Annotated in this window: 52 protein-coding genes (2 of these 52 cut by a window edge); 27 read left to right on the top strand and 25 right to left on the bottom strand. The window is 63.4% G+C overall.

Annotation, left to right across the window (positions count from 1 at the left end; translation table 11 throughout):
- The 5 genes from BSG19_RS01300 to mgrA all read left to right on the top strand — a co-directional run.
- A protein-coding gene (locus tag BSG19_RS01300; protein WP_092984127.1) for an ABC transporter ATP-binding protein crosses the window boundary here: on the top strand, window positions 1-60 show its 3' portion. Its footprint begins 1029 nt before the window's first position; 60 of the gene's 1089 nt are visible here — the last part of the coding sequence; the start codon falls outside the window, past its left edge; the stop codon is at window positions 58-60.
- Window positions 61-254: 194 nt separating this feature from the next.
- Window positions 255-2708, top strand: coding sequence for a beta-mannosidase (locus BSG19_RS01290; protein WP_092984123.1), 2454 nt, complete (start codon window positions 255-257; stop codon window positions 2706-2708).
- A gap of 53 nt (window positions 2709-2761) precedes the next feature.
- Entirely contained in the window at window positions 2762-3523 is a 762-nt protein-coding gene (locus BSG19_RS01285; RefSeq protein WP_092984121.1) for a sugar phosphate isomerase/epimerase family protein, read from the top strand.
- Between the two features lie 31 nt (window positions 3524-3554).
- The gene (locus BSG19_RS01280; protein ID WP_092934161.1) at window positions 3555-4688 is read left to right on the top strand and encodes a Gfo/Idh/MocA family protein; all 1134 of its coding nucleotides are present in this window, start codon (window positions 3555-3557) and stop codon (window positions 4686-4688) included.
- A 255-nt stretch (window positions 4689-4943) separates the two neighbouring features.
- Window positions 4944-5975, top strand: a complete 1032-nt coding sequence (gene mgrA / locus BSG19_RS01270) for an L-glyceraldehyde 3-phosphate reductase (RefSeq protein WP_092984117.1) — start codon at window positions 4944-4946, stop codon at window positions 5973-5975.
- Window positions 5976-6241: 266 nt separating this feature from the next.
- Here mgrA and BSG19_RS01265 read toward each other — a convergent pair whose 3' ends face one another.
- The 4 genes from BSG19_RS01265 to BSG19_RS01250 all read right to left on the bottom strand — a co-directional run bounded on the left by BSG19_RS01265 (window position 6242) and on the right by BSG19_RS01250 (window position 10161).
- On the bottom strand, window positions 6242-7270 hold the full coding sequence (locus tag BSG19_RS01265) for a sulfate/molybdate ABC transporter ATP-binding protein (protein ID WP_092984115.1): 1029 nt from the start codon (window positions 7268-7270) through the stop codon (window positions 6242-6244).
- Window positions 7267-8184: a sulfate ABC transporter permease subunit CysW gene (cysW, locus tag BSG19_RS01260; RefSeq protein WP_092984113.1), complete on the bottom strand. Its 918-nt coding sequence runs from the start codon at window positions 8182-8184 to the stop codon at window positions 7267-7269. Before cysW ends, BSG19_RS01265 begins: the two co-directional genes overlap by 4 nt.
- 2 nt (window positions 8185-8186) lie before the next feature.
- Window positions 8187-9008, bottom strand: a complete 822-nt coding sequence (gene cysT / locus BSG19_RS01255) for a sulfate ABC transporter permease subunit CysT (RefSeq protein WP_092984111.1) — start codon at window positions 9006-9008, stop codon at window positions 8187-8189.
- A gap of 175 nt (window positions 9009-9183) precedes the next feature.
- Complete coding sequence (locus BSG19_RS01250) at window positions 9184-10161, bottom strand: sulfate ABC transporter substrate-binding protein (protein ID WP_092984109.1); 978 nt, start codon at window positions 10159-10161, stop codon at window positions 9184-9186.
- Window positions 10162-10501: 340 nt separating this feature from the next.
- On the opposite strand from BSG19_RS01250, the gene BSG19_RS01245 reads away from it, so the two are divergent.
- On the top strand, window positions 10502-11608 hold the full coding sequence (locus BSG19_RS01245) for a TRAP transporter substrate-binding protein (RefSeq protein ID WP_092984107.1): 1107 nt from the start codon (window positions 10502-10504) through the stop codon (window positions 11606-11608).
- A gap of 310 nt (window positions 11609-11918) precedes the next feature.
- Here the strand turns inward: BSG19_RS01245 and BSG19_RS01235 are convergent, their stop codons facing one another.
- Both BSG19_RS01235 and BSG19_RS01230 read right to left on the bottom strand, forming a co-directional pair.
- The gene (locus tag BSG19_RS01235) at window positions 11919-13664 is read right to left on the bottom strand and encodes a TRAP transporter large permease (RefSeq protein WP_092984103.1); all 1746 of its coding nucleotides are present in this window, start codon (window positions 13662-13664) and stop codon (window positions 11919-11921) included.
- Window positions 13661-14245, bottom strand: a complete 585-nt coding sequence (locus BSG19_RS01230) for a TRAP transporter small permease subunit (RefSeq protein ID WP_092984101.1) — start codon at window positions 14243-14245, stop codon at window positions 13661-13663. The genes BSG19_RS01235 and BSG19_RS01230 overlap by 4 nt, the downstream gene beginning before the upstream one ends.
- Before the next feature lie 324 nt (window positions 14246-14569).
- Here BSG19_RS01230 and BSG19_RS01225 point away from each other — a divergent pair, with 324 nt between their 5' ends.
- Window positions 14570-14905, top strand: a complete 336-nt coding sequence (locus tag BSG19_RS01225) for an RcnB family protein (protein ID WP_092984099.1) — start codon at window positions 14570-14572, stop codon at window positions 14903-14905.
- A gap of 43 nt (window positions 14906-14948) precedes the next feature.
- Here BSG19_RS01225 and BSG19_RS01220 read toward each other — a convergent pair whose 3' ends face one another.
- Together BSG19_RS01220 and znuA are read right to left on the bottom strand one after the other, a co-directional pair.
- Complete coding sequence (locus BSG19_RS01220) at window positions 14949-16865, bottom strand: O-linked N-acetylglucosamine transferase, SPINDLY family protein (protein ID WP_170865820.1); 1917 nt, start codon at window positions 16863-16865, stop codon at window positions 14949-14951.
- 62 nt (window positions 16866-16927) lie between these two features.
- Window positions 16928-17929: a zinc ABC transporter substrate-binding protein ZnuA gene (gene znuA, locus BSG19_RS01215; RefSeq protein ID WP_092984095.1), complete on the bottom strand. Its 1002-nt coding sequence runs from the start codon at window positions 17927-17929 to the stop codon at window positions 16928-16930.
- A gap of 214 nt (window positions 17930-18143) precedes the next feature.
- On the opposite strand from znuA, the gene BSG19_RS01210 reads away from it, so the two are divergent.
- The 3 genes from BSG19_RS01210 to BSG19_RS01200 are packed head-to-tail and all read left to right on the top strand — an operon-like array spanning window position 18144 to window position 20360.
- Window positions 18144-19139, top strand: coding sequence for an ATP-binding cassette domain-containing protein (locus tag BSG19_RS01210; protein ID WP_092984093.1), 996 nt, complete (start codon window positions 18144-18146; stop codon window positions 19137-19139).
- A complete protein-coding gene (locus BSG19_RS01205) occupies window positions 19132-19962 on the top strand; it encodes an iron chelate uptake ABC transporter family permease subunit (RefSeq protein WP_092984091.1) in 831 nt (276 codons plus the stop codon). Before BSG19_RS01210 ends, BSG19_RS01205 begins: the two co-directional genes overlap by 8 nt.
- A complete protein-coding gene (locus BSG19_RS01200; RefSeq protein ID WP_092984089.1) occupies window positions 19962-20360 on the top strand; it encodes a Fur family transcriptional regulator in 399 nt (132 codons plus the stop codon). Before BSG19_RS01205 ends, BSG19_RS01200 begins: the two co-directional genes overlap by 1 nt.
- 251 nt (window positions 20361-20611) lie before the next feature.
- Here the strand turns inward: BSG19_RS01200 and BSG19_RS01195 are convergent, their stop codons facing one another.
- The 3 genes from BSG19_RS01195 to BSG19_RS01185 all read right to left on the bottom strand — a co-directional run bounded on the left by BSG19_RS01195 (window position 20612) and on the right by BSG19_RS01185 (window position 22268).
- Entirely contained in the window at window positions 20612-21148 is a 537-nt protein-coding gene (locus BSG19_RS01195; RefSeq protein ID WP_092984087.1) for a gamma carbonic anhydrase family protein, read from the bottom strand.
- A 58-nt stretch (window positions 21149-21206) separates the two neighbouring features.
- Window positions 21207-21893: a fumarylacetoacetate hydrolase family protein gene (locus BSG19_RS01190; RefSeq protein ID WP_092985465.1), complete on the bottom strand. Its 687-nt coding sequence runs from the start codon at window positions 21891-21893 to the stop codon at window positions 21207-21209.
- A 171-nt stretch (window positions 21894-22064) separates the two neighbouring features.
- Window positions 22065-22268 (bottom strand): hypothetical protein, encoded by a 204-nt coding sequence (locus BSG19_RS01185; RefSeq protein WP_062473881.1) that lies wholly within the window; start codon window positions 22266-22268, stop codon window positions 22065-22067.
- Between the two features lie 294 nt (window positions 22269-22562).
- Between BSG19_RS01185 and BSG19_RS01180 the strand changes: the two genes are divergently transcribed.
- Window positions 22563-22805 (top strand): hypothetical protein, encoded by a 243-nt coding sequence (locus tag BSG19_RS01180; protein WP_092984085.1) that lies wholly within the window; start codon window positions 22563-22565, stop codon window positions 22803-22805.
- A gap of 381 nt (window positions 22806-23186) precedes the next feature.
- On the top strand, window positions 23187-24302 hold the full coding sequence (dusA, locus tag BSG19_RS01175) for a tRNA dihydrouridine(20/20a) synthase DusA (RefSeq protein ID WP_092984083.1): 1116 nt from the start codon (window positions 23187-23189) through the stop codon (window positions 24300-24302).
- Between the two features lie 208 nt (window positions 24303-24510).
- Here the strand turns inward: dusA and BSG19_RS01170 are convergent, their stop codons facing one another.
- Window positions 24511-24723: a cold-shock protein gene (locus tag BSG19_RS01170; protein WP_092984081.1), complete on the bottom strand. Its 213-nt coding sequence runs from the start codon at window positions 24721-24723 to the stop codon at window positions 24511-24513.
- Window positions 24724-25270: 547 nt separating this feature from the next.
- Here BSG19_RS01170 and BSG19_RS01165 point away from each other — a divergent pair.
- On the top strand, window positions 25271-25834 hold the full coding sequence (locus tag BSG19_RS01165; RefSeq protein WP_244529091.1) for a DnaJ domain-containing protein: 564 nt from the start codon (window positions 25271-25273) through the stop codon (window positions 25832-25834).
- Between the two features lie 38 nt (window positions 25835-25872).
- Here BSG19_RS01165 and BSG19_RS01160 read toward each other — a convergent pair whose 3' ends face one another.
- Entirely contained in the window at window positions 25873-26436 is a 564-nt protein-coding gene (locus tag BSG19_RS01160; protein WP_092984077.1) for a hypothetical protein, read from the bottom strand.
- Window positions 26437-26994: 558 nt separating this feature from the next.
- Window positions 26995-27531 (bottom strand): nuclear transport factor 2 family protein, encoded by a 537-nt coding sequence (locus tag BSG19_RS01155; protein WP_092984075.1) that lies wholly within the window; start codon window positions 27529-27531, stop codon window positions 26995-26997.
- Between the two features lie 485 nt (window positions 27532-28016).
- Here BSG19_RS01155 and BSG19_RS01150 point away from each other — a divergent pair, with 485 nt between their 5' ends.
- A complete protein-coding gene (locus tag BSG19_RS01150) occupies window positions 28017-29486 on the top strand; it encodes a reverse transcriptase domain-containing protein (protein ID WP_092984073.1) in 1470 nt (489 codons plus the stop codon).
- Window positions 29487-29501: 15 nt separating this feature from the next.
- Here the strand turns inward: BSG19_RS01150 and uvrB are convergent, their stop codons facing one another.
- Window positions 29502-32624 carry an excinuclease ABC subunit UvrB gene (gene uvrB, locus BSG19_RS01145; RefSeq protein WP_092984071.1) on the bottom strand — a complete coding sequence of 1041 codons (3123 nt, stop codon included), beginning with the start codon at window positions 32622-32624 and terminating at the stop codon, window positions 29502-29504.
- Between the two features lie 215 nt (window positions 32625-32839).
- Here uvrB and BSG19_RS01140 point away from each other — a divergent pair, with 215 nt between their 5' ends.
- Window positions 32840-34651, top strand: coding sequence for a methyl-accepting chemotaxis protein (locus BSG19_RS01140; protein ID WP_092984069.1), 1812 nt, complete (start codon window positions 32840-32842; stop codon window positions 34649-34651).
- 68 nt (window positions 34652-34719) lie between these two features.
- Here BSG19_RS01140 and BSG19_RS01135 read toward each other — a convergent pair whose 3' ends face one another.
- Window positions 34720-35100 (bottom strand): acyl-CoA thioesterase, encoded by a 381-nt coding sequence (locus tag BSG19_RS01135; RefSeq protein ID WP_092985463.1) that lies wholly within the window; start codon window positions 35098-35100, stop codon window positions 34720-34722.
- A 413-nt stretch (window positions 35101-35513) separates the two neighbouring features.
- Between BSG19_RS01135 and BSG19_RS01130 the strand changes: the two genes are divergently transcribed.
- Window positions 35514-37388 (top strand): methyl-accepting chemotaxis protein, encoded by a 1875-nt coding sequence (locus tag BSG19_RS01130; RefSeq protein WP_092985461.1) that lies wholly within the window; start codon window positions 35514-35516, stop codon window positions 37386-37388.
- A 164-nt stretch (window positions 37389-37552) separates the two neighbouring features.
- Here the strand turns inward: BSG19_RS01130 and BSG19_RS01125 are convergent, their stop codons facing one another.
- Window positions 37553-37789, bottom strand: a complete 237-nt coding sequence (locus tag BSG19_RS01125; RefSeq protein ID WP_092984067.1) for a hypothetical protein — start codon at window positions 37787-37789, stop codon at window positions 37553-37555.
- Window positions 37790-38251: 462 nt separating this feature from the next.
- Here BSG19_RS01125 and BSG19_RS01120 point away from each other — a divergent pair, with 462 nt between their 5' ends.
- The 4 genes from BSG19_RS01120 (at window position 38252) to BSG19_RS01105 (ending at window position 42284) form a co-directional block, all read left to right on the top strand.
- On the top strand, window positions 38252-39457 hold the full coding sequence (locus BSG19_RS01120) for an extensin-like domain-containing protein (protein ID WP_092984065.1): 1206 nt from the start codon (window positions 38252-38254) through the stop codon (window positions 39455-39457).
- A gap of 239 nt (window positions 39458-39696) precedes the next feature.
- Window positions 39697-40518 (top strand): sulfite exporter TauE/SafE family protein, encoded by an 822-nt coding sequence (locus tag BSG19_RS01115; RefSeq protein ID WP_092984063.1) that lies wholly within the window; start codon window positions 39697-39699, stop codon window positions 40516-40518.
- An 81-nt stretch (window positions 40519-40599) separates the two neighbouring features.
- Window positions 40600-41526, top strand: coding sequence for an ABC transporter ATP-binding protein (locus BSG19_RS01110; RefSeq protein WP_092985459.1), 927 nt, complete (start codon window positions 40600-40602; stop codon window positions 41524-41526).
- On the top strand, window positions 41523-42284 hold the full coding sequence (locus BSG19_RS01105) for an ABC transporter permease (RefSeq protein ID WP_092984061.1): 762 nt from the start codon (window positions 41523-41525) through the stop codon (window positions 42282-42284). Before BSG19_RS01110 ends, BSG19_RS01105 begins: the two co-directional genes overlap by 4 nt.
- Before the next feature lie 69 nt (window positions 42285-42353).
- On the opposite strand, the gene BSG19_RS01100 is transcribed toward BSG19_RS01105, so the two are convergent.
- A complete protein-coding gene (locus BSG19_RS01100; RefSeq protein ID WP_210185375.1) occupies window positions 42354-42911 on the bottom strand; it encodes a TetR/AcrR family transcriptional regulator in 558 nt (185 codons plus the stop codon).
- A gap of 33 nt (window positions 42912-42944) precedes the next feature.
- Here BSG19_RS01100 and BSG19_RS01095 point away from each other — a divergent pair, with 33 nt between their 5' ends.
- Window positions 42945-43562: a VC0807 family protein gene (locus BSG19_RS01095; RefSeq protein ID WP_092984059.1), complete on the top strand. Its 618-nt coding sequence runs from the start codon at window positions 42945-42947 to the stop codon at window positions 43560-43562.
- Between the two features lie 49 nt (window positions 43563-43611).
- On the opposite strand, the gene BSG19_RS01090 is transcribed toward BSG19_RS01095, so the two are convergent.
- The 3 genes from BSG19_RS01090 to BSG19_RS01080 are packed head-to-tail and all read right to left on the bottom strand — an operon-like array spanning window position 43612 to window position 45365.
- Window positions 43612-44310 carry a retropepsin-like aspartic protease family protein gene (locus BSG19_RS01090; RefSeq protein WP_092934093.1) on the bottom strand — a complete coding sequence of 233 codons (699 nt, stop codon included), beginning with the start codon at window positions 44308-44310 and terminating at the stop codon, window positions 43612-43614.
- Window positions 44307-44537 (bottom strand): DUF1289 domain-containing protein, encoded by a 231-nt coding sequence (locus BSG19_RS01085; RefSeq protein ID WP_092984057.1) that lies wholly within the window; start codon window positions 44535-44537, stop codon window positions 44307-44309. Before BSG19_RS01085 ends, BSG19_RS01090 begins: the two co-directional genes overlap by 4 nt.
- 39 nt (window positions 44538-44576) lie before the next feature.
- Entirely contained in the window at window positions 44577-45365 is a 789-nt protein-coding gene (locus BSG19_RS01080) for an adenosylcobinamide-GDP ribazoletransferase (RefSeq protein WP_092984055.1), read from the bottom strand.
- Window positions 45366-45543: 178 nt separating this feature from the next.
- On the opposite strand from BSG19_RS01080, the gene cobT reads away from it, so the two are divergent.
- A complete protein-coding gene (gene cobT / locus BSG19_RS01075) occupies window positions 45544-46563 on the top strand; it encodes a nicotinate-nucleotide--dimethylbenzimidazole phosphoribosyltransferase (RefSeq protein WP_092984053.1) in 1020 nt (339 codons plus the stop codon).
- A gap of 280 nt (window positions 46564-46843) precedes the next feature.
- On the opposite strand, the gene mazG is transcribed toward cobT, so the two are convergent.
- Together mazG and BSG19_RS01065 are read right to left on the bottom strand one after the other, a co-directional pair.
- A complete protein-coding gene (gene mazG, locus BSG19_RS01070; RefSeq protein ID WP_092985457.1) occupies window positions 46844-47683 on the bottom strand; it encodes a nucleoside triphosphate pyrophosphohydrolase in 840 nt (279 codons plus the stop codon).
- Window positions 47684-47726: 43 nt separating this feature from the next.
- The gene (locus BSG19_RS01065) at window positions 47727-48314 is read right to left on the bottom strand and encodes a deaminase (protein ID WP_092984051.1); all 588 of its coding nucleotides are present in this window, start codon (window positions 48312-48314) and stop codon (window positions 47727-47729) included.
- A 230-nt stretch (window positions 48315-48544) separates the two neighbouring features.
- Between BSG19_RS01065 and cysG the strand changes: the two genes are divergently transcribed.
- From cysG to BSG19_RS01040, 5 genes are all read left to right on the top strand, one after another.
- A complete protein-coding gene (gene cysG / locus BSG19_RS01060) occupies window positions 48545-50008 on the top strand; it encodes a siroheme synthase CysG (protein WP_092984049.1) in 1464 nt (487 codons plus the stop codon).
- Between the two features lie 2 nt (window positions 50009-50010).
- The gene (locus BSG19_RS01055) at window positions 50011-50334 is read left to right on the top strand and encodes a DUF2849 domain-containing protein (protein ID WP_092934081.1); all 324 of its coding nucleotides are present in this window, start codon (window positions 50011-50013) and stop codon (window positions 50332-50334) included.
- Between the two features lie 150 nt (window positions 50335-50484).
- The gene (locus BSG19_RS01050) at window positions 50485-52158 is read left to right on the top strand and encodes a nitrite/sulfite reductase (protein ID WP_092984047.1); all 1674 of its coding nucleotides are present in this window, start codon (window positions 50485-50487) and stop codon (window positions 52156-52158) included.
- 1 nt (window position 52159) lies between these two features.
- Window positions 52160-52672 carry a DUF934 domain-containing protein gene (locus BSG19_RS01045; protein WP_092984045.1) on the top strand — a complete coding sequence of 171 codons (513 nt, stop codon included), beginning with the start codon at window positions 52160-52162 and terminating at the stop codon, window positions 52670-52672.
- 202 nt (window positions 52673-52874) lie between these two features.
- A complete protein-coding gene (locus BSG19_RS01040; protein WP_092984043.1) occupies window positions 52875-53687 on the top strand; it encodes a ferredoxin--NADP reductase in 813 nt (270 codons plus the stop codon).
- A gap of 383 nt (window positions 53688-54070) precedes the next feature.
- Here BSG19_RS01040 and BSG19_RS01035 read toward each other — a convergent pair whose 3' ends face one another.
- Together BSG19_RS01035 and BSG19_RS01030 are read right to left on the bottom strand one after the other, a co-directional pair.
- On the bottom strand, window positions 54071-55804 hold the full coding sequence (locus tag BSG19_RS01035; protein WP_170865819.1) for a M10 family metallopeptidase C-terminal domain-containing protein: 1734 nt from the start codon (window positions 55802-55804) through the stop codon (window positions 54071-54073).
- A 272-nt stretch (window positions 55805-56076) separates the two neighbouring features.
- Window positions 56077-56550 carry the 3' portion of an amino acid ABC transporter ATP-binding protein gene (locus tag BSG19_RS01030; RefSeq protein WP_092984039.1) on the bottom strand. 297 nt of this gene lie beyond the right edge of the window, so the window shows 474 of its 771 coding nt (coding positions 298-771); its start codon lies beyond the right edge, outside the window — the gene reads right to left on this strand; it ends in the stop codon at window positions 56077-56079.

Genomic DNA, 56550 nt, shown 5'->3' with positions numbered 1-56550 from the left:
CTCGGCATCGACATGAGCATGGCATCGATCTTCGATTCGGGCACGGAGCAGCGGTTGTGATGGCAAGCGCTTTGATGTGCCGCAGCCCCTCACCCTAGCCCTCTCCCCGCCTGCGGGGAGAGGGGACGTGCCTCAAGGTCGCTCCCGTGTCCCTTCTCCCCGCCTGCGGGGAGAAGCTGGCGGCAGCCGGATGAGGGGCAGCGACCTCGCAGCAGGACGATGACGTAGCAAACATGACCGAGCAGAGACCCGAAATGACCAACACCACGCACACCACCGATCTCTCCGGCACCTGGACTCTGGCGAGCCTCGACGCGAAACACACCCTCACCATGCCGGTGCCCGGCGATGTCCACAGCGCGCTGCTTGCAGCCGGCATCATTCCCGACCCCTATGTCGGCCGCAACGAGGCGGATGTGCAGTGGGTCGCCGAGCAGGATTGGGTCCTGGAGCGCACGTTCGAGCTGGGCGACATCACCGGTTCCTGGTATCTCGACCTCGCCGGGCTCGACACGGTGGTGGACGTCACCCTCAACGATGCCCTCGTGCTCGAAGCCGACAACAGTTTCCGGCGCTACCGCCCCGATGTCTCCGGCAAGCTGGTCGCCGGCACCAATCGATTGAGGCTGGTCATCAGATCCTCCGTCCGCGAGAGCGCGGAGCGGCAGGCGAAGCAACCCTTTTATATTCCTTATTCCACGGCGAATTCCCCCATTCCGAACGGCAGCATGCTGCGCAAGGTCCAGTGCCATTTCGGCTGGGACTGGAACATCGCCATCGCGCCCCTCGGCGTCTACGAACCGCCGCTCCTCAAGCGGCTGGCGGAAGCGCGGATCGAGCACGTGACGACGCGGCAGGATTGGCATGAGGACGGTTCGGTCGATCTCGTCGTTACCGTCGCTCTCTTCGCAACCACGGTCGGACATGCGTCCGTCAGCTTCGACCTCGACGGCACCCGGCAGACGATCGATGTGGATCTTGCCAAAGGCACGAACACGGTCGAGCATGTCTTTCCTGTCCGCCAGCCGAACCTCTGGTGGCCGGCGGGCAGCGGAGACCAGCCGCTGTCGCGTCTCGTCGTGTCCGTTGGCGGCGATCAGGTCCGCAAGACCATCGGTTTCCGCAGAATCGAACTTCTGACAGATCCGGACGAGGCCGGTAGCCGCTTTGCCTTCCGGGTCAATGGCGTCGAGATCTTTTGTCGGGGTGCGAACTGGATTCCGGCAGACGCTCTGTTCTCACGCGTCACGCAGGCCGGTGTCGAGGATCTTCTACAGTCGGCTGTCGACGCGCATATGAACATGATCCGCGTCTGGGGCGGCGGCTTCTACGAGCCGGACTGGTTCTACGATCTTTGCGACCGGCTGGGCCTTATGGTCTGGCAGGACTTCATGTTCGCCTGCAATCTTTATCCCTCGACCGCTGATTTCCTCGAAAACGTTGCGGCCGAGGTGGACGATCAGGTCCGGAGGTTGTCGTCGCATCCCTCGATTGCGCTCTGGTGCGGCGATAACGAGCTTGTCGGTGCGCTGACCTGGTTCGAGGAGAGCCGCAGGGATCGCGACCGCTATCTCGTCTCCTATGATCGCCTGAACCGCACCATCGAGACCACGTTGAAACAGGCAGCACCGGACCTGATCTGGTGGCCATCGAGCCCGGCCGTCGGCCCTCTGAACTTTGGCGATGCATGGCACGCAGACGGTGCGGGCGACATGCACTACTGGTCGGTCTGGCACGAAAACAAGTCGTTCGACAATTACCGCACCGTGCGCCCGCGCTTCTGCTCCGAGTTCGGCTTCCAGTCCTACACCTCGATGCCCGTCATCCACGAATTCGCCGCCCCCAAGGACCTCAATATCGCCTCGCCGGTGATGGAGAGCCATCAGAAGAACGCCGGTGGCAACGAGCGGATCGCGGGCACCATGTTCCGCTATTTCCGCTTCCCCAAGGATTTTTCGAGCTTCGTCTATCTCAGCCAGATCCAGCAGGGGCTCGCCATCAAGACGGCGGTCGAGTTCTGGCGGTCGCTCAAACCTCATTGCATGGGCACGCTCTACTGGCAGCTCAACGACACCTGGCCCGTCGCATCCTGGTCGAGCCTCGACTATGGCGGCAGCTGGAAGGCCATGCATTACATGGTACGGCGCTTCTTCCAGCCGGTCGCCGTCGCCGCTATCCCGTCGGACGATGGGAAGGCGATTGCGATCTCGATGGTCAACGACACGCGTGAGGCCGTCAGCGTCGAGGTTCAGACCTTCCTCGTGTCGACATCAGGGGAACGCCGTCCGCTGCTGGCCGCAAGCGGCACATGCCCGCCCGATCGCGCCGCGACGCTGACTGCGATTCCCGCTGCCGATATCCCGGAAGGCATGCTGCTCTTCTGGACCTTCGAAGCTTCAGACGGTTCTCACGGCGCCGGCCATCATGTGACCGGCACCTACAAGGCGCTCGATCTCGAACCGTCCGGCCTGACGCTGACGACGTCTGCAGTCGCCGGCGATGCCTGTGGCGGCATCGATGTCACCGTTTCCGCACAAGGCCTTGCCCTCCACGTCATGATCGAGGCCGGTATTTCCGGTCGCTTCAGCGACAATGCCTTCGACCTGACGGCGGGGACCAGCCGCACGGTTCGCTTCACGCCATCGACGCCGGGTGAGGGCCCGTCGCCGGTCTTTACCGCCTACGACCTGCAATCCGCGGCCGGCTGACGCTGATCGACAGAGCCAGAGACCGACCTGCATTTTTGAAGAAGGACATGCCCATGAGACCGCTCAGCTTTCAGCTCTACACAGCCCGCAACTTCCCCCCGCTCTCGGATGCCCTGCATCTCGTGGCCAAGGCCGGCTACAGCCAGGTCGAAGGCTACGGTGCGCTGTATGGCGATCATGACGACAGCGCTGTGAAGGCGCTGAAGGCGGATCTCGATCGGAACGGACTGACGATGCCGACCGGCCATTTCAGCCTCGACATGCTGGAGAACAACCCGGAACGCGCCATCGAGGTGGCCAAGATGCTGGGCATACAGACGATCTACTGCCCCTATCTCCTGCCGGAAAACCGGCCGACGGACGCTGCGGGTTGGAAGGCGTTCGGCGCCCGCCTGCAGAAGGCTGGCGAGAAGGTCCGGGCAGCGGGACTGGGCTTCGGCTGGCACAATCACGACTTCGAATTTGCGGCACTGCCGGACGGCACCGTCCCGATGGACCTGATTTTCGATGGCGGTCCGGATCTGGAATGGGAAGCCGACATTGCCTGGGTCATACGCGGCGGCGCCGATCCGCTGGCCTGGATCGACCGATATGCCGACCGCATTACGGCGGTTCACGTCAAGGACATCGCACCGGCCGGCGAGAACGCGGACGAGGACGGCTGGGCGGATGTCGGGCACGGAACGGTCGACTGGAAGGGCCTTTACGCCCGTCTCGCCTCGACGCCAGCCAAAATCTACATCGTCGAGCACGACAATCCGAGCGATCTTGCCCGCCTTGCCGAACGCTCCATCGCCTCCATCAAGACATTCTGACACGCACGACCTTTTCAAAGGAGCACACGTCATGACACAGGATCTCGGCGTCGGCATCATCGGATGCGGCAATATTTCCACCACCTATTTCCGGCTCGCGCCTCTGTTCAAGGGCATCGAGATCCGCGCATGCGCGGATATCAACCCGGCAGCGGCCGAAACGCGCGCCGGCGAGTATGGGGTCAAGGCACAATCGATCGACGAGCTTCTCGCCAATCCCGATATCGACATCGTCGTCAATCTGACGATCCCGGATGCGCATTTCCCTGTCTCGAAACACATCCTCGAGGCCGGCAAGCACGTCTACTCAGAAAAGCCGCTCGTGCTGACGCTGGAGCAGGGCGAGGAGCTCCGCTCGCTTGCGACATCGAAAGGTCTTACCGTCTGCTGCGCGCCGGATACGTTCCTCGGCGGCGCGCATCAGCTGGCGCGGGCCCAGGTCGATAGCGGTCGCATCGGTCGCGTGACCTCCGGCACCTGCCATGTCATGAGCCCCGGCATGGAAATGTGGCATCCGAACCCGGATTTCTTCTTCCTGCCGGGTGCCGGTCCCGTGCTCGATCTCGGGCCGTATTATGTCGCAAACCTCATCAACCTCATCGGGCCGGTCAAGCGGGTTGCGGCGCTGGCCTCCAAGGCCGCGAAGACCCGCACCATCCTGAGCGAGCCGCGCAAGGGGCAGGTCATTCCGGTGAAGACGCCGACGAACATCCACGCGCTGCTCGAATTCCACAGCGGTGCCACCGTGACGCTGACGGCGAGCTGGGATGTCTGGTCGCATCGTCATGGCAATATGGAACTGTACGGCACCGAGGGCTCGCTTTATGTGCCGGACCCCAACTTCTTCGGCGGCAAGGTCGAGGTGAGTGGCAAAGGCAAGGAAATCTCGCCAGTCGACCGTTGGGATCACCCGTTCTCGGTCGAGAACCAGGAACATCCGCAAGGGCCGCTCGCAAATTACCGCACGGCCGGTCTCGCCGATATGGCGCAGGCCATCACCGACGGCCGTGACCCTCGCTGCTCGCTGGAACGCACGCTCCACGGCGTCGATGTCATGGTGTCGATCCTGAAATCGGGCGACGAGGGACGGTTCGTCGATCTCACCACCACCTGCACCCAGCCGGCCCCGCTCGGCATCGAGGCGGCGCGGGCACTTCTGCGGTAGACGGCGACGGTCAGGGCCACCCCTCATCCCCCTGCCGGGACCTTCTCCCCGCCAGGCGGGGCGAAGGGACTCGTGGCACCGCGTCCGCTTCATATGAATACATCACGCATGGCACGTCCCCTCTCCCCGCAAGCGGGGAGAGGGTTAGGGTGAGGGGCTGGTTCCCCCACGACGTAAACAAAATCGGCTTCAAGGTTCCTGCCGCGGGTGTTCTGCGATAGACCACGCCAGCACCGACGAACGGAGGACACGACGATGACCTGGCATCCCGCCGACACCCGCTACGACAAGATGATCTACAACCGGACCGGCCGATCCGGCCTCAAGCTGCCGGCGATCTCGTTCGGGCTGTGGCACACCTTTGGCGAGACAACGCCGCATGCCTTGAAGCGCGAGATGTGCCAGACGGCCTTCGATCTCGGCATCACGCATTTCGACCTCGCCAACAATTACGGTCCGCCCTACGGCGCTGCCGAAACGGCCTTCGGCGCGATTTTCGCCCAGGACTTCAAGCCCTACCGCGACGAGATGATCATTTCATCGAAGGCCGGTTACGATATGTGGCCGGGTCCTTATGGTGAATGGGGCAGCCGCAAGTACCTCATCGCCTCCTGCGACCAGAGCCTGAAGCGCATGGGGCTCGATTATGTCGATATCTTCTACTCGCACCGCTTCGACCCCGAGACCCCGCTGGAAGAGACCTGCGGTGCGCTCGATCATATCGTGCGGTCCGGACGGGCGCTCTATGTCGGCATTTCGTCCTATAACTCGCAGCGCACCCGCGAAGCCGCCGCGATCCTCAGGGGACTCGGTACGCCGCTGCTCATCCACCAGCCGAGCTACTCGATGATCAACCGCTGGGTCGAGGACGACGGTCTCCTGGATACGGTCGAGGATCTCGGTGTCGGCTCCATCGTGTTCTCGCCGCTCGCGCAGGGCATGCTGACGACGAAGTATCTCGACGGCATTCCGGGCGATAGCCGGGCTGCCCTCAACCACTATCTCAACCAGCGCCTCATCCGCCCCGAAGTGATCGACAACGTGCGCAAGCTGAATGAGATCGCCACCCGTCGCGGCCAGACGCTGGCACAGATGGCGATTGCCTGGGTGTTGCGCGGCGGACGCGTGACGTCGGCACTGATCGGCGCGAGCAAGACCTCGCAGATCGTGGACTGCGTCAAGGCGATCGACAATCTTTCGTTCACGACCGAGGAACTGGCCGAGATCGATACCTATGCCCGCGAGGCGGATATCAACCTCTGGGCAAAGTCCGCCGAACTGGCCTGAGGTCTGCGGCTTCCGGCGCATTGCCTCCTGATGGCGCTGCCCTTGTATAGAGCGATGGCACCCCTCGTTCCGTCATGCTCGGCCTTGTGCCGAGCATCTGATGTCTTGCCCGCGATCTGAAGGACCATGGTGTTTGCGGGGACGGCAGCAGATGCTCGGGACAAGGCCCGAGCATGACGCAGGAGAGGGCGAACGGTAGTTTACCGGAACCTGTTATCGATCATCGACCGGCGACCGTATGAATGACGGTCAAGCCGCCTCGGGCATCAAGCCGGCGTGATGGAAAACACCCTTGGCCGCAGGATTTCCAGCGTTCCCCGTGCGGTCGTGCGGAAAGGAAATTCCGGGGCCGTGTCGAATTCGACATGCTGGCCGTCAGCCGTCACAGCAAGAATGCGCTTGGAGTCCGGTCGGTCGATGACGCGCAGAATAACGGCAGGAATGCCGGCGCCGTCCTCGCGCCAGATGATGTCGGCCGGACGGAAGAACAGTTCCGCGGGACCATCGGGCACGCCCGCCGCATCGAACGTGATCTCGTTGACGCTGGCGCGTCCCGCCGTCACCGTCGCCTTCAGCCGGTTGGCATCGCCGAGAAAATTCATCACGAAGGCGTTTTCCGGCGCGCGGCAGACCTCTTCCGGCGTGCCCGTCTGGACGATGCGGCCCTTGTCGAGGATGACGACCCGATCCGCGAGGTCGAGGGCTTCGGCCTGATCGTGGGTGACGAAGAGCGTCGTGATGCCAAGCTCTTCATGGATCTTGCGCAGCCAGCGCCGCAGGTCGCGCCGCACATTGGCGTCCAGCGCGCCGAAAGGTTCGTCGAGCAGCAGCACTTTCGGATCGACGGCGAGTGCTCTTGCCAGTGCCACGCGCTGGCGCTGGCCACCGGAGATCTGCGCCGGGAAGCGATCCTTCAGTCCGTCGAGCTGCACCAGCCGGAGGAGGTCGGCGACGCGCTCCGTGATCTCGGCTGCCGAGCGGCGGGTCTTCGAGACCTTCATGCCGAAGGCGATGTTTTCACCGATCGTCATGTGGGGGAAGAGCGCGTAATGCTGGAACACGAAGCCGACGCCGCGATGGCGAACCTCGATATCGGTCGCGTTCTCCTCACCGAAGAAGATCGCGCCTTCATCGGGATATTCGAGGCCCGCAACCATGCGCAGGATCGTCGTCTTGCCGGAACCCGAAGGGCCGAGCAGGGCGACCAGTTCGCCGCTTCCGATCTCCAGCGAGACGCCGTGGACGGCACGGAAAGTATCGAATGTCTTGACGATCGTATCGAGGCGGATCTTCACGGCTGGGATATCCCCGGTTCAGTCGTTTCAAGTTTTGGCCCTGCCAATGCCGGCCCGGTCAGCGCCGGACGCCGGATGCGGCCGGCACCCCGGCGCTCCAGCGCCACCTTGGCGATCAGCGTCACGATGGCAAGGCTTGCAAGGATCGAGGCGGCAGCGAACGCGCCGACCGCATTGTAGTCGTGGTAGAGCAGTTCGATGTGCAGCGGCAGCGTGTTGGTCTGGCCCCGGATGTTGCCCGAGACGACCGAGACGGCCCCGAATTCCCCCATGACACGGGAATTGCAGAGAATGACGCCGTAGAGCAGCGCCCATTTGATATTGGGCAGCGTGACCGAGAAGAAGGTTCGCCAGCCGCTGGCCCCGAGCGAGGTCGCTGCTTCCTCCAGGTCCCGGCCCTGCGCCTGCATCAGCGGAATAAGCTCGCGAGCGACGAAGGGCGCGGTGACGAATAGGCTGGCCAGCACGATGCCGGGCAGGGCGAAGAGGATCTTCATGTCGGCCGATTGCAGCGCCTCTCCGAACAGGCCCTGAAGGCCGTAGACGAACAGGTAGGCGACGCCGGCGACGATGGGGGAGACGGAGAAGGGGATCTCGATGACGACGAGCAACAGGCGGCGTCCGGGGAAATCGAATTTGGTGATCGCCCAGGCGGCAGCCACGCCGAAGATCGTGTTGATGGGAACGGCGATGAGCGCCGTCAGCGCCGTCATCCAGATGGCATGGACGGTATCGCGATCCGTGATCGATTTCGCGAAGAACGCGGCGCCCTTCGAGAAGGCCTGGACGCCGATGATGGCGAGCGGCGCGACGATCACCAGCGCCACCAGCACGAGAACGACGGCGATGAGCGTGTTGCGGAAGACCGGCTTTTCGCCGATGCGCGGCGGGCGGCGGGTTCTGGACGTGGTCATGGTCAGCCCTTCACCGTGTAGCGCAGGGCGCGGGTCTGAAGGATGTTGGTGATCGCCAGCATGAGGAACGCGGCGAGCAGCATGACGGAGGCGATGGCGGCGGAGGCGGGGTAGTCATATTCCTCCAGCCGGATGAAGGCGAGGAGCGCGGTGATCTCCGTCTCGTAGGGCTGGTTGCCGGCAATGAAAATGATGGCGCCGAACTCGCCGAGGCTGCGTGCGAAGGACAGCGACAGGCCGGCGAGGATGGCGGGGAAGAGCTGCGGCAGCAGGACCTTGATGAAGATCTCGCCGTCGCTTGCGCCCAGCGTCTGCGCGGCCTCTTCCAGCGCGCCGTCCAGCTCTTCCAGCACGGGCTGCACCGTGCGCACGATGAAGGGCAGGCTGGTAAAGGCCATGGCGATGATGATGCCGAGGGGGGTGTAGGCGACCTTGAGGCCAAGCGTCGATAACGCGCCGCCGAACCAGCCATTGCTGGCAAACAGCGTCGTCAGCGCGATGCCTGCCACCGCGGTCGGGAGTGCGAAGGGAAGATCCACCAGCGCATCGACGATACGGCGCCCCGGGAAACGATAGCGCACGATGACCCATGCGAGCGCCATGCCGAAGACGAGGTTGAAAGCAGTCGCGGCGGCCGCACAGAGCAACGTCACGCGGTAGCTGGCAACCGCGCGGTCCGACGAGACGATCGTCCAGTAATCGCCGGGACCGAGGCTTGCGGCCTTGAAGATGAGCGCGCCGAGCGGCAGCACCACGATCACGGCGACATAGACCAGCGTGATGCCGAGGGTGAGCGGCAAGCCGGGAAGAATGCGCCGAGCCAAGGCCGTTCCTTTTTCTCATCGAATCGCGCGGACGGCGAGGGCCGTCCTGCGGTTGCTCAAGGGGCGCAGCTTCGTCCTTCACCGGCGGTGACGAACTCGAGCTGCAAACGAATGGAAGCCGCGGGAGACATCGTGTCTCGCCGCGGCTTCCGTTTTCCATAGATCGCGCCTGCGATCAACGGCTACCGTAAAGTTTGTCGAGATGTCCGCCCTCGGCGAACTCTTCCTTCTTAACGTTGGCCCATCCGCCGAACACGTCCTCGACCTTCAGCAGGCGCACGTCCGGGAACTGGTCCTTGAACTTCGCTGCGACCGTGGCGTCGTTCACGCGGTTGCCGTTCTCGGCAAGGATCGTCTGGCCTTCCGGCGTGTAGAGGAAATCGAGGTAGGATTTCGCAAGATCTCGCGTCCCGTGCTTGTCCACGACCTTATCGACCACGGCGACCGGGAATTCCGCAAGCAGGCTGACGGAGGGCACGACGATATCGAACTTGTCCTCGCCGAATTCCTTGGCAATGCCCTTGGTTTCCGCCTCGAAGGTGATCAGGACGTCGCCTGTCTCGCGCTCGACGAAGGTTGTTGTGGCGGCGCGGCCACCGGTGTCGAAGACGGGCACATTATCGAAAAGCTTGGCAATGAACGCATCGACCTTGGCCGGGTCGTCCTTGAAGGTCTCCTTGGCGAAGGCGAGCGCTGCCAGATAGGTGTAACGCGCATTGCCGGAGGTCTTCGGGTTGGGGAAGACAACTTTCACGTCGTCGCGAACGAGATCGTTCCAGTCCTTGATGCCCTTCGGGTTGCCTTCGCGCACGAGGAAGGCGGGGAAGGAGTAGTAGGGCGAGGCGTTGTTCGGGAAATCCGTCTTCCAGTCGTCGGTGACGAAACCGCCCTTCGCCAGAGCGTCGATGTCGATGACCTGGTTGAACGTGACGACGTCAGCTTCCAGACCTTCGAGAATGGCACGCGCCTGCTTGGACGATCCGCCATGCGATTGATCGACGGTCACGCCCGGATGCTTGGCGACAAAGGCTTCGTTGACCTTCTCGAACAGCTCGCGCGAAATATCGTAGGACGCATTCAGCAGCTTGTCGTCGGCATGGGCGGAAGCGGTCAGTGCGGCAAGGGCGGCACCGATCAGAAGGAAGCGTTTCATTCAGGTCTCCGGTAGGTTGATAACGGCATCATAGAGGGGTGTCGCCTTCGGGCCGAGGTCGGCCATCACCGGTTGTTCGAACATCCGAGAAAATTATTGCCGGCAACGGCGCCGCCGTGGAAAACCTGTCGTCGTCTCAGGGCATTTTCACCTTTGCTGCGAAAGTCGAAGATTCCGGCCGCCGCCTCTGCTGGACACGGCGACCGGGGCGTGTAATCTGCCTGCGAGCAAGCGGTTGACGTTGGAAAACCGCTTCTGGGATCAGGCGCTTGCAAGGGCGCCCGCAGGGAGGACAGACCGGCATTCTACCGGCTGACTGCGACAGGAGGAGAGACAAGACATGGATCGTCGTTCATTTATTCGCCGCGCAGGACTTGGTGGCGCGGGAGCCGCCGCTGCAACCGTGCTGGCGGCACCGGCCATCGCCCAGACCACACCGAAAGTGTCCTGGCGACTGACATCGTCCTTCCCGAAATCGCTGGACACGATCTATGGCGGTGCAGAGGTCATCTCCAAATATGTGTCCGAGGCGACGGACGGCAATTTCCAGATCCAGGTCTTCGCGGCCGGTGAAATCGTTCCCGGATTGCAGGCGGCAGATGCCGCGGCGTCCGGCACGGTGGAGGCCTGCCACACCGTTTCCTATTACTATTGGGGCAAGGACCCCGTCTGGGCTCTCGGCGCTGCCGTTCCCTTCGCGCTGAACGCCCGTGGCCACAATGCCTGGCAGTACCATGGCGGCGGCATCGACATGTTCAACGAGTTTCTGGCGCCGCAGGGCCTGGTCGCCTATCCCGGCGGCAATACGGGCGTGCAGATGGGCGGCTGGTTCCGCAAGGAAATCAAGTCTGTCGCCGACCTGCAGGGGCTGAAGATGCGCGTCGGTGGCTTTGCCGGCAAGGTCATGCAGTCGCTCGGTGTCGTGCCGCAGCAGATCGCTGGCGGCGATATCTATCCCTCGCTTGAAAAGGGCACGATCGATGCAGCCGAATGGGTCGGCCCCTATGACGACGAAAAGCTCGGCTTCTACAAGGTCGCGCCGTACTATTACTATCCCGGCTGGTGGGAAGGTGGCCCGACGGTCCACGCCATGTTCAACAAATCGGCGTTTGACGGCCTGCCCAAGGCCTACCAGTCGCTGCTGCGCACCGCCTGCCAGGCGGCGGATGCCAACATGCTCCAGAAGTATGACTATCTGAACCCTGCCGCGATCAAGCGTCTCGTCGCATCGGGCGCGAAACTCAGCCCGTTCAGCGCGGACATTCTCTCCGCCTGCTTCGATGCCTCCAACAAGGTCTATGCGGACATGGAAGCGACGAACCCGGCCTTCAAGAAGATCTGGGGCTCGATCAAGGCCTTCCGTGCCGAGTTCTATCTCAATGCGCAGATCGCGGAATACAACTACGACACGTTCATGATGATCCAGCAGCGCAACGGCAAGCTCTGATCTATCTTCACCGTTTCAAAGACCGCCGCCGGAGCCCATCTTTGCACATGGGCTCCGGCGGTTTTCGTTTGTCGTTCTACCACATGAGAAAAGGCCGGGGATGAGCCCGGCCATCGGATTTCTGGCAAAGGGTCCTGGTCGTCCAACGTCATCCTCGGTCTTGTGCCGAGGATCTGTCGACCTCGACAAGATCGATCCGTTGCAGATGCTCGGGACAGGCCCGAGCATGACGGAGGAGAGCGTTGCGCACCTCGTCATCCGTCTGACGGTCGGCGTTGATCTCAGGCCGTGACGTCCTTTTCTCTCACGCCTATTTGAACGACGGAGGAGCGCTGAGGTCGTTGGCTGGCGGTGCGGCGGGATCGGCGGGTTTCGTGCCGTCCAGCGGATTTCCCGAGGGGAGTTGCAGGCCGCCGGGAAGGCTCAGACCTCCGCCATTGTTGCCGAAGCCGGGGACCTCGATCTTGATCGTGTTCGGATCGATGACCGCGCCGCTGCCCTTGTAGTGCATCACCATCTGCGGGAACATGATTGTCAGCGCCACCATGATGATCTGGATGCAGACGAACGGCACGGCGCCCCAGTAGATCTGGCCGGTCGTCACCGGCGGCGTCATCTTGCCGGTGATGCGGTCGAGATAGGGGATCTTCGGCGCGACCGAGCGCAGGTAGAAGAGCGCGAAGCCGAAGGGCGGATGCATGAAGCTCGTCTGCATGTTGATGCCGAGCAGCACGCCGAACCAGATCAGGTCGATGCCCAGCTTGTCGGCTGCCGGTGCCAGCAGCGGCACGATGATGAAGGCAAGCTCGAAGAAGTCCAGGAAGAAGGCCAGGAAGAAGACGAGCGCGTTGACCGCGATCAGGAAGCCTGTTTCCCCGCCCGGCATGGCCGTCAGCAGGTGCTCCACCCAGATATGGCCGTTGACGCCGTAGAAGGTCAGCGAGAAGACGCGGGCGCCGATGAGGATGAAGAGCACGAAGGCTGACAGGCGTGTGGTGGCGGTGAGGGCGGAGCGGATAACCTCCATCGAGAGGCGACCCTTGGCCCCGGCCATGATCAGCGCCCCGACGGCACCCATGGCGCCGCCCTCGGTCGGTGTGGCGATGCCGAGGAAGATCGTGCCGAGCACGAGGAAGATCAGCGCCAGCGGTGGGATGAGGACGATGATGACCTGCTGGGCCAGTCGCGACATCATGTTCAGCTTCGTCGTGCGATCGATGAGGGCGACGACATAGATGAAAGCGACGCCGCAGGTGCCGCCGAGAATGTCGGCATCCGGCCCGTAGGTCGGCGACAGCATGACGTGGGCGGCATAGGCGAAGGCGAAGGCGACGACGAGCGCGACGATCAGCGACGTGACGCCGGAGCCGAGCGTGCGCGCCTCGAGCGGCAGGGCCGGCATGGCATCGCGCCTGATGAACGACATCAGCAGGATATAGCCCATGTAGAGGCCGGTGAGGATGAGGCCCGGAATAAGCGCGCCGGCATACATGTCGCCGACCGAACGGCCGAGCTGGTCGGCGAGGACGATGAGGACGAGCGACGGCGGGATGATCTGTGCCAGCGTTCCCGAGGCGGCGATGACGCCGGAGGCGACGCTGCGGTCGTAGCCGTAGCGCAGCATGATCGGCAGCGAGATGAGGCCCATGGCGATGACCGAGGCCGCGACGACGCCGGTGGTGGCGGCAAGCAGCGCGCCCACAAAGATGACGGCATAGGCAAGGCCGCCGCGAACGGGGCCGAACAATTGCCCGATCGTGTCGAGCAGATCTTCCGCCATGCCGGATTTCTCCAGCACGATTCCCATGAAGGTGAAGAACGGGATGGCAAGCAATGTGTCGTTCGACATCACCCCCCAGAATCTGTCCGGCAGAGCGTTGAGCAGCGGCCAGGACAGGTTGATGCTGTCCGAATAGGGCGCGAGTTCGACGCCGATGACGAAGAACAGGAGGCCGTTCGCCGCAAGCGAGAAGGCGACGGGGTAGCCGATCAGCATGAAGACGATCAGCGAGAGGAACATGATCGGGGCGAGGTTTTCGGCGATGAACTCGATCACGGACGTACCTCCGGCGCGATATTCGAGGGTGCGGTATCGAGCGGCGCGTGTGTCGGCACGTAGGGCGCGGGATCGTCGATGATGCCGCGCATGATGGCGATCTTCTTGATGATTTCCGAGACGCCCTGGAAGGCCAGGAGGATGAAGCCTGCAAGCAGGATGGCCTTCGCCGGCCAGAGGATGAGGCCGCCGGCGCTGGAGGAGACTTCGCCGGAGACGTAGCTCATGCGGACATAGGGGATGAGGTAGGCGATCATCATGAGAACGAAAGGCATCAGGAAGAGGAGATGGCCGAGAAGATCGATCCAGTGCTGCACGCGGCGAGAGAAATTGCCGTAGACGACGTCGATTCGGATGTGCTCGTTCTGCTTCAGCGTGTAGGCGGCGGCCAGCATGAAGGCGGCGCCGAAGAGATACCATTGCGCTTCGAGCCAGGCGTTCGACGACATATTGAAAGTCTTGCGGATGACCGCGTTGCCGGCGCTGACGAGCACGGCGACGAGAATGAGCCACGTCACGGATTTGCCGATGAACTCCGTCGTCGCGTCGATCCGGCGGCTGAGGCCCAGCAGTGCTTTCATGTCGATCTCCCACTCATAGCCGCTCTCCCCAGCGGCCTTCCTTTCGCCACAGTGCCGATTTCGTGCTTGCTTTCAAGCAGTTTAGAATGTTTTCGGCGCTGTTTGGCGGAGATGCGACCAAAGTCGAAGACGCGGCAGATCGGCTGTCTCGGCATGTGAGCGAAGAGCTGCCGGCCTCCGGGGGATGCGCCTACTCATGCTCATGATGATGAATGACTTATAATTTACTGATATGGTTACAGAAATGTAATGTAGTTCTTCAGTTTCTGTTCATCATCCCCGGCCTAGTTTCCGGCTGTCTTGAAACACGAAGGACACGCTTTCATGAAACGTCTCATCATCACCCTTCTCGCTACATCCTTCCTCGCCGCGCCGGGCGCATTCGCCGCGCCGCAGGACCGGCATGACGGTGCCCGGGGCCGGACGGTCGAGCGCCATACGACCACGACGATCAAGAAGACCGAGGTGCGCAAACACCGCTGGGCCCGCGGCCATCGCCTGTCGGCTGCCGAACGTCGCCGCACCGCCGAGGTCCGCGACTATCGCCGGTACCGCCTCAGCGCTCCGCCGCGCGGCCAGCGCTGGGTGCGCGTCGACAACGACTTCCTGCTGATCAGCGTCGCGACCGGCGTGATCGTGAGTCTGGCTTCCGGCCGCTAAGGCAACGACGACCGCAGCTCCCATGGGGGCTGCGGTCGCACTCTCAGCGAAAAGGTCCTGTCCGCTTTGGCAGCGCCGGTACATCGAAAGAGGCTGGCGGCAACCTCGATCCGGCTCTCTGCGCCATCTTCTCATAGGCGGCTTCAAGGTGGCGACAGAAACGCTCGGCGTCGAACAGGGGGGATACGTCCCGGTTCTCGACCAGCCGCCGCTTGAGGCTTGAGACCTCTTCACCGTTCCGCGCCAGGTCGATGGCCCGAGCGATGAAGGCCTGTCTGCTCGGGAGGACGAGTTCGGGCAGGCCGATGGCGGTCAACAGGCTTTCTGAAACCCGCGAGGCAAAATTCTTTCCCCGGATGGTGATGACCGGTAGGCCCGCCCAGAGCTTATCGGATGTCGTCGTATGCCCGTTATAGGTAAAGGTATCGAGTCCGAGATCCGCGGCCTGCAACCGGCCGATATGGTTCTCGTAGCGAGCCTTCGGTGCAAAGACGATCTGCGCTTCCGCGACGCCCCGCTCTTTCATGGCACGCAGGAAATTTTCGCGCGCTGTGCTGCTGTCGATAAGAACCCAGAGAAGGGCGTCCGGCACCTGCCGAAGAATTTCGGACCAGATGTCGATCGTTTCGATCGTCATCTTCCGGGTTGCGTTGAAGGCCGCAAAGACGAAGCGATCTTCGGGAAGGCCGAGTTCGTCGCGGGGTGTCCCAGGCGGCAGGGCGCGGTGGGTCGGGTCGTTCGGCTGGTAGGTCTCGGGAAGGCGGCAGATCTGCTCGTGGTAGAAGCGTGCCGACGCCCGCGGCGTCACGATCGGGTCGCCGATGACATAGTCGCAGTCGATACCGATGTTGCTTCCGGGAAAGCCGAGCCAGGAGACCTGTACCGGCGCCACGTTTTCGTTGAGGATGACGTGTCGGGCACCGGCGGTCGAGCCCTTGAGATCGACCAGAATATCGATGCCGTCGGCGCGGATCGTCCGGGCGGCTTCCGCGTCGGTCATCGCATGAATAGGGACGATGCGGCCCCAGAGCGAGCGGTCGGTGGTTTCGGCTTTCACATACTCTTCGCTCGTGTGGCAGTAGAGCGTGATGTCGAATCGATCGCGGTCGTGCAAGGTGAGAACGGTTTGCAGCAGGCGCATGGTGGCGTGGTCGCTCCAGAAGTCGCTGGAGAGGTAGCCGATGCGCAAGGGTTGCGTGCCGCGTTTCCGGCTCATGCGGGGACGGGCGGGGAAGGCGGGTTTCGACCGGTTGCGGACCGGTGCGCCGTTGGTCGCAAGCCGGTTCAGCCGCTCGTTGTCGCAGTGGAGCAGGTTGGCGAAGGACGTTTCGCCCTTAAGGAGCAGCGGCGTCGAGGTCGCTGTGTCCCAAGTGGCCATTTCCCAACGGCTTTCCAGTTCGGCCAGGGCTTCGTAATCGCAGAATTCCCGCGCGACTGCCATATAGCAGGCCTGCGCGTAGGGATTTTCGGTATCCAGATCCGCCAGTTTCCGGAAGACTGTCAGCGCGGCAGGATCCCGGTCTTCGCCGTTATACAGCGTTGCAGCGAGATTGATATGGGCGGGGTCGTTGCTGTCCACCAGTGCGGCCCGAACGAGATGCGCCGCCTTGGTGTCGCCTTTGCGAATAAAGGTCGAGGCGACGAGGGCGGCGACGTCTGGATTTTCAGGCTGCAGCACGAAGAGGCGCATCCCAAAGAGAAGGGCGCGCTCGTCGTCGCCGACCGCTACGGCCGAATCGGCCGCGCGCTTCAGGACCTCGGGTGTCGGATCTAGATCGACGGCACGGACAAATATGTCGAGCGCGTCTTTTTCCAGACCGAGTTTTTGAAAGGTCAGACCAAGAAGCGTCAGCACCTCCGAATCTGCGCCGTCATCAATCATGCTGCTCAACAGCGTGAGAGCAGCGATGTAATCGCTGCTCTCGTAAGCCTTGGTTGCGTTTGCCAATCGTCCCGTCATAGCGTCTAGCCTGCCTCTTATCGATGCCCGGGATAATGGCGAAGGGACCTTGTGCGAGGCCATCAGCCCTGCTGGGAGAGGCAGCTTGTCAGCGACTGGGCGATGCCGTTCAGCAGCTGGAAGTAGAGATCCGGTCCGGCGGTGAGGGTGCCGGCTTCGGGGTCCAGCGTTCCGGATTTCGCGTTCGTACCCTCCAGCACGACGTTGACCAGCTTCGGCTCGAACTGGGGTTCGGCGAAGACGCAGGTGGCGCCGAGCGTTTCGATCTTGGTGCGGATTTCCTTCAGGCGCTGAGCGCCGGGAGCCGTTTCCGGGCTGACCGTGATGGAGCCGGCGACGGTAACGCCATAGCGGTTCTCGAAATACTGGTAGGCATCGTGGAAGACGATGAACGGGCGATCCTTGATCGGCGCGACCGAGGCGGCAATCGCGAGATCCAGCGCGTCGATGCGGGCATCGAGATTCTCGCGGTTGGTGCGATAGGTCGCGGCGTGCTCGGGGTCGGCTTTTGCCAGCACCGTTTCGATCTCGGCGGCCATGGCCTTTGCGTTGCGCGGATCGAGCCAGGAATGCATGTCGAACTCACCTTCGTGGTGCGCATGCTTGGCCTCGTCAGCATGCTTGGCGTCGTCGTCATGAGCGTCGGCGGAATCATGCGCATGAGCGCCCTCGGCCTCGTCGCCATCGTCATGCGGCTCGAACGGGCCGCCTTCGCGCTGCGGCAGCTTTTCGACGCCCGGCGCTTCCTCGAGCGCAACGATGGTGGCCTTGGAACCCAGCGTTTCCAAGGGCTTCTCCAGGAAATGCTCCATGCCTTCGCCCATCCAGAAGACGACCTTGGCCTTTTCCAGCGCCGCGGCATTGGAGGGCTTCATGTTGTAGGTATGAGGGGAGGCGGCGCCTTCCACGATCAGCTTCGGCTCTCCGACGCCAGCCATGATGGAGGCGACGAGCGAGTGGATCGGCTTGATCGACACCACCACATCGGGTGTCTGGGCGTGAGCCGTGCCGGCTGCAAGGCAAGCGGCGGCGGCGGCGAAGATCAGCGAGGCGCGGGAGGACATGGAGAAGCTCCTGTAGGGTTCATGCCGGGTCTGTTCGTTTCACCTCCGCCGCGATTTCGCAGCGGTCGGAGGCGAATGTCCAGATATTGAAAACTCGGCCGTCGCTCTGACAGCCGGGCACCTTGAATCCTTAATGTAATGTTATTACATCAATTGCGTTATGCTATAACGTGTGGCATAGCCGCTGGCAACAGGGTCCTCCGGGAAATTTCCGATGTCCGAAACCGACGTTCATTTACACACCGCGGCTTCACCGGTTCCGTCGTCCGGGCAGGATACGCGTAACGGTGCGCCCGCGCGTTCCGGCAACAACGCGCTCGTGACGCTTCGGGAGGTCGGTATTCGCCGCAGTGGCCGGTGGCTGGTGCGCGGCGTTGATTTTTCTGTTTCCCGCGGAGAGATCGTGACGCTGATCGGGCCGAACGGCTCCGGAAAATCCACCACCGCGAAGACGGCGATCGGCGTGATGAAGCCGGACGAGGGCCGCGTCGAAAAGATGAGCGGCCTGAAAGTGGGCTATGTTCCGCAGAAGCTTGCGATCGACTGGACGCTGCCGCTGACCGTGGAGCGGCTGATGACGCTGACCGGACCGCTGAAGACGGCGGAGATCGCCGAGGCGCTGTCGTCCACCGGCATCCTGCATCTGGCGCGGGCGGAGGTCCAGCATCTGTCGGGCGGAGAATTCCAGCGGGCGCTTCTGGCGCGGGCCATCGCCCGCCGGCCGGACCTGCTGGTGCTGGACGAGCCGGTGCAGGGCGTGGATTTCTCCGGAGAGATCGCGCTCTACGACCTGATAAAGACCATTCGCAACAGAACAGGCTGCGGCATTCTGCTGATCTCGCACGACCTGCATGTGGTGATGGCGGAGACGGACACGGTGATCTGCCTCAACGGGCATGTCTGCTGCCGCGGCACGCCGCAGGCCGTCAGCCAGAGCCCCGAATATCAGCGCCTGTTTGGCGCAAAGGCGGCGCAGACGCTGGCTGTCTACAATCACGATCATGACCATACTCATCTCCCCGACGGCCGTGTCCTGCATGCGGATGGAAGCCTGACGAACCATTGCCATCCGGATGACGGCCATCATAGGGACGACCATCACGGGGATGATACGGCCGTTTCGGGCCACGTGCATGACGATAGCTGCGGATGCGGCCACAGCCAGATCCGCCTGAAACGGCTCGAACCTGGGAAGCGCGACCGTGCTTGACGATTTCTTCATCCGAGCCCTGATCGCCGGCGTCGGTCTGGCCATCACCGTGGGGCCGCTCGGCTGCTTCGTGGTCTGGCGCCGCATGGCCTATTTCGGCGATACGATGGCCCATTCCGCACTGCTGGGTGTCGCGCTCTCCCTGCTGCTCGACCTGAACCTGATGGTCAGCGTGTTCATCGTCGCGGCGATGGTGTCGCTGCTGCTGCTGGCGCTCCAGAAGCGGGGCGGGCTTTCCACGGATGCGCTGCTCGGCATTCTCTCGCATTCCTCGCTGTCCATCGGCCTCGTCATCGTCGCCTTCATGACGTGGGTGCGCATCGACCTTGTCGGCTTCCTGTTCGGCGATATTCTCGCGGTGTCGGAGGCCGATATCGATATCGTCTGGGGCGGAGGCATTCTCGTGCTGATGGCGCTGGTCATGCTCTGGCGGCCGCTGCTCGCCTCGACCGTCAACCCGGAGATCGCGGAGGCCGAAGGGCTGCATCCGGAGCGGTCGCGGCTGTTCTTCATGCTGCTGATGGCGCTCGTCATCGCCATTGCCATGAAGATCGTCGGCATTCTCCTCATCACCTCGCTGCTGATCATTCCCGCCGCCACGGCCCGCCGGTTTTCGGCCTCGCCCGAGATCATGGCGGTGTTCGCCTCGCTGATCGGCGCGGTCTCTGTGGTCGGCGGGCTGTTCGGGTCGCTGCATTTCGATACGCCGTCCGGCCCGTCGATCGTGGTCGCCGCCCTCGTCATCTTCGTCCTCAGCCTGTTGCCGATCGGCCGGCGCAGCAGGGACGGCACGCCGTTTTCACCGCCGGGAGGACATCACTGATGGAGCCACGCAAGCTGACCCGCAACCAGGCGCTCGTCCTGGAAACGCTGACCCATGCCGAGGCGCCGCTCAGTGCCTATACGATCCTCGACAAGCTGCGCGACCACGGGTTTCGCGCGCCGTTGCAGGTCTACCGGGCGCTGGAAAAGCTCACCGAATTCGGGATCGTGCACCGCCTGGAGAGCCTCAACGCCTTCGTCGCCTGCACCCATCCGCATGATCATGGGCCCGAAAAGGCCGTGATCGCCTTTGCGATCTGCGAGGATTGCGGGCAGGTGAGCGAGATCAGCGATCCCGAGATCGAGGACCGGCTGTCGCTGCTGGCGACCAAGCAGCAGTTCAGGACCGAGAAGACGACGATCGAAATGCGCGGACATTGCGGGAACTGCACGGCCTGATCCGGGCTTCCGGCTGATCGATGCCGAATTCCGGTTTCAAGCAGTCGCTCGCCCTCTCCTCCGTCATCCCCAGGCCCTGTGCCGAGGATCTGGTGAGGTCCCTGCCAACAAACACAATGGTCCTCCAGATCGCGGGCAGTGCAGCAGATGCCCGGCACAAGACCGGGCATGACGGCAGTGGGGTAGCATCGCTCAACAAAAAACAATGCCAACAGACGGCATCCAGCCGGAAACCGTATGAGGGGGCTGGTTCATTCCTCTTCGATAGGTGTCAGCGTTGCCGCGAAGGTCTTCCAGTTGCGAACGTAGTTCTCGGCAGAGGCGCGCAGACCGGCAATCGCGGCGTCATCCAGCGTGCGCAGAACGCGGGCCGGGGCGCCGACGATCAGGGCGTTATCCGGGAAGACCTTTCCCTCAGTGACCAGAGCATTGGCGCCGACGAGGCAATTTCTGCCGATGACGGCGCCGTTGAGGATGGTCGCGCCCATACCAACGAGGCTGTTGTCGCCGATGGTGCAGCCGTGGACGATGGCGCGGTGGCCGATGGTGCAGCCGTCGCCGATGGTGACCGGAAAGCCGGCGTCGACATGAACGACGGCGCCTTCCTGGATGTTGGTGCGGGCGCCGACGTGGATCGGCTCGTTATCGCCGCGCAGCACGGCCCCGAACCAGATGCCGACATCCTCTCCGATCACGACATCCCCGACGACATGCGCATCCGGTGCGATCCAGTAACGATTTTCCGGCGGACAGGTGGGACGACGCGCGCCGAGGGCGTAGAGGGGCATGATGGCTCCGACGGTTCCGATGAGGTGTCTGCGGGATCGCTCCCGCAGAGGACGTATCTCAGACGATGGTGACGGTCAGGTCGCCGAAACCCTCGACGCTGCAGGTGACGACATCGCCGCGATTGACCGCACTGACGCCGGCCGGGGTGCCGGTGAGGATGACATCGCCGGCAGCGAGCGTGAAGAGCTTGGAGAGCTCCGAGATGATCTCCGGAATCTTCCACGTCATCTGCGCGAGGTCGCCATCCTGTCGCGTCTCGCCATTGACGCTCAGATGGATGCGGCCGCTGGCGGGATCGGGGCAATCTTCCGCCGCGACGAGCGGGGAGACGGGGCCGGAATGTTCGAACGCCTTGGCGGCAGCCCAAGGGTGGCCCTTGGTCTTTGCTTCGGCCTGAAGATCGCGCCGCGTGAAATCGATGCCAACGCCATAGCCCCAGACGCACGCCATTGCATTGGCGGGATCGATATCGGTGCCGCCTGCCTTCAGCGCCACGACGAGTTCAACCTCGTGGTGCACGTCGCTGGACTGTGCGGGATAGGGAAAGCCTTCGGCGGGCAGGAGGAGGTTTTCAGCGTTCTTCTGGAAGAAGAAGGGAGGCTCGCGCGAGGGATCATGCCCCATTTCGATGGCATGGGCGGCATAGTTGCGGCCGACGCAGTAGACGCGGCGGACGGGGAACCCGGCATCTTTGCCGCGAACGGGCAGAATGACGGGCGGGGCGGCGGGGATGACGGTGTTCATGGCAATCCGGATGCTGTTGATGACAGCGGCAGGATAGCACCCGGGCAAGGCCCCGGGGAAGACATTGCGGTGATTCCGTCGCGACGAAACCGCGGATTGACTGCCGCTTTCACAGCTAGCAGCGCCGACCGGCGCGACGAACGCCGCCGGTCGGTTTTAAACAGTAACGCATCAGCGGCAGGCGTAAGCCTGAAGCTGGGCGCGGGTGATGAAAGGGCCGCCACTGCGGGTCTTGCGGTCCGGATCGGTGTATTCAAGGCTCGGCACATCGGGGAGGGCCAGAGCCTGGCGCACCGTCATGATGCCGACATCGCGCCGATCGGCGCCACGCTTCACGCTCACTTCTACAATGCGGTACAGATTTTCCTCGACCATGTTTCTCTCCCTCTGCCTCTTTTTTGCGATCCGTTTTCTGCGACTCAACCATTTGCGGCTGCGAAGCGGGTTTTTATGAGGCACCTCACGAAGAGCTTGCCAGAAACAGGTCTTTGCAACCAGTGAAAAATTCGGAAAATCGAAAATAAGGCGGGCATGTAAAGCAAATTTTGCCTCGATATGCCGCACTGCAAAAACAGAATGCCAATAAATGACGTTTGTTTCGGCGGTGCGGAACAAAAATCCTCCGTATGATCTTCTTAGGGATACCTCACTCAACCCGGGAGTAGCGACATGTCGGACATCAAGACGGGATTTACGGGCGAACTGGAAGACAAGACGACCGTAGCGGCAAATGTGAAGCGTGCCACGGCTGCCGTTCAACGAGAAGCTGGCGCCGTCGTCGCGACAGTGCAGGATCACCGGACAGCGACCGGCTCCGTGTTGCTGCTGGTCGGTGCCGCGGCCTTTCTTGCCGGTTACATGCTTGGCGCAGGGCAGGATCGCGACACCCGCCATTCGCGCTTCTGGAGATAGGGCTTCTGCAGACAGGATTGGCGGCCATTGCGAAGGTGACCGGAGGACGGCGAACAAAAAATGTCCGGTCGTCTTGCTTTTGCTGCAATGCAATATTATCTTGAAGTCACCGAAGCATTCATCCTCCTCCCGAGTGCTTCGAGAGATCCGGGTCACCTCCTCCCGACCCACGGATCCTTTTATGAAGCCTGCCGCACCTCCTCCCGCGGCAGGCTTTTTTCTTTTGCGGTTATGGCTGCGGTGATTCTGTTGGACCTCCGGGCCTTGGCCCGCGGTGCAGCTGGGGATATGAGGACGGAACGGCCAAATGGTCTGGGGCCGCCTCTCAGGGCCTGACGCACGACAGCGTCGTGCGTCATAGCTTTCAACGGACGAGACGAGATGATGACGAACATTCAGAACGCTCCCGAGACCGCGCAGGCCCGCATGTTTTCGCCGCCGGTGTTCGCTGTGGCACCGATGATCGACTGGACCGATCGGCATTTTCTCTACTTCGCACGCCAGCTTTCCGCCCACGCGCTGCTTTACACCGAGATGATCGTGGCCGATGCGGTGCTGCGGGGAGACCGGGAGCGGCTGTTGCGGTGCGACGTGGCGGAGACGCCGGTGGCGTTGCAGCTGGGCGGCAGCGATCCGGCGAAGCTCATAGAGGCCGCGCGGATCGGGGTTCAATTTGGCTATAGCGAAATCAACATGAATGTCGGCTGCCCGTCGGACCGGGTGCAATCCGGCACGTTCGGCGCCTGCCTGATGCGGGAGCCGGAGGTAGTTGCAGAGTGCGTGGCGGCGATGAAGGCCTCGGTTGCCGTTCCGGTGACCGTGAAATGCCGGATCGGCGTCGATGACCAGGAACCGGAAATCGCGTTGCGGGACCTGCTGCGCCTCGTGCGGGCGGCGGGCGTTGATGGCGTGTGGGTGCATGCGCGCAAGGCGTGGCTGCAAGGGCTCTCGCCGAAGGAGAATCGCGATATTCCGCCGCTCGACTATGCGCTGGTGCATCGGATCAAGGCGGAGAATCCCGACCTCTTCATCGGCATCAATGGCGGGCTTCACACGCTGAACGATGCTCTGCTGCAACTGGAACATGCTGACACGCCTCTTGCGCTGGACGGCGTCATGCTCGGCCGGGCTGCCTATCATGATAGCGCGATGCTGACAGGCGTGGATGGCGCGTTTCCGCATCCGTCGTCAGGGGCAGCGCCCCTGGCGCGCGATTTGGACGATTTCACAGGGGCGGGGCATCGGCGCTCCCCGGATTTCTGGTGTGGCGTGCGGGATGCGATGATGGCCTATGCGGCGGCGCATATCGCGGCTGGCGGGCGGCTGGTGCATGTGACGCGGCATATGGTCGGCCTGTTTCAGGGCTGGCCGGGGGCGCGGCGGTTCCGGCAGATCCTTTCGGCCGATGCGACGCGGGCGGGAGCCGGGCCGGAGGTGATCGCCGCTGCGTTTGCCGCCGTCCTTTCCGTTGCCGGAGACCGTGACGCGGCGGAGTGAACGGGCGGCGCTGACAAAGCTTCGGCTTGTTCAAAGAGCGGGAGAAAAAAGCGCGGTAGAGATCGGCATCGGCGTTTTCCGAACCTCCGACGATCACTGTACTCCGCCCATGCCGACCGGGGAGAGGGCGACGGGAATATTTTCAGCATGACGCCAAACAGAAACGGCGCCACGAGGGGCGCCGTTTCCGTGGTCTCTCAGCGGCAGATTATGCAGCGCTGATGTTGACGGCCTTGGGGCCCTTGCCCATGCGATCCGGCTCGGTGTCGAAGGTGACCTGCTGGCCGTCCTTCAGGGTCTGGAGGCCGGCGGCCTGGAGAGCGGAGATGTGGACGAATACGTCCTTCGCGCCGCCTTCAGGAGTGATGAAACCAAAACCCTTGTCCTGGTTGAAGAATTTTACGATGCCTTTGGTGGCCATGGGGGATGTCCTCTGGTCTTCCCTTGCTGTGGTAACCGCACCCCCGGTGCCGGGGAGGCGGGCGGTCATGCGTGTCGTTGCGGACACGCGGTCTGGATGTCACGTACGGGAGCAAAGAACGTCTACGCCCATGGGAGCCGCAAGGCCTGGCCGGCCATCCGCCCCATGCTGCCGTTCGGCCGTGTCCACAGCGGATATCTCCACCGGAACGCCGCCGAGCGGCACAACCACATCAGTCCAGTCTCCGGGATGAACAGCCCGAACGGTATATTTCTGCCAGCAAATACGCGCCTTGGCAAGCGGGTCCGCAGGACGACGGATCGGAGAAAATGGCCGGGCCTCCACATTTTCGTCGGATGCGTGACGGAGTGTCCGCAAGCGGTGCACAGCGCGCCGCCGGAGCCTGCAAAGGGTTGATGCCGGCGGCCGGGGCGGGTACTGCAAAGGTGGCTGACACTGTATGTTAAGACCCGTGACCTTTTTGAAGTACGGGCAGACGAGCCGATGCGGCGAGAGGATTGGGGGCAAGGTGATCGATCCCTATGCGATGCTGGGCGTGGAGCGCGACGCCGACGAGGCTGCGATCAAGACGGCCTATCGCCAGGTGGCGAAGACGGCGCATCCCGACCAGGGCGGCGACGCGGAGGCCTTCGGCAAGCTGCAGGCGGCCTATGACCTCTTGCGCGACCCCGTGCGCCGCAAGATCTTCGACGATACCGGCTACGACCCGCAGCTCGCCGACCCGCGCGACCTGAAGGGGCTGCTGGTAATCGAAACGCTGGTCAACGAGGTCATCCTCGACGAGCGCGAGCCCGGCAGCTTCGACCCGGTGGCGGCCATGCGCCGCCGTCTTTCCGACGATATCGTCAAAAGCCGCTTCCATATTCTGGAACTGGAGCGCCACCGCACCCGCGTGCGCCAGCACATGGACCGGCTGGGACGGCGACCGGAGGCGGATGTGCTGGGCTCGATGCTGCGGGCGCGCTCGCAATCCATCGCCGAGGCGATTCGCAGCGCGGAGGGGCAGATCGAGGTGATCGAGCAGGCCTATCTGATGCTGGAGGGGTATCGCTACGAGCTGGAGGCGCTGCGGGACGAGGCGGCGGAGTGAGCAGGACGTAGGAAGGAAGGCCGGAGAGGGTCTATCTCTCAAACCTCACCCGTGAACGCCTCCTCATTCCCATCCTTGCGAGCGTCTTCCGCGCGCCAGAATTCCCGAAACTCCGCCAGCAGGGGATCTCCCGCGGGCAGGCGCCGGGCGGCGAGGGTGAGGGCGGCGTGAATGCCGGCGTTGGTGTCGTCGTCGGTGTCGAAAATCCCGTTCCAGGTCTGGAGCAGGCCCGGCTCCAGACGCTTTTCCACGTGCATCAGTGCGGCGAGGAAGAGCATGAATTCCGCGCGAATGTGGGCGGGCGCTTCCACGATGCAGCGCGGAAAGCAGGTTTCCTGCTGCCGGACGGGAATATCCGGGTCGGGCGCCGTCGCGCCGGGCAGGCTGCAGCCACGATGACGGCGGCAGCGGGCGCGGTGGCAGAGGAAGGCCGGCGCGAGCAGGACATCCGCGACAGCGCAGACGGGGTTCGGCTTGCGGTCCGCGGTCGGATGCGGGACGGGCGGATTTGCTTCGGTCGGTTGCGCACTGATCGGTTGGGCGTTGGGCTGTTGAGCACTGATCGGGGCGATGTCGGGGGATGTCGGGTTTCGTCTGGACATGCGGTCTCCTTCACGCAGGCGGTTTTGCCTCGTGGTCTGGCGCATCGATGCTGGACCGGCTGTCTGGCCGGACGTTCGGACGGGGCGCCGGAAGCTGCCGCGTTGATAGGTAGATAGATGACACCTTCCGGCGCCCCGTTCGGCGGTTTATGCCCGGAAGTGCCTCTCTGCCGGGGTTCCCGCCGCCCGAAGGGCAGGACGGGACCGCGTTGCATGCCGCGAAGGCAAACCCGAACCCACACGGACCGGCACTTGCGCGACGGGCCGCCGTTTCGGGGGGAGGTCGTATGCGGACCGTGACGAGGGAGGCGCACGTCGTTCCCCCCACCTCACAGCCGGCTCCGCCTCGCCGGCACGCCTGCCGGTGTATCCGAGAGCGGAACGGGGTCAGTATGCCGGAGGCTGCACATGGCGGGGAGAACGGCGCTCGCAAAACAGGGCGCGGGCGCGCTCCACGGCGCCGCGCTGCAGGGCCGAGGCGGGTGCCGGAACGGGAAGGAGGCAGAACCGTTTCCGGCCTGCCTCCTTGTTTACAAACGGATTTTCACGCAGTCGGGATCAGCTGTAGCCGCCCTGTGCGCGCTGCTCGGCGGCTTCGCGCTGGGCGGTATCCAGATCGTCCTCGCCGTTCTTTTTCCCCGTCAGCTCGATGTCCGGTTTCGCTTTTGCGGTCTCGCCCCCGTTCGCTGTCTGGCCATTCCGGCCGGTTCCTTCGCCGCCGGTCGAGTGAGCGCGGGGGATCTGCGCGCTGTCGAAATAGGTGCGGAACGACGAAATCTTGCCGTCCGCCTCCTCCAGCACGCTGACGCCACCATAATCGAAGGCCTCGCCATCGACCGAACCACGGCTGCGCCATTCGAGAAAGGCCACGCCATCCGTATCCGTCACGGCGCGGAACTCGGACGAAATCTCGTCAAAGGCATCGCGGTAATGCGACCAGAACGTCTTCGCCGCATCCACCCCGCCATCGTCATAGGACACCAGCGGATTGGACACGCTCGCGTCATTGGCAAAGAGGTTCGCGATGGTGTCGATATCGCGATCGGATTCGAGGCGGTGAAGGGCGGAGATGAAGGTATCTGCGAGGGCTGTCATGGGGCGCTCCTGAGGTTTGGGCTCGGGAGAGAACTGGGGTGGGGGTGGGTTGTTCCGGGGTAGGGCACTCAGGACACGGCAAGCGCCGGCTAAGGTTGAGAGTAAGATTGTCACCACCGCTCTAAAGAGGATATGATGATTTTTACGGCTTACAGAAAACAACCCTTGAACGCACAAACGCGACAAGCCATATATTGCATATGGGGGTTCCCAGACGGCAAGACCAATTCTGATAAAGTGAATTGGAGGCGGTTCCGGATCACGGTAACGCGTGAGTCAAGTGTTTAAACTGTCAATAGGACAGGCGGTCATAAGCTCGATAATCATTTGGATTGCTCCGATGAGGATTCGCAGTGAAGATCGTTCGACTATCTTGCCGGCGATCGCCGACACGATTTCCGATATTGCAGTATAGCACACTTCGTTGTAGTAGGAAGATAGTGGCGCGAATGCCATGATATATTGGCGGAGGCAGTAACTATACTATGCCTAATAGTGTTGCTGCCTCCACTCACGATCTAGGTTGGTTTCCGCGTGAGAAAGATATCAAAAGATATGTCCACTTTGATCGCCTGATTCCTGTCAGCAAGATTGTAAAAATTGCCAACGATCGCGACTTAGTTGCGCGTCATCCGTTCTTTCCGTTGCTGAAGTTTGAGGAAAGCTGGACAAAGTTCCGAGAAGACGGTGTTCGGAACGTAAAAGTTCGCCCACTTCGATATGCCGCGCGGCTAGATGCCGCTATTTTCGCGCGTTACAGGGCAGCAATTGTTCCGCTATACGAGCGGAAGTTAGCTGAGCTTGGCTTGTCTGAAGTTGCAATCGCATACAGAAAAATTGCGGGTGAGAGAGGGTCAAACAAGTCAAATATCGACTTCGCTTTTGACGTCTTCAAATTCATAGCGGACACAGGAGACAGCTACGCAACTGTCGTGGACATTAAGTCTTACTTTGAAAGTTTAGACCACGGGCGAATCCTGACGATCTGGGAGAGCTTAGTTGGCAAGCCTCTGCCTGCCGATCATCTTGCTGTCTACAAAGCAGTGACCAAATACTGCGTAGTAGACCTAGAGAGGCTCTTCGAGAGGTTGGAGCTCAGGCAAAAGCCAACCGTTGGTACTCGCACGGAACGAAGACAGAGAAAAATTGACGCACTTAAGTCTGCTGGATACCGGCAGATTTGTTCGCCAAAAGAGTTCCGAGACACGGTGAGAGGAACGGGCAGTTTACCGAGCCTTCTTCAAAAGAACGCCTTTGATTTCGGTATACCTCAGGGGCTGCCAATTTCTGATCTAATTGCGAACTTTTACCTTATCGATTTTGACAAAGAGGTTTCTGATTGGGTTGCTGAGCGTCAGGGACTGTATCGTCGATACTCTGATGATATTGTTATTGTGATCCCCAAAAGAGAAGGCAACGCTGAACTGGACGCAAAAGAGTTCCTGCAGAAAACAATAAAAAGACACGGCAGCCATATGAAAATTCAGGACAAAAAAGTTTGCGTTTCGTCCTACGAGCGCGCTGGTTTGTATTTGAACTATTCACGGGGGTTTGGAAAATCCAGTAAAAATGGCCTAGAGTATCTAGGCTTTGAGTTCGATGGCCGAAGAGTAAAGCTTAAAGATTCCACAATGTCGAATGCTTGGCGTCGGATGAAGCGTCGGGCATACGGAGGCGCAGTTCGGTTTGTGAAACGATTTCGAGCAAAGGGGAAGTCATGGCTTATTGCTAATTACCCATTCGATAGCATTGAGACTAAGATTTTAAGAAACGTTACAGTCGGGCAGAACTCTGGAGTTCGTAGTTGGACATTTGTGAAGTATGTCGCAAGAGCCAACAAAACTTTCATAGGGCTAAAACCTGGTTTCTCTGACCAAACGCAACGTTATCGTCGGCTCACTAAATCAATGATTAGGGTAACATTCGATAGAGCTTTGACGCTGCATTGTTCCTGAAGCAAACACCTCACCTCACCGACCCGGCCGCCCCGTCTTCCCCTTGGTCCGGCCCTTCTGCCGCTTCACATCCCCCGCATCCTCGTAGCTGCCGACACCTGATTTCGCCCTGACCAGCGGGCGGGGGTCGTCGGTGGCCCGCTCCGGCAAGCCTTCGGTTAGCGGGGAGAACCGCTTGGTGGACTTTGCCGCGTCGGGTTTGACGGGGAGGGCGCCGGGGACGGGTTTTTCGGTGCGGCCGACGGTCATTTCGTCGAGGTCGTTGCGGCGGAAAAGGGGGCGCTCGGTGTCGGTGCCGGGGCCCATATTGTCGAGGGAATTTTGGCGGAAGAGGGAGGTTGCGGGCTGTGGTTGGGGTTGCCCCTCATCCGCCCTTTGGGCGCTTTCTTCCGGGGTGTCGGCTCCCCGCTTGCGGGGAGAAGGGAGGGCGCCTTCGGCGCTTTCCGAGTCCTCGTCTGCGGTTGTCTCTCCTTTTCGCGCGGTTTTCGATTTGCCTGTGGCGACTTCCTGCGCCTTGGCGGCATCGCGGGCCTTGGCAGCCTTCTGGTCGGCCTTGCTTCCGCCTTCCTGAGCGCGGGCCTCCTGTCGCGCCATCGGGTCGTCCATGGTGGCGAGTTCGGTGGCCTTGAGGCGTTTGATCTCGTCGCGGAGGCGGGCGGCGGTTTCGAAGTCGAGGTCGGTGGCGGCGTTGCGCATCTGTTTTTCGAGCGCTTCGAGATGGGCGGCGAGGTTGTTGCCGACCATGTGTCCGCCGGAGGCGAAGCCTTTACCGGAGGCACCTGCGATATCGGCGCGGACGTGGTCGCGCTCGTAGACCGAGTCGAGAATGTCGGAGATCTTCGCCTTGACGGATTCCGGGGTGATGCCGTGGGCCTCGTTATAGGCCATCTGCTTTTCGCGGCGGCGGGAGGTCTCGTCCATGGCGCGCTGCATGGAGCCGGTGACCTTGTCGGCGTAGAGCACGACCTTGCCGTCGACGTTTCGGGCGGCGCGGCCGATGGTCTGGACGAGGGAGGTTTCCGAGCGGAGGAAGCCTTCCTTGTCGGCATCGAGAATGGCGACGAAGCCGCATTCGGGAATGTCGAGACCTTCGCGCAGCAGGTTGATGCCCACCAGCACGTCGAATGCGCCGAGACGCAGGTCGCGGATGATCTCGATGCGCTCCAGCGTGTCGATGTCGGAGTGCATGTAGCGCACGCGGATGCCCTGCTCGTGCAGGTATTCGGTGAGGTCTTCCGCCATGCGCTTGGTCAGCACGGTGCAGAGCGTGCGATAGCCCTTGGCGGCGGTGTCGCGGATCTCGCCCAGCACGTCGTCCACCTGGCTCTTGGCGGGGCGCACCTCGACCGGGGGATCGATGAGGCCCGTGGGGCGGATGACCTGCTCGGCGAAGACGCCGCCGGACTGGTCCATCTCCCACGCGCCCGGCGTTGCGGAGACGGCGATGGTGTTGGGGCGCATGGCGTCCCATTCCTCGAAGCGGAGCGGGCGATTGTCCATGCAGGAGGGCAGGCGGAAGCCGTATTCGGCCAGCGTCGCCTTTCGCCGGAAGTCGCCCCGGTACATGCCGCCGATCTGGCTGACGGAAACGTGGCTCTCGTCGATGAACAGGAGGGCATTGTCGGGGATGTATTCGAACAGGGTCGGTGGCGGCTCGCCCGGGCGGCGGCCGGTGAGGTAGCGGGAATAGTTCTCGATGCCGGCGCAGGAGCCGGTGGCCTCCAGCATTTCGATGTCGTAGCGCGTGCGCTGCTCCAGCCGCTGGGCTTCCAGCAGGCGGCCGGCCTTTTCGAGTTCCGCGAGGCGGAGCTTCAGCTCCTCCTTGATGGACTTGATGGCGGCGTTCAGCGTCGGGCGCGGCGTGACATAGTGGCTGTTGGCGTAGATCTTGACCGATTTCAGGTCGCCGGTCTTGTTGCCGGTCAGCGGGTCGAACTCGGTAATGGCATCGATCTCGTCGCCGAACATGGAGATGCGCCAGGCGGCATCTTCAAGGTGGGCGGGGAAGAGCTCGATCGTATCGCCGCGCACGCGAAAACTGCCGCGCTGGAAATCCATGTCGCGGCGCTTGTACTGCTGGGCGACGAGATCGGCGAGGAGCTGGCGCTGGTCAAGACGGTCGCCGACCGACATCTGGAACGCCATGGCGGTGTAGGTTTCCACCGAGCCGATACCGTAGATGCAGGAGACCGAGGCGACGATGATGACGTCGTCGCGCTCCAGCAGCGAGCGCGTGGCGGAGTGGCGCATGCGGTCGATCTGCTCGTTGATCGAGCTTTCCTTCTCGATGAAGGTATCGGAGCGCGGCACATAGGCTTCCGGCTGGTAGTAGTCGTAATAGGAGACGAAATACTCCACCGCATTGTTGGGGAAGAAGTTCTTGAACTCCGAATAGAGCTGGGCCGCCAGCGTCTTGTTGGGCGCGAGGATGACGGCGGGGCGCTGGGTGGCCTCGATCACCTTGGCCATGGTGAAGGTCTTGCCCGAGCCGGTGACGCCGAGCAGGACCTGGGAGCGCTCGCCGCTGTTGAGGCCCTCCACGAGGTCCTTGATGGCGGTGGGCTGGTCGCCGGCGGGCTGGTACTCGCTGACCATCTCGATGCTGATGCCGCCTTCGGACTTCGACGGGCGGGCGGGACGGTGCGGCGTCCACATCTTGCCGTCCTTGAAGAGCGGATTGCCGCTCTCGATCAGGCTCGCCAGCGCATCCACCGTGGCGGTGACGGCGCCGGGGGCGAGGGTGGCGGACTCCTCCAGCGAGATATCCATGCCGGAAACGGCGGGCAGGCCGGCGGCGGCGCGGGACTTCGGATCGGTGGCGGCGCCCATGGAGGTGCCGCGCGCGGACTTCGAGGCCTTCGGCGCCTTGGTGGACAGCGCGGGCTCGACCGGCTTCGCCTTGGCTTTCGCCGCGGCGATCTCGACCTGCTTGCGGTGCTTGCCGGCTTTCGAGGCGACGTCGCGGCGGCTCTCGTGCGAGGAGGCCTCGGCCTCCGCCTCGAGCTGCTTCACCCAGTCGGCGACGGAACCGGACAAGGGATTCGACAGGGGCGCGCCTTCGAACGGCGCCTGCGCTGCTTCCTCGAACCCGGATGTTTCACGCGGGGAGGCTGCTGTTTTCTTCGGAGATCTGGCCATGCCGGAAATATGGAGAGAGTCTGGGCGAAAGTGAAGGGGAGAAGAACACATCGTGTACGGGGCGGTCATCAAACGCCTCACCCTGACCTTGCGCCGGACGCGGAGACACTGCGAGACCGAAATCCATGGACCCTGCAACTTATCAGCGAAGAGATAAGGCATTAGAAACAGTTTTATGAGATTTTAGGCAATACTGATGTTTGGGGAACATTTTCATGAAACAATTTCGCATTTCCGTGCGGCTCTATGCGCTCGTCGCAATGGCGCTGCTGATCATGGCGGGGGCCATGACGTTCGCGCTGTTCGAATCCAACGAACGTCTTGTGGACGGGCGCAAGACCATGCTTTCGTCGATCGACCAGACCGCAGTGGGCATCTTCGCCTACTATCATGGCCTGGAGACGGCGGGAACGATGACGCAAGCCCAGGCGCAAGCGGCGGCGCTCGAGGCTGTCAAAGCGATGCGCTATGAAAACAGTGGCTATCTCTTCGTCATCGACATGCAGAGCCGCATGATCATGCATCCGCTGAAGCCCGAAATGAACGGCAAGGATAACAGCAATACGACGGACGCGAACGGCAAGAAGATGTTCGTCGAGTTCGTCAACGTGGTGAAGGCGAGCGGGCAGGGCTATGTCGATTACTACTGGCCGAAACCCGGCGTGGACGGGCCTGTGCTGAAATATTCGCATGTGGCCGGTTTCCAGCCCTGGGGCTGGATTGTCGGCAACGGCGTCTATGCGGACGATCTCGCGGCGATGTTCCGCAGCAGCCTGATCGAGCTGATGGAGATCCTGTTTGTCGCTGGCCTGCTCATTCTAGGCGTAGCACTGGCTGTGGTGCGCAGCGTCGTCGGCCCTGTCGAGCGGCTGAGACGCGCGATGCTGGCGATCTCGAGGGAAGACGTGTCCGCGCCTGTGCCGGAAACCGACCGTGGCGACGAAATCGGCCAGATGGCCAGCGCCCTTAGCGTCCTGCGCGACAGCGTGTCCGACCGGATCGCCATGCGCGTCCGCGAAGCGGAGCAGCAAAGCGAGATCGACAGCGAGCGTCGCGGTAACGAGGCCCGCACCCTGCGCCACGCACAGGAGCAGGCGGAGGCCATGGCCACCGTCGGCGAGGCGCTGGAAGCGCTGGCGGGCGGCGACCTGACGGCGGAGATCGACCGGATCTCGCCGGAATACGTCAAGCTGCGCGACGACTTCAACCAGGCCGTGGCCGCACTCGCCGGAGCGGTGCAGGCCATCGCGCGCTCCACCGACGTGGTGCATGAAAATGCCGGCGACATTTCGGAAGCGGCCGGCAACCTTTCGCGCCGCACCGAGCAGCAGGCGGCAGCGCTGGAGGAGACGGCGGCGGCGCTCGACCAGATCACGTCCACGGTGCGCAACGCGTCCGAGCGGGCAGGCGAGGCGCGCAGCATGGTGGCGGAGACGAAATCGAGCGCGGCGAAATCCGGCGCGATCGTGCGCAGCGCCATCGAGGCCATGAGCCGGATCGAAGGCTCCTCGGCCCGCATCGGCCAGATCATCGGCGTGATCGACGAGATCGCGTTCCAGACCAACCTGCTGGCGCTGAATGCCGGCGTGGAAGCGGCGCGCGCCGGGGAAGCCGGTCGCGGCTTCGCGGTGGTGGCGCAGGAGGTGCGCGAACTCGCCCAGCGTTCCGCACAGGCGGCCAAGGAGATCAAGGAACTGATCCGCAGCTCGACCGGCGAGGTCGAAAACGGCGTGGCCCTCGTCCGCTCGACGGGCGACGCGCTGCTGGAGATCGAAACGCTGGTCAACCGCGTCAACGACCATGTCGCTTCCATCGCCACGGCCGCGCGGGAGCAGGCGACGGGCCTTCAGGAGGTCAACGTCGCCGTCAACAGCATGGACCAGATGACGCAGCAGAACGCGGCGATGGTGGAGGAAACCACGGCGGCGAGCCAGACGCTGGCGCAGGAAAGCCGGACGCTGAAGGACCTGCTGCAGACGTTCCGCCTGAGCGGCGACGGGCAAAGGCAGATACGGCGGGCCGCCTGAAGCAGGCGAACGTCTTGTTGCATCGGGAAAGGGCGTCGCGAGAGCGGCGCCTTTTTCATGAGCGGCGGTCAGCGTTCGCCGGGGACGGGCGTGGGATGGCCATCGGCATCGAGCGCGACCATGACGAAGGTGGCGTCCGTGACCTTCTCCATCCGGTCCGACAGATAGCGCTGGGCCCAGGCCTCGACCTTCAGGGTGATCGACGTGCGGCCGACGGCGGCGATGTCGGTGTAGATGCAGAGCGTATCGCCGATCTTGACCGGCAGGGCGAACGCCATTTCGCGCACGGCGGCGGTGACGACGCGGCCACGGGCCCGCTCGGCGGCGCGGATGCCGCAGGACAGGTCCATCTGGGCCATGACCCAGCCGCCGAAGATATCGCCCGCGGCATTGGCATCGGCCGGCATGGCAAGGGTTCGCAAGGTCAGTTCACCGCTGGGGCTCGCCATGGCATTCTCCGTCTGCTTCAGCGCCTGCGCGCCGGAATCGTGGGCGCTCCGGAATGATGCACGGCCGGTGGTGCGCGTGGCATCCTGTGTAACGCCGTTGCAGGCCGGCGTCATTCCCCTGCGGGGTCTTCCTGTACGAAAATTGACCTTCAAGGCCATCATGTGGCGAATGCATCCCGGAATTGTGGCATCAAGCCCACAAATGGGGTTGGAATTAAGCCTTTTGTTAAAGGGTCTCCCGTCACAGTTGTTTAACGTTTCGCGATCTGCCGATGCGGGCTTTTCTGCGGTGGGTCGGCTTCGGCCGGCTCTGCCGCGATGATGCCGCGCAGACGGTTATCCGGATTGTTCCGATTTTCCAGGCCTCCCCGGTTTTCCAGACGTTACCGGTTTCAAACTTTCAAGGAGCACGCATGCGCCGATTTTCCCTGTCCGTCGTAGCGCGCAATGTTGCTATCACGCTGACCCTCGTCTTTCTCGGTCTCGCCGCGCTGGTTGCGGCCATGAACGTGCGGCTGAGCGGGCATGTCATGGCCAATGCCGATCTCGATGCGCGCAGCGCAAGCCGCGCCATGGCGATCCTGTATTCGGCAACGACGGCCGGCGTTGCCGTGAACCTGAAGGACGGGCAGCTTGCCAGCGTCACGGCCGAGAGCATGCCCGCGATCACGACCCACGATCTCGTGGACCGGACCGCGCAGACCATTGGCGGCGTTGCCACGATGTTTGCCAGGCAGGGCGGCGACTACGTCCGCATCTCCACCAATGTGAAGACCGAAACGGGCGCGCGCGCCGTGGGCACCAAGCTTGCCGCGACGCATCCCGCGCAGGCGGCGCTGGCCCGGGGCGAGGCCTATTTCGGCGAGGCCGTGCTGTTCGGGCGCGATTTCATGACCGGGTACGTGCCTGTGACGGCGGCCAGCGGGGCCGTCGTCGGAGCGATCTTCATCGGCATTCCCATGGAGGTCTACTTCGCCGAGATCAACGAACTGCTGGTCCTCTCGCTGCTGACGGGCGCGGGCGTGCTCGTGCTGATGGGCATCGTCGCGACGGTTGCGATCCGGCGGACGATGCGTCCGATGGCGATCCTGACCGGATCCGTCCAGGCGATTTCGCAGGGCGACCTCGACACTCATGTTCCCTATGCCGAGCGCGCAGACGAATTCGGCGATATCGCCCGGGCGCTGGCCGTTTTCCGCGAGAATGCTCTGGCACGCCGGCAGATGGAGGATGACGCCGCGACGCAGCGCCTGCTGACGGACGAGGAGCGCGCGGCGCGCGACAGCGAGCGGCGTGGCACGGAGGCCGAGATCGAGCGCGCCGTGACGGCGCTCGGCGCCGGTCTTGACCGGCTCGCCCAGGGTGACCTGACGCAGACCATCGACACGCCGTTCACCGGACGGCTGGAAAAGCTCCGGCAGGACTTCAACGGCTCGATCGCGCGGCTCGACGAGACGCTCGGCGGCATCCGCGCCAGTGTCGTGGCCATTCAGGGCAACGGCCAGCGGCTGCACGTTTCGGCCGACGATCTGTCCCGCCGCACCGAGGCGCAGGCCGCCTCGCTGGAGGAGACCGCAGCCGCCGTCGAGGAGATCACCGTGACGGTGCGGTCGTCGGCGAGCCGCGCAGCGGAGGTGAACGGCGTCGTTCGCGAGACCAAGAAGAGTGCCGACGATTCCAGCCAGGTCGTTGCCAGCGCCATCTCGGCGATGGGCCGGATCGAAACGGCATCGCGCGAGATCGAGCAGATCATCGAGGTCATCGACGATATCGCCTTCCAGACGAACTTGCTGGCGCTGAACGCCGGCATCGAGGCGGCGCGGGCCGGCGATGCGGGCAAGGGCTTTGCTGTCGTGGCGCAGGAGGTGCGTGAACTCGCCCAGCGCTCCGCCGAAGCGGCGCGGCAGATCAAGCGGCTGATCGACACCTCGACGGGCGAAGTCGGGGCGGGTTCCAGCCTCGTGAAGGACGCGGGCGCCGTGCTCGCGGCGATCAGCGCCAAGATCTCCGTGATCAGCGACCATGTGGAGGTCATCGCCACGGCCAGCAGCGACCAGTCCTCGGCGCTGGGCGAAGTGAACACCTCGGTCAACCAGATGGACCAGATGACCCAGCAGAACGCCGCGATGGTGGCCGAGACGACTGCGGCAAGCGGCGAGCTGGCAACGGAAGCCTACGCACTGATGGCGCTGGTGGAGCAGTTCCGGCTGGGATCCGATGCAGGCCGGACCGATGCAGGCCGGTATGGGGCCGGCGGCTTTTCGCGCCGGATTGCGCGGGCGGCCTGAGGGAAGATATAGCCCGGGCCGGTTTCCGGCTCAGGGCGAGGTGAGGTAATCCCCGGACGCCGGCGGGCAGGACGTGGAGCGGGGCATTCTCGCTCCCGACCTTCGGAGACGATGAAGGCACGGGGCGGTGTCCGTGCCGGAGGCCCGCGCGAACGATCGGTCGACTATGCCTGAGCGGGTATCGACGCGTGCGCAAGGGCGGGCAGGCCCAGACGGAGGCGCTGGCCGCGGGCGTAGCTGAGGGCCCAGTCGTACTGGACGAAGGACTGCAGGCGTTCGACGCCGTTCTCCACGATCACGACGTTCCACTCGTCGCGGTCGGCAACGACGCTGACCGCCATGCCGGCATCGGGAGCGGCATCAGGATTGTCGTTCGACGCGGTCGATACACGATTTTCCATGGCTGGCCCTCTCCCTCGGGCCCTTTCCTCAAAGGGCCTCTTCCACCATCATGCGCCGGTTTCCTTCGCAGAGACGCAAGAATGCGAGCGCTCTTGTCAGGTCCTGTCTGTGGTCTGCGATTCTGCCCGAGCCCCCTCGGGATGCGGACGTCCTGCGTCCAGACCGGCGATGCGCGAGCGCTCGCCGAAGCCCGATGCTAGCCGTTTTCCCGGCCGGAGTAAACGGCTGCGGGCGGTCCGATTCCGCACGAAGGTAACCTTTCATTCACCATGCCGACGTAAACTTGGACGATGGGCTGCCGGCCGCTGCGCGTGCCCGGAAATGACCGAAGAGGCCATGCATGTTTCGGCAGGGCAGATAGCCGCTCCGGTTCTTGCGGGCGGCCCGGCCCATCGAAACTCGTGCGTGCCTTGCTCCGGCCGCGTCCGGGAAACGGCTCCGTTCGAAAGGCGACAACCGGCATGGCGACGTCCTCATCTCCCGACAGATCCTTTTCCGGCCGGCCGATGCTCTCGCTCGGGCTGATGCTCGCGCTGGCGGCGTGTTCGACCGACGTTCTGGAGCCGCCCGCGCGCATGAGCGGCGTTTCGCCGGTGTCTCGGCCAGTGTCTCAAGAGCGCGTGGCGAGCTATCCCGTTCGGGAAGAGCCAATGTCAAAGGCGGGGCAGGCCGCGATGTCGCCGATCCCGGAAGAGGGTGTCGATATCGACCGCATGGTGACGGCCGCGCCGGTGGTGGGGCTGGCGGAAGAGCAGAGCCGCGACATTCATGGTGGAACTGTAGGGCAAGTGGGACAGCCGAGCGGGCAAACCATCCCGGCGGGGCCGGTTTTGGTGGACGGCATCGGGACCAACAGCGTGCATGTGCTCTCGGTTCCGGCGCGTGGCGGGGCTGCGCCAGCAGAGGCCGCATCGCCCGAGGGCGACCCGGACCTGCCGCCGCTGACGCCCGAGCGGATGGAGATGGAGGCGCGGCGCAAGGCGCAGTTTCTGGAGCAGGAACAGCGGGTGATGATCCAGCGGCGGGATAAGGCCCGCGAGGAGCAGGTGGCCTTTCTGCCGCGCGCCGGAAATCCCGTCGATTCCGTTTCCGAACCGGATTTCAGCGGGCAGATGCCGGCATCCGAGATCGCCTGCCGCAAGCGGCTGACGAAGCTCGGCGTGAGCTTTACCGACGTGCCGCGCATTTCCAACGGCCCATCCTGCGGCATCGACTATCCGATCCAGCTTTCGGGGCTTTCCGGCGACATCAAGGTCAAGCCGGCGGTGAAGCTGAACTGCGAGGTGACGGAAGCCTTCGCGCTGTGGGTGAAGAACGAACTCGCACCGTCTGCCCGCTACCGGTATCTGACCGGTATCGGCACCATCAAGCCGCTCGGCGGCTATTCCTGCCGGACGATGAACTCGCGCCGGGGTGCGGCCATGTCAGAGCATGCGCACGGCAATGCCATCGACGTGGGCAAATTCGTGCTGAAGAACGGCAAGGAAATCGACGTGCGCAAGCCCGGCTTCTTCGCTTTCCGGGAAAAGGGCCTGCTGAAGGCGGTACGGCAGGACAGCTGCAAATATTTCAATACGGTGCTCGGACCGGGCAGCGATCCGTTCCACAAGGATCATTTCCACTTCGACCTGCGCAATCGCAAATCCGGCTACCGGCATTGCACCTGAAGACGATCCTGACGTGAAAAAAACGGCCGGTCTCCCGTTTTCAGCCGGGAGCCGGCCTTCAAAAAACCGCGCGGGAGGGGACTGCCAGCCGACCGGTGCAAACCACGAGGCGAGGCGGTGAGGCCGCACCGTGTGCCAGGGGAAAATGATTGATTCCGGCGACGGATTGATGACAGGTGGAGGGGGCTTCTTCCCGCGCCGTCCAATGGTGCATCTCCCGTGCCTTCGAAAGCTTTTTCATGCCTCCGCTGATCGATCTTCTGTTCTTCGCGCTGGTGCTCGGCGTCGCGGGCGCTTTCGCCGGCATGCTGGCGGGTCTCTTCGGCATCGGCGGCGGTGCGATCCTCGTGCCGGTCTTCTTCTACACCTTCCACGCTATCGGCGTCGGCGATGCCGTGCGGATGCATCTGGCGCTGGGCACGTCGCTTGCGATCATCGTTCCCACGGCGATCCGCTCGTTTCTCGCGCACCGCAAGCGCGGGGCGGTGGATATGGCGCTGCTGAGAGGATGGATCGTGGCGGTGCCGGTGGGAACGCTGCTGGCATCGGTCATCGCGGCTTATGTCTCCGGCACGGTGCTGATGGCGGTGTTTTCGGTGATGTCGCTGCTCATGGCGCTGCGGATGTTCTTCAACCGCGACAGCTGGCGGCTTGGCACCGATTTGCCCGGAAACCCGCTGCGCTGGCTGGTGGGCATGGCGATCGGCCTTCTCTCGGGGCTGATGGGTATCGGCGGCGGCGTGCTCAACAACATCTTCATGACGGTCTACGGCCGCTCGATCCATCAGGCGGTGGCGACATCGGCCGGGCTCGGCGCGCTGATCTCGGTGCCGGGGCTCATCGGCTATGTCTGGGCGGGGTGGGGCGATGCGGGGCTGCCGGCTTTTTCGACCGGCTTCGTCAACTGGCTGGCGGTGGCGCTGGTCATTCCGGTGACGCTCGTGACCGCGCCGCTCGGCGTGCGCGCCGCCCATGCACTGAGCCGCCGGCATCTGGAAATCGGGTTCGGGGTGTTTCTGCTGTTGAACGCCATCCAGTTTTTCATCAACGCGCTGGTTTGAGACCGGCTGAGGACGTCGGGTGACTTTTGGCGCGCCGATGCCATATAAGGCATCCCGTCCCCCTCACTCCGGATGATCTTCATGGCGCCCATCGTCTCCGTTTCCAATCTCGTCAAGACCTACGGGTCCGGGTTTCAGGCGCTGAAGGGTGTCAGCCTTGACATCGCGGAGGGGGAGATTCTGGCGCTGCTCGGGCCGAACGGCGCGGGGAAGACGACGCTGATCTCCATCATCTGCGGCATCGTCAATCCGAGTTCCGGCACGGTGCTGGTGAACGGCCATGACGTGGTGAAGGACTTTCGCGCGACGCGGTCGATCATCGGGCTCGTGCCGCAGGAGCTGACGACCGACCAGTTCGAGACGGTGTGGAACACGGTGTCCTTCTCGCGCGGGCTGCACGGGAAGAAGGCCAACCCCGCCCATATCGAAAAGGTGCTGCGCGACCTGTCGCTCTGGGACAAGAAGGACAACATGCTGCGGGAGCTTTCCGGCGGCATGAAGCGGCGGGTGCTGATCGCCAAGGCGCTCTCCCACGAACCGCGCATCCTGTTTCTGGACGAGCCGACGGCGGGCGTGGACGTCAACCTTCGCAAGGACATGTGGAAGGTGGTTCAGGCGCTGCGCGAAGATGGCGTGACGATCATTCTGACGACCCACTACATCGAGGAGGCCGAGGAGATCGCCGACCGGGTGGGCGTGATCAATGGCGGCGAGATCCTGCTGATCGAGGAGAAGAGCGCGCTGATGAAGACGCTCGGCCGCAAGCAGCTGCGCATCGAGCTGGCCGAGCCAGTGACAGCCCTGCCGCCGGGGCTCGAGCCCTATCAGCTGAAGCTGGAGGACGGCGGCGGGCGGCTGATCTACGACTACGACGCCTCTGGCGGGCGCACGGGCATTACCACGCTGCTGGCGGCCGTTGCGGAATCCGGCCTGCGGATCAAGGACATCTCGACGCGACAGAGCACGCTCGAGGATATTTTCGTGGAACTGGTGGAGAAGCGGGCATGAATGTCGAAGCGGTCAAGGCGATCTACCTGTTCGAAATGGCGCGCACGCGGCGCACGCTGCTGCAAAGCGTGGTGTCGCCGGTCATTTCCACCTCGCTCTATTTCATCGTCTTCGGCGCGGCGGTGGGCTCGCGCATCCAGGAGATCGACGGCGTGTCATACGGCGCCTTCATCACCCCCGGCCTGATCATGCTGACGCTGCTGACGCAGTGCATCGGCAACGGCTCGTTCGGCATCTACTTCCCGAAATTCACCGGCACGATCTACGAGATCCTGTCCTCGCCGATCTCCATGACCGAGATCGTGCTGGGCTATGTCGGGGCGGCGGCGACCAAGGGAATGCTGGTCGGGCTGATCATCCTCGCCACGGCCTCGCTCTTCGTGGATCTGAGCATCGCGCATCCGTTCGTCATGCTGGTGTTCTTCGTGCTGACGGCGGTGACGTTCTCGCTGTTCGGCTTCCTCATCGGCATCTGGGCGAAGGACTTCGAGCAGCTGAACCTCATCCCGATGCTGGTCATTCCGCCGCTGGTCTTCCTCGGCGGCAGCTTCTATTCCGTCTCCATGCTGCCGCCCTTCTGGCAGGCGGTCAGCCACGCCAACCCGGTGCTCTACCTCATCTCCGGCTTCCGCTGGTCGTTCTTCGAGATCTCCGAAGTCAGCCCGCTGGTGAGCTTCGGCATCATCATCGGGTTTCTGGCCGTGCTGATGGGTGTGCTGGTCTGGATCTTTCGGACGGGGTATCGGTTGCGGAATTAGCGGGGTAGGCAGTCGGTCGCCCGGCGGCATAACGGTTCCCCGGGCAAAGGTCTGTTTGCAAACCATCGGTTACGTAACAAGGGCTTCAATCAGCCGGTCGTCGGAAGGAAGTTGACCGTCGAGCATCAACATCGAGAGACCATGGACGAGAGACCATGAGCGCAGGGCTGCCACCTCGACGGCGTCCCGGTCGGGCAAGGCACCCATGGATGCAGCGGCGTTTGCGCGTAACATCCGCAGCGCTTCCGCTTCTCCTGTCGCGCGGGAACGGGCCGGCGCGGAGAAGATCATGCGGAAGAGGGCCGGATTGGAAAGCGCGAAGCGCACATAGGCTCTGCCGGTCGCGGCAAAGAGCGCCTTGCTGTCCCCAATTCCCTTGGCTGCCTCGTTTTGCGTGGCAGCGAGCCGAGCCAGCCCCTCTGCTGACAGCGTGGTCATCAAGGCTGCCTTGTCCGGGAAATGCCGGTACACCGAGGTCGCGGTAACCCCGACCTCGCGCGCCATCTCACGCAGCGAAACGCCCTCGACATCGCGTTCCGCGAGCAGACGTAATCCGACCTCGATCAGGGCCGCGCGAAGATCGCCGTGATGATAACGCTTTTCGATGTTGACACCGTTACCTTCCACTCTATGCTTACACTGTAAACATTGGAGACAGGCATGGCCAGACGTTTTTTGGGTATTCTTGCCGATATCTGCATCAATTTCGCGGTGCCCCTTCTGATATATGACCGTGTTTCACCCCAGGCCGGCGATGTCGCCGCATTGGTGGCATCGTCAGTTCCGCCTTTGCTGTGGTCTATCGCTCAGCTTGTCTACCGCCGAAGGATCGACGCGCTTTCGATGCTGGTCCTTGCCGGTATTGCACTCTCGCTGCTCGCTCTTCTTGGCGGCGGCTCGGCGCGCTTTCTTCTCCTGCGGGAAAATCTCGTATCGGCCGTAATCGGGCTGGCATTTCTCGGCTCTGCCGTGATCGGGCGGCCGCTGATCTACCAGCTCGCCCACGCTCGGCTCGTCCGCTCGTCGCCCGATAAGGTCTCCGCTTTCGAGGCGCGGCGCGACACGCCACGCTTCCGGCGCGTGATGACGGTCATGACGGTCGTGTGGGGTTGCAGTCTGCTCTCCGCCGCGGCTGCGGCCTCAGCGCTCGTGTTCGCCCTCAATATCCATGACTACATGATTGTCAGCCCGTTCATCACCTATGGTTGCATGGCCGTCCTTGGCCTCTGGACCGTCTGGTATCGACGCCTCGTGCGGCGCAGCGAGAGCGGCGTTTGAAGCCTGTAACCGCAAACCGCAGCCAGCGATTGCCGGCTCGCCACGTTCACTAATCCCTCAGCCGCAGCTCGTCCGTCTTCATCTGCATCATGTCGAGCGTGGAGAGGAAGCTCATGCCCAGCAGGCTCTGGTCGAGCTTGCCGTCTTCGGCGACGGTGGCGCGGACGTCATTGCGGACGATGGGGCCGATGGCGACTTCGGAAAGGGTGACGGGGGCGCCTCGGGCTTCGCCGTTGGCGGTCATCAGGCGCTGGGTGTAGGCGAGGCTGTCGGGCTCCAGACCGAGGCTTTTCGCGTCGGCATAGGAGAGGGCGATGGTGCTGGCGCCGGTATCCACGAGCATCTGGACGCTCGCGCCGTTGATGGCGACGTTTGCCTCGAAATGGCCGTTCATGACCTTGTGCAGGACCACTTCCTGATAGCCTTCATTGTCGGTGAAGACGGCGGCGCGGCCGGGCATGAGGCCGCCGGAGAGGCGCGCCCAGTAGGATTCCAGTTCGCCACGGTAGAGATAGGCGGTGACGACGGCGAGGAAGATCAGCACCCACAGGGCGAACTGCCGGACGCTTTCGCTCAAATTCCGGCTGCGCCAGATGCCGGCCGCAAAGACCGTGAGAAGCGCCGTCATGCCGACGAGGCTCGCGAAGCTGTCATTGCCGAGGCCCAGCGTGCGGCCGCTATCGTGATTGAAAAGCAGAAGGACGAGCCCCAGGCCGAGAATGCCGAGCGCAACGGTCAGCCTGTTCATCGTTTCGTGCGCTCCCGGGCGATACGGTCGACGCGGGCGCTCCGCGTTTCCAGACGTGACGAGGCATCCAGTGAACGCATGCGCGTGTGCAGGCCGGTCATGATGTGCCGGCGTTCGCGGTCGCTGAAGAGCGTCCATGTCGCGATCTCGTCGCCCGTGCGCCCGCAGCCGCGACAGTAGCCGGTGGCGGCATCGATGGAGCAGACGGAGGTACAGGGTGTTTCCATAAAAGATCCGCGTGGGAATGATGTGTCTATATCGGTGCCTCAGGCGAAGATCGCAAGGGCGACGAGAAGGGCCGTTTCCGCCAGTTGTTGTGTGGCTCCGATTGTGTCGCCCGTATGACCCGAAATCCTCTCGCGGACATATCGTGTCCAGAGCGGAACCGTGGCGGCAAAGGCGGCGAAGGCGATGAGGGCAGCCACGAGCGTGACGCCTGCCGCCAGCAGGAGAAGCGCGGCGAGCACCACGCCGGTGGCGAGCGCCACGGTGACGGCAACGGGCTGTGGCTGGCCGGCGCCGGCGGCAACGCCCGTTTCCCGCGCCGGGGCGAGTTGCGACCAGTGCCAGACCATGCCCGCCCGGCTAAGCGCGGCGATGGCCAGGAGCGCCAGCGCGCAGCCGGCGGTCGAGAGATGATCTGCGAGATCCGCAATGGCGACGGCTCTCAGCGCAAGCGTGAGGACCAGCGCGATGACGCCATAGGTGCCGACGCGGCTGTCCTTCATGATGTCGAGCGCATGACCGCGCGTGCGCCCGCCGCCGAGCCCGTCGGCTGCGTCCGCAAGACCATCCTCGTGGAGCGCACCGGTAACGAGCGTCTGCACGCCGAGCGCGAGGAGGGCGGCAAGCAGCGGATCGGCATCGAGGGCGAGGGACAGCGCGAAGACGAGGCTTGCGGGCAGGGTGATGAGCAGCCCGGCCACGGGAAAGGCACGAACGGTGCGGCCCATGCGACCGTCGTCGCCTTCGAAGAAGCGCGCGGGTACGCGCAGGCGGCTGAGAAAGGCGACGGCGCGCATCGTGTCGGTGAGGAAGGCGGCGACAGGGTTCATGACGTGGTTTGCTCCCCCGGTTCCGGGTCTCGCTGTTCCGTTCGGTAGCGGCGATCCGGCATAAGCCGTTGCCGGGGATCGTCATGCGCTCTAAGAGGGCGCGAGACAAGATGACGTGTCGCCGCTTCGCCCGGGTATGAGCCGGGCAGCCCGAGCGGCCAGCGAAAGGATATCCCAGATGAGTGCCAGCGGTCTTCCGTTCGATGATTTTCGCGAGCTGCTTCGCCAGTTGCCAGGTCCTGATTCGGCGGCGCTTGCGGCGGCGCGCGCGCGGGATGCGCAACTGACGAAGCCGGCGGGCGCGCTCGGCCGGCTGGAGGAAATCGCCTTCTGGCTGGCGGCGTGGCAGGGCCGCGCACCGGCCGTGACGCGGCCGCTGGTCGCGATCTTCGCCGGCAATCACGGCGTCGCCCAGCAGGGTATCACGCCTTACCCACCGTCCGTGACGGCGCAGATGGTGGAAAACTTTGCGGCGGGCGGCGCCGCCATCAACCAGATCTGCGTGACCAACGATCTCGGGCTGAAGGTGTTCGACCTCGCGCTCGACTACCCCACCGGCGATATCACGCAGGAGGCCGCGCTGACGGAACGCGACTGCGCCGCCACCATGGCCTTCGGCATGGAGGCGGTCGCGGGCGGCACGGACCTGCTCTGCATCGGCGAGATGGGTATCGGCAACACGACCATCGCCGCCGCCATCAACCTTGCGCTCTACGGCGGTTCGGCGCGTGACTGGGTGGGGCCGGGCACGGGCTCTCACGGAGATCTGCTGGAGCGCAAGATCGCGGCGGTGGAAGCGGCGATGACGCTGCATGGCGACCATCTGTCCGATCCGCTGGAGGTGCTGCGGCGTCTCGGCGGGCGCGAAGTGGCGGCCATGGCCGGCGCGATCCTTGCGGCCCGCATGCAGAAGATCCCCGTGATCATCGACGGCTACGTCGCCACGGCCGCAGGCGCGATCCTCAGGGCGATCAATCCCGCCGCTCTCGACCACTGCCTGATCGGCCACGTCTCCGGCGAACCGGGCCACATGGCGGCCATCGAGCAACTGGGCAAGACACCGCTGCTGGCACTCGGCATGCGGCTTGGCGAGGGCACGGGCGCGGCCCTTGCCGCCGGCATCGTAAAGGCGGCTGCGGCGTGCCATTCGGGCATGGCGACGTTCGAGCAGGCGGGTGTGAGCGGGCGGATGGAGTGATTTGACGGGCGAGGGCGTTTTCGATGCCTTCTTCGGCCTGCGGCTGAACGCCTCGGTTGTGGCTGCCCCTCACCCTAGCCCTCTCCCCGCATGCGGGGAGAGGGGACTTGCCCTGCGTGATGTTTTCAGATGAGGCGGAAGCGGTGCCTCGTGTTCCTTCGCCCCGCGTGCGGGGAGAAGGTGGCGGCAGCCGGATGAGGGGCTGTTATAGGGCTTTGCGGGTTGGATTTTGAAGAATAAGCCTCTCGGGGCTGCAGGCCAGAGAGGGTTTTTCCTTGACTTACCGCGTCCCGTCGAGCGCGCGCTCGATGGCCTTGGCGTCCTGCCAGAGGGCTTCCATTCGTTCCAGTGTTGCCGCCTCCAGACTTTCGCCTGATGCTTGAAGTTCCGTCTCTATGTGGCGGAAGCGGCGTCGGAATTTGGTGTTGGTGCCGCGCAGCGCCATTTCGGGGTCGGTGCCGGTGTGGCGGCCGATATTGACGATGGCGAAGACGAGGTCGCCGAGTTCGTCGGTGACTTTCGCAGCATCGCCGCTGCGGAGCGCTTCGCGCAGCTCCGCGATTTCCTCCTCGATCTTGTCGAGGATTGGCTCGGGTTCCGACCAGTCGAAGCCGACCTTGGCGGCGCGCTGCTGGAGCTTCAGGGCCTCGCTCAGGGCTGGCTGGTGGCGCTGGACGCCGTCGAGGAAGCCGGTCGCGTCGTCGGTGAGACCGCGGCGGAGGCGGCGGTCCCGGCGTTCGGCTTTTTCGGCCTGCTTGATCGCGTCCCACTGAACCTTGACCGCATCCGGCGTGTCGGCATCCGAGCGGGCGAAGACGTGGGGGTGGCGGCGGATCATTTTCCGGGTGACGGCTTCGACGACATTGCCGAAGTCGAAGGAGCCGGCCTCCTGCGCCATCTGCGCGTGGAAGACCACTTGCAGCAGGAGATCGCCGAGTTCCTCGCAGAGGTCGTCCATATCGTCCCGCTCGATCGCGTCGGCGACCTCGTAGGCCTCTTCGATCGTATAGGGCTTGATGGTCTCGAAGGTCTGGAAGATGTCCCACGGGCAGCCGGTCTCGGGCGCGCGCAGGGCGGACATGATGTCGAGGAGCTGCTGAATGTCGCGTGAGGGCTGCATCGCGTCGGTCATGGGGCGGATTTCTGCATCAGGGGAAGCGTTGTCAGGCAAGGGGAATGGCGTTTCCGGACTTGCCGGACTGATAGGCGTCGGACAATTCCTGATAGCGGCGGCGGATGCGGGCGTCCTGCGACTTGAGGCTCTCGCGGTCGGGCTCGTCGCTGGTGGCGATGAGATCGGCGATGGCGGCCGAGCGCCAGAAGACGTTCTGGCGGGCGTAGCCGCCGGGCTCAAGGCGAAAGACCTCCTTGAGGATGACGAGGTCGTGCGGAATGGCGAAGCTGTCGCGGCTGTCTTCATGGCTGAAGAAATAATAGAAATTATCGAAGCCGGCCCAGGTGATGGCCGAGAGGCACATGGAGCAGGGCTCGTGGGTCGACAGGAAGATGAGGTCTTTCGTGTCGTGGCCGACCTGACGCTCGTAGAAGCGCTTCAGCGTGTGGACTTCGCCGTGCCAGAGTGGGTTCTCCGTCTCGTTGTTGGTCTCGGCGACGACGAGGGAGAAATCCGACTTGCGCAGGATGGCGGCGCCGAAGACCTTGTTGCCGGCCGCAACGCCCTTTTGCGTCAGTGGCAGGATGTCGTTTTCAATGACGGAGAGAAGGCGGGCGGCAAGCGGATCGGTGGACATCGGGCGCTGTTCCCTGTGAGCTGCGGGGTGGTCGGCGGGCTCATCTAACGGGCATTGCGTGGCCTGCGCAATGCATCGCTTGGCGGCACCGGGTCACATTTGCTCCGATAATCACGTGCATGAGGAAAAGAATACGCGAGGCTGAGGGCTGGCGGATTTCTGTTTCTTCAATTTGCGCGTAGGATGGGCGATATCTACCCGAACCCTGAAAGGACAGATCCCCCATCGTCATGAGCGAGCAACTGACCGTATTCCCGGCTTTTTTTCGCGTTGCGCAGAAGTGCGTGGCGGTGTTCGGCAATGGCGACGAGGCCTATGCCAAGGTTCGCCTGCTTCTGAACACGCAGGCGCGGATCGTCGCGTATGCCGACGATGCCGAGGCGGATTATGCACATTTCCTGACGGACAAGGGGATCTCCCGCATTGCTGCGCCGTTCGACGCGGCGCAGGTCGAAGGCGCTGTTCTGGTGTTTGCCGCGACGGGTGACGCCGCCGAGGACCGGAAAATTGTGGCGGCAGCGCGTAGCGCGCGCATTCCCGCCAATGCCGTGGACCAGCCGGAGCATTGCGATTTTCTGACGCCAGCGCTCGTCAACCGCGCGCCTGTCGCCGTGGCGATCGGCACGGAGGGCGCGGGGCCGATCCTCGCGCAGATGATCCGGGCGCAGATCGACCAGCTGCTTCAGCCGTCGCTCGGCAACCTCGCGGCGCTTGCGCAGTCCTACCGGATCGCCGCCGAGAAGCTTTTGCCGCGCGGGGCGCCGCGCCGCCAGTTCTGGAAGAGGTTCTTTACCGGCGGCGTTGCCGCGCATGTGGCTGCCAACGACGTTTCCGCCGCGCGCCGCGAGGCGACGCGCCTGTTGAAGGCCGGCAGCGTGGTCGAGGGCCGCGTCTATCTGGTGGGCGCCGGACCGGGTGCCGAGGACCTGCTGACGCTGCGTGCCCAGCGGGTGATGATGGAAGCGGACGTGCTCGTTTACGATGCGCTGGTGCCGCAGGCGATCGTGGATATGGGGCGGCGCGACGCCGAGCGGCTGTCGGTCGGAAAGCGCAAGGGCTGCCATTCGAAGTCTCAGGATGAGATCAACCAGCTGCTGGTGCGTCTCGGCCGCGAAGGCAAGAGGGTCGTGCGTCTGAAGTCCGGCGATCCCCTGGTCTATGGCCGGGCGGGCGAGGAGATGGCGGCGCTGCGGGAAGCGGGTATCGGCTACGAGATCGTGCCGGGCATCACCTCCGCCTTCGCCGCGGCTGCCGATTTCGAGCTGCCGCTGACACTGCGCGGCGTGGCATCGTCGCTGATCTTCACCACCGGCCACGATCTCGCCGGCGACGTGCTGCCCGACTGGGCGCGACTGGCGGTCTCCGGCGCGACGATCTCCGTCTATATGGGGCGCACCGTCGCCGCCTCGGTCGCCGCACGGCTGATGGCTGCCGGGCTGCACCGGGACACAACGGTGGCCGTGGTGGAAAATGCCAGCCGGGCCGACCGGCGGCTGCTGCACGGGACGCTCTGCGAACTGCCGGGGCTGGAGACGCGGGACGATCTGGACGGGCCGGTGATGGTCATCATCGGCGATGCGGTGGCGGGTGCTAATTTCGAGCGGTCCGAGCCGCTGTCGCAGCGGACTTCGGCGCAACTGGCGACGCCGTCTGCGGCGCAGCGGGCAGACCAACATGACGTGCAAGGAGCATGACGATGAGTGACAAGGTTCTGACGGCCAACCGACTGTCCGACGGTATTTCCGTCTGGCTGGATGCGGCCGGCAACTGGGGCGAGAGCCTGCAGGATGCCTTTATCGCGCGTCATGCCGAGGCGGTGACGGCACTGGAAGCGGCGGGCAAGGCAGCCTTTGCCGACAACAAGGTCGTCGACGTCAACGTGATCGAGGTGGTGGAAGTGGATGGCGTGCTGCGGCCTCAGCGGCTGCGGGAGCGGATCCGCGCGGAAGGGCCGACGATGGACTATGCGCCGGGCTACAAGGGCCTGCACCACGTGGCGGCGGTTCAACCCGCGGGATAAATCTCCCGCTGCATTGCTTTTCCTCAGGCCGGGCCTGGTTTAAGGAGATGCGCAAGCGGGTCAGGAGATATGCGCGATCTTCGCCGGGGTTCCGGCGGGGCGTCTCGCTCGAAAAGCGTGGCCTTCACGGCTTCAAGGAACAGACAAACGATGTATCGCTACGACGAATTCGATCATGCTTTCGTATCCGCCCGCGTGGAGCAGTTTCGCGATCAGGTGGAACGTCGCCTGTCCGGCGAGCTTGCCGAGGACGCGTTCAAGCCGCTGCGGCTGATGAACGGCGTGTATCTGCAATTGCACGCTTACATGCTGCGCGTCGCCATTCCCTATGGCACGCTGAACGGCCGGCAGATGCGGATGCTGGCGCATATCGCGCGAAAGTATGATCGGGGCTACGGGCATTTCACCACGCGGCAGAACATCCAGTACAACTGGCCGGCCCTTTCCGACACGCCGAACATTCTCGCCGACCTCGCGAGCGTCGAGATGCATGCCATCCAGACCTCGGGCAACTGCATTCGGAACGTGACGGCCGACCACTTTGCCGGTGCTGCCGCCGACGAGGTCGCCGACCCCCGGCCTTACGCGGAGATCCTGCGGCAGTGGTCGTCGGTGCATCCGGAGTTCTCGTTCCTGCCGCGCAAGTTCAAGATTGCCGTGACGGGGGCCGAGCGCGACCGCGCCGCCATCCAGGTGCACGATATCGGCCTGCACCTGAAGAAGGACGAGGCGGGCCGCATCGGCTTTGCCGTGTATGTCGGCGGCGGGCAGGGGCGCACGCCGATGATCGCCAAGAAGATCCGCGATTTCCTGCCGGAAGAGGATCTGCTCTCCTACACCACGGCGATCATGCGCGTGTACAACCTGCATGGCCGGCGGGACAACAAGTACAAGGCGCGCATCAAGATCCTCGTGCACGAGACCGGCGCCGAGGTGCTGGCGGGCCAAGTGGAGCAGGAATTCCTGCAGCTGAAGAACACCGAACTGAAGCTGCCCGACGCCGATATCGCCGCGATCTCCGCCTATTTCGCGCCGCCGGCGCTGGGTGAGCGTCCCGAGGGCTGGGCGAACCTTGCGAGCTGGAAGAAGGCCGATCCGGATTTCGCCCGCTGGGTGCACCAGAACGTGGCGCCGCACAAGAACCCCGACTATGGCATGGTGACGATCTCGCTCAAACCCATCGGCGGCATTCCGGGCGACGCGACCGACGTGCAGATGGAAGCCGTTGCCGATATTGCCGAGGAGTATGCTTTCGACGAGATCCGCATCAGCCACGAGCAGAACATCATCCTGCCGCATGTGGCGCTGGCCGATCTCGAGGCCGTCTATCGCGGCCTGGTGGCGACGGGGCTGGCGACGGCGAATGCCGGGCTGATCACCGACATCATTGCCTGTCCCGGGCTCGACTACTGCGCGCTGGCGAACGCCCGCTCCATTCCGGTGGCGCAGGAGATTTCCACGCGCTTCGGCGATCCGGACCGTCAGGCCGATATCGGCGAGCTGAAGATCAAGATCTCCGGCTGCATCAATGCCTGCGGCCACCACCATGTCGGTCATATCGGCCTGCTGGGCGTGGAGAAGAAGGGGGCCGAGCTTTACCAGATCACGCTGGGCGGCTCCGGCGACGAGACGACTTCGATCGGCGAGATCATCGGACGCGGCTTCGAGCCGGAGAAGGTGACCGATGCGGTGGAGACCATCGTCGACACGTATTTGGGCCTCCGGCTCTCGAAGGAGGAGACTTTCCTCGCCGCCTATCGCCGGGTGGGGCCGCAGCCCTTCAAGGACGCGCTGTACGGCGCCAAGGAACAGGAAGCCGCCTGAGATGACGCAGATCTGGAAGACGACCGGTTTCGTGACCGACGATGCGTGGGTTCTCGAGGCAGAGGTTCCCGAGACCGGGGAGACGCAGGCCGGCTCGAACGAGCGCGCGATCCATGGGCTGATGACCTTCATCGAAAAGGCCGAAGCCGGTGAGACCGGGCTTGGTGTGCTTATCAACCCGGCGGACGACGTGACGCGGCTTCAGCCTTATCTCGACCACATCGCGCTTGTCGCCGTCGCCTTTCCCGCCTTCAACGACGGGCGGGCCTTCAGCCATGCCTCGCTGTTGCGGACGCGGCTGAAGTTCGACGGGGAGATCCGCGCCATCGGCGACGTGCTGATCGACCAGGTGCCGCTGATGCTGCGCTGTGGCATCGACAGCTTTGCCGTGACCAATGCGACGGCGCTGAAGCGGCTCGGGGAAGGGCGGCTGCCCGGTATCGACAACCACTACCAGCCAACGGCGCGGCCCTCTCCGGAAGCCGGCTCCTACAGCTGGCGGCGGGTTTCCTGATCCGGCCTGTTCATCTGCGGCGATGTGGAGGCGGGGATGCCGCGCGGCAATCTCCGCTCCGGCCGTATTTTGAAATGGAATTGCTTTCCTTGGGCGCCGGTTTGGAATATTCCGCGCATGAAAACCTGAGAGGCGCAGTCAGCCTTTCGCTCGCTCCGTTTCGGGCTCCGGCTCGACCTGCCTACGAGGATGAGACGCAAACATGAATGCTCCGGCCAAGACCGAGGATTTCGCCGCAACCGTACCGGCCGGCGTATTTGCCGAGACCGTGACGAGCGTCACGCATTATACCGACCGCCTGTTCCGCTTTCGCATGACGCGACCGGCTGGCTTCCGTTTCCGCTCGGGCGAGTTCGCGATGATCGGCCTGATGGTGGACGGCAAGCCTGTCTATCGCGCCTATTCGATCGCCAGCCCTGCCTGGGATGAGGAGCTTGAGTTCTTCTCAATCAAGGTGCCGGACGGTCCGCTGACCTCGCATCTCCAGGCTATCAAGCCCGGCGATCAGGTGCTGATGCGCAAGAAGCCGACGGGTACGCTGGTGCTGGACGCGCTGACGCCCGGCAAGCGGCTCTATATGTTTTCGACCGGCACCGGTATTGCGCCCTTTGCCAGCCTGATCCGCGAACCGGAAACCTTCGAGAAGTTCGACGAGGTCATCCTGACGCATACGACACGTGATGTGGCCGAGCTGAAATATGGCTTCGACCTGATCGAGGAAATCCGCAATCACGAGTTCCTGGCCGAAGTGGTGGGGGACAAGCTGCGCCACTACGCGACGGCGACGCGCGAGGACTATCCCTTCCGTGGCCGCATCACGGACCTTATCCGCAACGGCAAGCTCTTCTCCGACCTCGGCGTTCCCGCCTTCGACCCTCTGATCGACCGCGGCATGATCTGCGGCTCGACCGAGATGCTGAAGGACACGAAGCTGCTGCTCGAAGAGGCGGGATTGACCGAAGGCGCGAACAACAAGCCGGGCGAATTCGTGATCGAACGGGCGTTCGTCGGGTAATTTTACTGAGCTGAGGAAGAGGGCGCTGGACATGCAGCGCGCCTTTTATCCGGCTGCTGCCAGGCGGGGCTCTTACGGTGGCTAGACAGGCCCTCGCTGGCCTGCCGGTCATCTACCCCCAAGGGGGAGACGCCTCGTGACGCTCGTTCCACGGTCAAGACCGCGTCTGCAGAAGCGTTGCCAGAGGCTTAAGGCTCACGGAGCACGAGTGGCCGCCGTACCTGCAAGGCTCGTAGCAGCCCCTCATCCGGCTGCCGCCACCTTCTCCCCGCCAAGCGGGGCGAAGGGACTTGTGGCGCTGCCTCATGTCATGTTGACGCTCGAACGGGCCATGTCTCTCATCTCCGCCAAGCGGGGAGCGGGTTAGGGCGCGCACGGCCTCGTCAGACGATGAAATCGCCCGTGTGCAGGCTCAGGCGGTCGTCGAAATAGATGGCGAGATCCGGGGTGCCGTCTCCGTTGAGATCGCCGTAGACGGTGGTCGTGGACTTGAGCGTCGTGGTGCGGAGTTCGCCGCCGGTGCTGCTGAAGGCGCTCGTGCCGATGAACCGGAAATGCTGTACGCCGTCGAGCAGGAGATTGGCATCGATGCCGGACAGGTCGATCCGGTCGCCACCGCCGGCCGAAAAGTCGGTGATCGTGTCGCGCTGTTTCACAGCCGTTTGCGACTCCGTCCAACTGACATAGACGAAGGTATCCGCGCCCGCTCCGCCCGTCAGGATATCGCTGCCGGCTCCGCCGATCAGGATGTCGTTACCGTTGCCGCCGCTCAGCCGGTCGTTGCCCTTGCCGCCATCGATGCGGTTGGCGGCGTTGTCTCCGGTCAGCGTATCGGCAAATGTCGACCCATTCAAATTCTCGATCGACCGGAACGTGTCTCCCGCCGCAAAGCCCTTGTTTCCGCCCGGCTTGAGCAGGCTCGCCGTAACGGCGCCGGTTGCATCGAGATAGGATGCGGTGTCGATGCCGTTGCCGCCGTCAAGCAGATCGGCCCCGGCGCCACCGATGAGGATGTCGTTTCCGTTCAGCGCTAAAATGGTGTCCTTGCCGGCATTGCCGGAGAGAACATTGGCAATTTCATTGCCCACGATGCGATCGTTGCCGGAGCCGGCTCTGACGTTCTCGATCAGCGAGGCGGTGTTTCCGTCGTGCAGAAAGGCATTGAAGATGTTGCCGCGGGCATGGCCGCCATTCGGGCCGCCGCCGAGATCGGCGAGCTGCGCCTTGTCGAACACGGAAAAGCCGCCGGCGCGCAGATCGATCGAGAGATTGGTCTTGTATGCCGTCAGGTCGAACGTATCCTTGCCGCCACCGTCCCAGAGGGTCGCGAAGATCGTGTTCGCGCCGGGGGAGATGGCGGTCTGTCCGTCGATGATCGTTACGCCGGCCTTCGGCGTCCAGCGATAGACCGTGTCTCCCGACATGACGCTGTAGTCGGCGCCGTACATGGTCTGCAAGGCCGCGATATCCAGAGCCATGAACGTCTGCGGCGCATCGTACGGGCCGTAGGTATAGCCGTCGAGCGATGCTCCGATGTAGGCCTTGTATGTCATCACCGTGAATTCGACGCTGTCCACATTCCGGGGCAGGGCGGCGTTTTCCTCCGCTTCGTGCCCATGCTTCAGGCCGAGCGCGTGGCCGAGCTCGTGGACAAGCGTGTGCCAGGCATAATTGCCGGCCTTCGGCTTGAGGTAATCGAGATCCGTTCCCGCATATTCGTCGCCGAACCAGATGTCGCCCGAGACGGATGAAGGGCCGGGGTAGAAGGCAAAGGCTGTGGGGTTGGCAGCGTCCGAGCCGGCGAAACGCAAGGTGGCGTCCGCAGGATTGCCGCGTCTCATGTCAAGAAGTGTGAAGCCTTCCAGAGAGAAGCCATCATCGGCCGCGTTGCCGCTGGATTGCTCCATGATGAACAAGGCTGCGCCGACCTGCTGCTGCGAGACGGGAGAGAAGCTCCCGAGGACATCGCCATCGTCGTCATAGTCGTAGTCGGTCCGGGAGGTTGGGAAGGCGTAGGTCAGAACCCCGCCGCTCCAGGCATCATTTGAAAGGATGCCATCGATATTCGCATTGCCCGTCGCCAAGATCGTCGTCGACGGTGTCTTGATGCCTGTCATTTCCCCACTCCCTCCGGAAGAGACACGGCTCTTCCCCCATTCAGCCGCCGAGACGTTCTGCGTACTTCCGACGGACGTCATCCGCGCGCATGTCTCCACCCCGTTCCGTCAGCATAAGGATGTTCGGAATTAAGCTCAAGCGGCGCGTCACCGGCGCGACGGGCAAAAGCGTGTCGTGGTTTCGCGATGATGACAGGCGTCGGGAAATGCGATGAAAGCCTGTCGCGTGAAATCTTTTTCACGCAACAGGCTTCAGCGCGATTGTCGCAGCGTCAGTGCAGGATCTGGCTGAGGAACAGCTTGGTGCGCTCGTGCTGGGGGTTGTCGAAGAACTCGGCGGGCGCGTTCTGTTCGACGATCTGGCCCTGGTCCATGAAGATGACGCGGTTGGCGACCTGACGGGCGAAGCCCATTTCGTGGGTGACGCAGAGCATGGTCATGCCTTCCTCGGCAAGGCTGACCATGGTGTCGAGCACTTCCTTGACCATTTCCGGATCGAGCGCGGAGGTCGGCTCGTCGAAGAGGAGGATCTTCGGCTTCATGCAGAGCGCGCGGGCGATGGCCACGCGCTGCTGCTGCCCGCCGGAGAGCTGGCCAGGATACTTGTTGGCCTGCTCGGGAATCTTGACGCGTTGCAGATAGTGCATCGCGATTTCCTCGGCCTGCTTCTTCGGCATCTTGCGCACCCAGATGGGGGCGAGCGTGCAGTTTTCGAGGATCGTCAAATGCGGGAAGAGGTTGAAGTG

Source organism: Rhizobium sp. NFR03 (genome assembly GCF_900111275.1).
Lineage (GTDB): Bacteria > Pseudomonadota > Alphaproteobacteria > Rhizobiales > Rhizobiaceae > Ferranicluibacter.
Note: the sequence above shows the minus strand (reverse complement) of the source record. Positions and strands in the feature narration are given on the sequence as shown.

Bases quoted from the DNA above. Each gene is read 5' to 3' on its own strand.
- BSG19_RS01290 (WP_092984123.1), top strand. From the start codon at position 255: ATGACCAACACCACGCACACCACCGATCTCTCCGGCACCTGGACTCTG.
- BSG19_RS01285 (WP_092984121.1), top strand. From the start codon at position 2,762: ATGAGACCGCTCAGCTTTCAGCTCTACACAGCCCGCAACTTCCCCCCG.
- BSG19_RS01280 (WP_092934161.1), top strand. From the start codon at position 3,555: ATGACACAGGATCTCGGCGTCGGCATCATCGGATGCGGCAATATTTCC.
- mgrA (WP_092984117.1), top strand. From the start codon at position 4,944: ATGACCTGGCATCCCGCCGACACCCGCTACGACAAGATGATCTACAAC.
- cysW (WP_092984113.1), bottom strand. From the start codon at position 8,184: ATGACCACGTCCAGAACCCGCCGCCCGCCGCGCATCGGCGAAAAGCCG.
- BSG19_RS01250 (WP_092984109.1), bottom strand. From the start codon at position 10,161: ATGAAACGCTTCCTTCTGATCGGTGCCGCCCTTGCCGCACTGACCGCT.
- BSG19_RS01245 (WP_092984107.1), top strand. From the start codon at position 10,502: ATGGATCGTCGTTCATTTATTCGCCGCGCAGGACTTGGTGGCGCGGGA.
- BSG19_RS01230 (WP_092984101.1), bottom strand. From the start codon at position 14,245: ATGAAAGCACTGCTGGGCCTCAGCCGCCGGATCGACGCGACGACGGAG.
- BSG19_RS01225 (WP_092984099.1), top strand. From the start codon at position 14,570: ATGAAACGTCTCATCATCACCCTTCTCGCTACATCCTTCCTCGCCGCG.
- BSG19_RS01220 (WP_170865820.1), bottom strand. From the start codon at position 16,865: ATGACGGGACGATTGGCAAACGCAACCAAGGCTTACGAGAGCAGCGAT.
- znuA (WP_092984095.1), bottom strand. From the start codon at position 17,929: ATGTCCTCCCGCGCCTCGCTGATCTTCGCCGCCGCCGCCGCTTGCCTT.
- BSG19_RS01210 (WP_092984093.1), top strand. From the start codon at position 18,144: ATGTCCGAAACCGACGTTCATTTACACACCGCGGCTTCACCGGTTCCG.
- BSG19_RS01200 (WP_092984089.1), top strand. From the start codon at position 19,962: ATGGAGCCACGCAAGCTGACCCGCAACCAGGCGCTCGTCCTGGAAACG.
- BSG19_RS01195 (WP_092984087.1), bottom strand. From the start codon at position 21,148: ATGCCCCTCTACGCCCTCGGCGCGCGTCGTCCCACCTGTCCGCCGGAA.
- BSG19_RS01190 (WP_092985465.1), bottom strand. From the start codon at position 21,893: ATGAACACCGTCATCCCCGCCGCCCCGCCCGTCATTCTGCCCGTTCGC.
- BSG19_RS01185 (WP_062473881.1), bottom strand. From the start codon at position 22,268: ATGGTCGAGGAAAATCTGTACCGCATTGTAGAAGTGAGCGTGAAGCGT.
- BSG19_RS01180 (WP_092984085.1), top strand. From the start codon at position 22,563: ATGTCGGACATCAAGACGGGATTTACGGGCGAACTGGAAGACAAGACG.
- dusA (WP_092984083.1), top strand. From the start codon at position 23,187: ATGATGACGAACATTCAGAACGCTCCCGAGACCGCGCAGGCCCGCATG.
- BSG19_RS01170 (WP_092984081.1), bottom strand. From the start codon at position 24,723: ATGGCCACCAAAGGCATCGTAAAATTCTTCAACCAGGACAAGGGTTTT.
- BSG19_RS01165 (WP_244529091.1), top strand. From the start codon at position 25,271: ATGCTGGGCGTGGAGCGCGACGCCGACGAGGCTGCGATCAAGACGGCC.
- BSG19_RS01160 (WP_092984077.1), bottom strand. From the start codon at position 26,436: ATGTCCAGACGAAACCCGACATCCCCCGACATCGCCCCGATCAGTGCT.
- BSG19_RS01155 (WP_092984075.1), bottom strand. From the start codon at position 27,531: ATGACAGCCCTCGCAGATACCTTCATCTCCGCCCTTCACCGCCTCGAA.
- BSG19_RS01150 (WP_092984073.1), top strand. From the start codon at position 28,017: ATGCCTAATAGTGTTGCTGCCTCCACTCACGATCTAGGTTGGTTTCCG.
- uvrB (WP_092984071.1), bottom strand. From the start codon at position 32,624: ATGGCCAGATCTCCGAAGAAAACAGCAGCCTCCCCGCGTGAAACATCC.
- BSG19_RS01140 (WP_092984069.1), top strand. From the start codon at position 32,840: ATGAAACAATTTCGCATTTCCGTGCGGCTCTATGCGCTCGTCGCAATG.
- BSG19_RS01135 (WP_092985463.1), bottom strand. From the start codon at position 35,100: ATGGCGAGCCCCAGCGGTGAACTGACCTTGCGAACCCTTGCCATGCCG.
- BSG19_RS01130 (WP_092985461.1), top strand. From the start codon at position 35,514: ATGCGCCGATTTTCCCTGTCCGTCGTAGCGCGCAATGTTGCTATCACG.
- BSG19_RS01125 (WP_092984067.1), bottom strand. From the start codon at position 37,789: ATGGAAAATCGTGTATCGACCGCGTCGAACGACAATCCTGATGCCGCT.
- BSG19_RS01120 (WP_092984065.1), top strand. From the start codon at position 38,252: ATGGCGACGTCCTCATCTCCCGACAGATCCTTTTCCGGCCGGCCGATG.
- BSG19_RS01115 (WP_092984063.1), top strand. From the start codon at position 39,697: ATGCCTCCGCTGATCGATCTTCTGTTCTTCGCGCTGGTGCTCGGCGTC.
- BSG19_RS01110 (WP_092985459.1), top strand. From the start codon at position 40,600: ATGGCGCCCATCGTCTCCGTTTCCAATCTCGTCAAGACCTACGGGTCC.
- BSG19_RS01105 (WP_092984061.1), top strand. From the start codon at position 41,523: ATGAATGTCGAAGCGGTCAAGGCGATCTACCTGTTCGAAATGGCGCGC.
- BSG19_RS01095 (WP_092984059.1), top strand. From the start codon at position 42,945: ATGGCCAGACGTTTTTTGGGTATTCTTGCCGATATCTGCATCAATTTC.
- BSG19_RS01090 (WP_092934093.1), bottom strand. From the start codon at position 44,310: ATGAACAGGCTGACCGTTGCGCTCGGCATTCTCGGCCTGGGGCTCGTC.
- BSG19_RS01085 (WP_092984057.1), bottom strand. From the start codon at position 44,537: ATGGAAACACCCTGTACCTCCGTCTGCTCCATCGATGCCGCCACCGGC.
- BSG19_RS01080 (WP_092984055.1), bottom strand. From the start codon at position 45,365: ATGAACCCTGTCGCCGCCTTCCTCACCGACACGATGCGCGCCGTCGCC.
- cobT (WP_092984053.1), top strand. From the start codon at position 45,544: ATGAGTGCCAGCGGTCTTCCGTTCGATGATTTTCGCGAGCTGCTTCGC.
- mazG (WP_092985457.1), bottom strand. From the start codon at position 47,683: ATGCAGCCCTCACGCGACATTCAGCAGCTCCTCGACATCATGTCCGCC.
- BSG19_RS01065 (WP_092984051.1), bottom strand. From the start codon at position 48,314: ATGTCCACCGATCCGCTTGCCGCCCGCCTTCTCTCCGTCATTGAAAAC.
- cysG (WP_092984049.1), top strand. From the start codon at position 48,545: ATGAGCGAGCAACTGACCGTATTCCCGGCTTTTTTTCGCGTTGCGCAG.
- BSG19_RS01055 (WP_092934081.1), top strand. From the start codon at position 50,011: ATGAGTGACAAGGTTCTGACGGCCAACCGACTGTCCGACGGTATTTCC.
- BSG19_RS01050 (WP_092984047.1), top strand. From the start codon at position 50,485: ATGTATCGCTACGACGAATTCGATCATGCTTTCGTATCCGCCCGCGTG.
- BSG19_RS01045 (WP_092984045.1), top strand. From the start codon at position 52,160: ATGACGCAGATCTGGAAGACGACCGGTTTCGTGACCGACGATGCGTGG.
- BSG19_RS01040 (WP_092984043.1), top strand. From the start codon at position 52,875: ATGAATGCTCCGGCCAAGACCGAGGATTTCGCCGCAACCGTACCGGCC.
- BSG19_RS01035 (WP_170865819.1), bottom strand. From the start codon at position 55,804: ATGACAGGCATCAAGACACCGTCGACGACGATCTTGGCGACGGGCAAT.